Origin of the sequence: Streptomyces sp. NPDC059895 (assembly GCF_042731035.1) — a bacterium.
Classification (GTDB): Bacteria; Actinomycetota; Actinomycetes; order Streptomycetales; family Streptomycetaceae; genus Streptomyces.
Genome location: NZ_JBHWKO010000032.1, coordinates 21816 through 78193, shown reverse-complemented (window position 1 = coordinate 78193; position 56378 = coordinate 21816). Strand labels below are relative to the sequence as shown.

At 73.3% G+C, this 56378-nt stretch carries 44 protein-coding genes and 6 pseudogenes (1 of these 50 only partly in view); 25 read left to right on the top strand and 25 right to left on the bottom strand.

Translation table 11 applies throughout. The features are described 5' to 3' along the window. Positions 1 to 1090, top strand: the 3' portion of a protein-coding gene (locus ACFV9M_RS29530) for a PAS domain S-box protein (RefSeq protein WP_385068967.1). 839 nt of this gene lie to the left of the window's left edge; only the last 1090 of its 1929 coding nucleotides appear in the window; its start codon lies off the left edge, out of view; its stop codon occupies positions 1088 to 1090. Positions 1091 to 1157: 67 nt separating this feature from the next. On the opposite strand, the gene ACFV9M_RS29525 is transcribed toward ACFV9M_RS29530, so the two are convergent. The 3 genes from ACFV9M_RS29525 to ACFV9M_RS29515 all read right to left on the bottom strand — a co-directional run bounded on the left by ACFV9M_RS29525 (position 1158) and on the right by ACFV9M_RS29515 (position 5522). Beyond that, complete coding sequence (locus tag ACFV9M_RS29525; RefSeq protein WP_385068965.1) at positions 1158 to 3542, bottom strand: phosphoketolase; 2385 nt, start codon at positions 3540 to 3542, stop codon at positions 1158 to 1160. A 133-nt stretch (positions 3543 to 3675) separates the two neighbouring features. Beyond that, entirely contained in the window at positions 3676 to 4131 is a 456-nt protein-coding gene (locus ACFV9M_RS29520) for an RpiB/LacA/LacB family sugar-phosphate isomerase (RefSeq protein WP_385068964.1), read from the bottom strand. A 221-nt stretch (positions 4132 to 4352) separates the two neighbouring features. Further along, positions 4353 to 5522 (bottom strand): amidinotransferase, encoded by a 1170-nt coding sequence (locus ACFV9M_RS29515; protein WP_385068962.1) that lies wholly within the window; start codon positions 5520 to 5522, stop codon positions 4353 to 4355. 208 nt (positions 5523 to 5730) lie between these two features. Here ACFV9M_RS29515 and ACFV9M_RS29510 point away from each other — a divergent pair, with 208 nt between their 5' ends. From ACFV9M_RS29510 to meaB, 3 genes are read left to right on the top strand one after another with little or no spacing between them, the layout of a single operon-like run. Next, on the top strand, positions 5731 to 7539 hold the full coding sequence (locus ACFV9M_RS29510; RefSeq protein WP_385068961.1) for a methylmalonyl-CoA mutase family protein: 1809 nt from the start codon (positions 5731 to 5733) through the stop codon (positions 7537 to 7539). Then, entirely contained in the window at positions 7539 to 9743 is a 2205-nt protein-coding gene (scpA, locus tag ACFV9M_RS29505; RefSeq protein ID WP_385068959.1) for a methylmalonyl-CoA mutase, read from the top strand. Before ACFV9M_RS29510 ends, scpA begins: the two co-directional genes overlap by 1 nt. 5 nt (positions 9744 to 9748) lie before the next feature. After that, a complete protein-coding gene (meaB, locus tag ACFV9M_RS29500; RefSeq protein ID WP_385068957.1) occupies positions 9749 to 10747 on the top strand; it encodes a methylmalonyl Co-A mutase-associated GTPase MeaB in 999 nt (332 codons plus the stop codon). A 109-nt stretch (positions 10748 to 10856) separates the two neighbouring features. On the opposite strand, the gene ACFV9M_RS29495 is transcribed toward meaB, so the two are convergent. From ACFV9M_RS29495 to ACFV9M_RS29480, 4 genes and pseudogenes are all read right to left on the bottom strand, one after another. Continuing rightward, positions 10857 to 12683, bottom strand: a complete 1827-nt coding sequence (locus tag ACFV9M_RS29495) for an FAD-binding dehydrogenase (RefSeq protein ID WP_385068955.1) — start codon at positions 12681 to 12683, stop codon at positions 10857 to 10859. A gap of 695 nt (positions 12684 to 13378) precedes the next feature. Then, on the bottom strand, positions 13379 to 14473 hold the full coding sequence (locus ACFV9M_RS29490) for a glutamate--cysteine ligase (protein ID WP_385068953.1): 1095 nt from the start codon (positions 14471 to 14473) through the stop codon (positions 13379 to 13381). A 396-nt stretch (positions 14474 to 14869) separates the two neighbouring features. Continuing rightward, complete coding sequence (locus tag ACFV9M_RS29485) at positions 14870 to 15091, bottom strand: flavin reductase family protein (protein WP_385068952.1); 222 nt, start codon at positions 15089 to 15091, stop codon at positions 14870 to 14872. Positions 15092 to 15098: 7 nt separating this feature from the next. Then, positions 15099 to 15599: pseudogene (locus tag ACFV9M_RS29480) on the bottom strand (IS701 family transposase); the annotation flags it as partial. A 171-nt stretch (positions 15600 to 15770) separates the two neighbouring features. Between ACFV9M_RS29480 and ACFV9M_RS29475 the strand changes: the two are divergent. From ACFV9M_RS29475 to ACFV9M_RS29465, 3 genes are all read left to right on the top strand, one after another. Further along, complete coding sequence (locus tag ACFV9M_RS29475) at positions 15771 to 16175, top strand: type II toxin-antitoxin system PemK/MazF family toxin (protein ID WP_385068951.1); 405 nt, start codon at positions 15771 to 15773, stop codon at positions 16173 to 16175. Between the two features lie 142 nt (positions 16176 to 16317). Beyond that, positions 16318 to 16482, top strand: a complete 165-nt coding sequence (locus ACFV9M_RS29470; protein WP_385068949.1) for a hypothetical protein — start codon at positions 16318 to 16320, stop codon at positions 16480 to 16482. 579 nt (positions 16483 to 17061) lie between these two features. After that, on the top strand, positions 17062 to 17490 hold the full coding sequence (locus ACFV9M_RS29465) for a VOC family protein (RefSeq protein ID WP_385068947.1): 429 nt from the start codon (positions 17062 to 17064) through the stop codon (positions 17488 to 17490). 85 nt (positions 17491 to 17575) lie between these two features. Here the strand turns inward: ACFV9M_RS29465 and ACFV9M_RS29460 are convergent. The 3 genes and pseudogenes from ACFV9M_RS29460 to ACFV9M_RS29450 form a co-directional block, all read right to left on the bottom strand. Then, positions 17576 to 17734: pseudogene (locus ACFV9M_RS29460) on the bottom strand (IS5/IS1182 family transposase); the annotation flags it as partial. A 279-nt stretch (positions 17735 to 18013) separates the two neighbouring features. Further along, entirely contained in the window at positions 18014 to 20437 is a 2424-nt protein-coding gene (locus tag ACFV9M_RS29455; protein WP_385068945.1) for a SpoIIE family protein phosphatase, read from the bottom strand. Between the two features lie 45 nt (positions 20438 to 20482). Then, on the bottom strand, positions 20483 to 20644 hold the full coding sequence (locus ACFV9M_RS29450; RefSeq protein ID WP_385068944.1) for a hypothetical protein: 162 nt from the start codon (positions 20642 to 20644) through the stop codon (positions 20483 to 20485). 239 nt (positions 20645 to 20883) lie between these two features. Between ACFV9M_RS29450 and dgoD the strand changes: the two are divergent. Beyond that, positions 20884 to 21627 (top strand): annotated as a pseudogene (gene dgoD / locus ACFV9M_RS29445) (galactonate dehydratase); the annotation flags it as partial. Positions 21628 to 21686: 59 nt separating this feature from the next. Here the strand turns inward: dgoD and ACFV9M_RS29440 are convergent. Next, positions 21687 to 21863 (bottom strand): annotated as a pseudogene (locus ACFV9M_RS29440) (beta-galactosidase); the annotation flags it as partial. Positions 21864 to 22189: 326 nt separating this feature from the next. On the opposite strand from ACFV9M_RS29440, the gene ACFV9M_RS29435 reads away from it, so the two are divergent. The 5 genes from ACFV9M_RS29435 (at position 22190) to ACFV9M_RS29415 (ending at position 26626) form a co-directional block, all read left to right on the top strand. Then, a complete protein-coding gene (locus ACFV9M_RS29435; RefSeq protein WP_385068942.1) occupies positions 22190 to 22909 on the top strand; it encodes a FadR/GntR family transcriptional regulator in 720 nt (239 codons plus the stop codon). A gap of 462 nt (positions 22910 to 23371) precedes the next feature. Next, positions 23372 to 24310 (top strand): NAD-dependent epimerase/dehydratase family protein, encoded by a 939-nt coding sequence (locus ACFV9M_RS29430; RefSeq protein ID WP_385068941.1) that lies wholly within the window; start codon positions 23372 to 23374, stop codon positions 24308 to 24310. Between the two features lie 2 nt (positions 24311 to 24312). Further along, a complete protein-coding gene (locus tag ACFV9M_RS29425; RefSeq protein WP_385068982.1) occupies positions 24313 to 25242 on the top strand; it encodes an RNA polymerase sigma-70 factor in 930 nt (309 codons plus the stop codon). A 61-nt stretch (positions 25243 to 25303) separates the two neighbouring features. Further along, complete coding sequence (locus ACFV9M_RS29420) at positions 25304 to 25894, top strand: NADPH-dependent FMN reductase (RefSeq protein ID WP_385068939.1); 591 nt, start codon at positions 25304 to 25306, stop codon at positions 25892 to 25894. A gap of 21 nt (positions 25895 to 25915) precedes the next feature. Further along, positions 25916 to 26626: an NAD(P)-dependent oxidoreductase gene (locus tag ACFV9M_RS29415; RefSeq protein WP_385068937.1), complete on the top strand. Its 711-nt coding sequence runs from the start codon at positions 25916 to 25918 to the stop codon at positions 26624 to 26626. Between the two features lie 80 nt (positions 26627 to 26706). On the opposite strand, the gene ACFV9M_RS29410 is transcribed toward ACFV9M_RS29415, so the two are convergent. The 3 genes from ACFV9M_RS29410 to ACFV9M_RS29400 all read right to left on the bottom strand — a co-directional run bounded on the left by ACFV9M_RS29410 (position 26707) and on the right by ACFV9M_RS29400 (position 30336). Then, entirely contained in the window at positions 26707 to 27921 is a 1215-nt protein-coding gene (locus ACFV9M_RS29410; RefSeq protein ID WP_385068935.1) for an SGNH/GDSL hydrolase family protein, read from the bottom strand. Positions 27922 to 28068: 147 nt separating this feature from the next. After that, a complete protein-coding gene (locus ACFV9M_RS29405) occupies positions 28069 to 29592 on the bottom strand; it encodes an FAD-dependent monooxygenase (protein WP_385068934.1) in 1524 nt (507 codons plus the stop codon). Positions 29593 to 29637: 45 nt separating this feature from the next. Further along, positions 29638 to 30336 carry a TetR/AcrR family transcriptional regulator gene (locus ACFV9M_RS29400; protein WP_385068932.1) on the bottom strand — a complete coding sequence of 233 codons (699 nt, stop codon included), beginning with the start codon at positions 30334 to 30336 and terminating at the stop codon, positions 29638 to 29640. Between the two features lie 381 nt (positions 30337 to 30717). Here ACFV9M_RS29400 and dhaK point away from each other — a divergent pair, with 381 nt between their 5' ends. The 3 genes from dhaK to ACFV9M_RS29385 are packed head-to-tail and all read left to right on the top strand — an operon-like array spanning position 30718 to position 32772. Then, a complete protein-coding gene (dhaK, locus tag ACFV9M_RS29395) occupies positions 30718 to 31710 on the top strand; it encodes a dihydroxyacetone kinase subunit DhaK (RefSeq protein WP_385068930.1) in 993 nt (330 codons plus the stop codon). A 59-nt stretch (positions 31711 to 31769) separates the two neighbouring features. Continuing rightward, positions 31770 to 32369, top strand: coding sequence for a dihydroxyacetone kinase subunit DhaL (dhaL, locus tag ACFV9M_RS29390; protein WP_385068928.1), 600 nt, complete (start codon positions 31770 to 31772; stop codon positions 32367 to 32369). Continuing rightward, positions 32362 to 32772, top strand: coding sequence for a PTS-dependent dihydroxyacetone kinase phosphotransferase subunit DhaM (locus ACFV9M_RS29385; RefSeq protein ID WP_385068926.1), 411 nt, complete (start codon positions 32362 to 32364; stop codon positions 32770 to 32772). Before dhaL ends, ACFV9M_RS29385 begins: the two co-directional genes overlap by 8 nt. Here ACFV9M_RS29385 and ACFV9M_RS29380 read toward each other — a convergent pair. Next, positions 32757 to 33620 carry a glycoside hydrolase family 75 protein gene (locus ACFV9M_RS29380; protein WP_385068924.1) on the bottom strand — a complete coding sequence of 288 codons (864 nt, stop codon included), beginning with the start codon at positions 33618 to 33620 and terminating at the stop codon, positions 32757 to 32759. The genes ACFV9M_RS29385 and ACFV9M_RS29380 overlap by 16 nt on opposite strands. Before the next feature lie 316 nt (positions 33621 to 33936). On the opposite strand from ACFV9M_RS29380, the gene ACFV9M_RS29375 reads away from it, so the two are divergent. Together ACFV9M_RS29375 and ACFV9M_RS29370 are read left to right on the top strand one after the other, a co-directional pair. Further along, positions 33937 to 34959, top strand: coding sequence for a fibronectin type III domain-containing protein (locus ACFV9M_RS29375; RefSeq protein ID WP_385068980.1), 1023 nt, complete (start codon positions 33937 to 33939; stop codon positions 34957 to 34959). Between the two features lie 150 nt (positions 34960 to 35109). Continuing rightward, a complete protein-coding gene (locus ACFV9M_RS29370; protein ID WP_385068922.1) occupies positions 35110 to 35646 on the top strand; it encodes a hypothetical protein in 537 nt (178 codons plus the stop codon). Positions 35647 to 35851: 205 nt separating this feature from the next. On the opposite strand, the gene ACFV9M_RS29365 is transcribed toward ACFV9M_RS29370, so the two are convergent. The 4 genes from ACFV9M_RS29365 to ACFV9M_RS29350 all read right to left on the bottom strand — a co-directional run bounded on the left by ACFV9M_RS29365 (position 35852) and on the right by ACFV9M_RS29350 (position 40139). Next, the gene (locus tag ACFV9M_RS29365) at positions 35852 to 36403 is read right to left on the bottom strand and encodes a PadR family transcriptional regulator (RefSeq protein WP_385068920.1); all 552 of its coding nucleotides are present in this window, start codon (positions 36401 to 36403) and stop codon (positions 35852 to 35854) included. 31 nt (positions 36404 to 36434) lie between these two features. Then, positions 36435 to 38450 carry an FAD-dependent oxidoreductase gene (locus ACFV9M_RS29360; protein WP_385068918.1) on the bottom strand — a complete coding sequence of 672 codons (2016 nt, stop codon included), beginning with the start codon at positions 38448 to 38450 and terminating at the stop codon, positions 36435 to 36437. Between the two features lie 100 nt (positions 38451 to 38550). Further along, positions 38551 to 38919, bottom strand: coding sequence for a hypothetical protein (locus tag ACFV9M_RS29355; RefSeq protein WP_385068916.1), 369 nt, complete (start codon positions 38917 to 38919; stop codon positions 38551 to 38553). 164 nt (positions 38920 to 39083) lie between these two features. Continuing rightward, positions 39084 to 40139 (bottom strand): hypothetical protein, encoded by a 1056-nt coding sequence (locus ACFV9M_RS29350; RefSeq protein WP_385068914.1) that lies wholly within the window; start codon positions 40137 to 40139, stop codon positions 39084 to 39086. 254 nt (positions 40140 to 40393) lie between these two features. Between ACFV9M_RS29350 and ACFV9M_RS29345 the strand changes: the two genes are divergently transcribed. Further along, positions 40394 to 42478: a SpoIIE family protein phosphatase gene (locus tag ACFV9M_RS29345; protein ID WP_385068913.1), complete on the top strand. Its 2085-nt coding sequence runs from the start codon at positions 40394 to 40396 to the stop codon at positions 42476 to 42478. Positions 42479 to 42572: 94 nt separating this feature from the next. On the opposite strand, the gene ACFV9M_RS29340 is transcribed toward ACFV9M_RS29345, so the two are convergent. Next, on the bottom strand, positions 42573 to 43415 hold the full coding sequence (locus tag ACFV9M_RS29340) for a putative protein N(5)-glutamine methyltransferase (protein WP_385068912.1): 843 nt from the start codon (positions 43413 to 43415) through the stop codon (positions 42573 to 42575). Positions 43416 to 43832: 417 nt separating this feature from the next. Here ACFV9M_RS29340 and ACFV9M_RS29335 point away from each other — a divergent pair. From ACFV9M_RS29335 to ACFV9M_RS29320, 4 genes and pseudogenes are all read left to right on the top strand, one after another. Next, positions 43833 to 44258: pseudogene (locus ACFV9M_RS29335) on the top strand (MarR family winged helix-turn-helix transcriptional regulator); the annotation flags it as partial. Between the two features lie 163 nt (positions 44259 to 44421). Next, a complete protein-coding gene (locus ACFV9M_RS29330; RefSeq protein ID WP_385068911.1) occupies positions 44422 to 45006 on the top strand; it encodes a hypothetical protein in 585 nt (194 codons plus the stop codon). A 123-nt stretch (positions 45007 to 45129) separates the two neighbouring features. Then, positions 45130 to 46098: an acetylxylan esterase gene (locus ACFV9M_RS29325; RefSeq protein ID WP_385068909.1), complete on the top strand. Its 969-nt coding sequence runs from the start codon at positions 45130 to 45132 to the stop codon at positions 46096 to 46098. Between the two features lie 99 nt (positions 46099 to 46197). Then, the gene (locus ACFV9M_RS29320; protein WP_385068908.1) at positions 46198 to 47364 is read left to right on the top strand and encodes a serine hydrolase domain-containing protein; all 1167 of its coding nucleotides are present in this window, start codon (positions 46198 to 46200) and stop codon (positions 47362 to 47364) included. Positions 47365 to 47590: 226 nt separating this feature from the next. Here ACFV9M_RS29320 and ACFV9M_RS29315 read toward each other — a convergent pair whose 3' ends face one another. Next, complete coding sequence (locus ACFV9M_RS29315) at positions 47591 to 48316, bottom strand: class I SAM-dependent methyltransferase (RefSeq protein ID WP_385068906.1); 726 nt, start codon at positions 48314 to 48316, stop codon at positions 47591 to 47593. 82 nt (positions 48317 to 48398) lie between these two features. Continuing rightward, positions 48399 to 49262 carry a hypothetical protein gene (locus ACFV9M_RS29310; RefSeq protein WP_385068904.1) on the bottom strand — a complete coding sequence of 288 codons (864 nt, stop codon included), beginning with the start codon at positions 49260 to 49262 and terminating at the stop codon, positions 48399 to 48401. Positions 49263 to 49784: 522 nt separating this feature from the next. Between ACFV9M_RS29310 and rho the strand changes: the two genes are divergently transcribed. Both rho and ACFV9M_RS29300 read left to right on the top strand, forming a co-directional pair. Beyond that, the gene (gene rho / locus ACFV9M_RS29305; protein WP_385068902.1) at positions 49785 to 50921 is read left to right on the top strand and encodes a transcription termination factor Rho; all 1137 of its coding nucleotides are present in this window, start codon (positions 49785 to 49787) and stop codon (positions 50919 to 50921) included. A 226-nt stretch (positions 50922 to 51147) separates the two neighbouring features. Beyond that, positions 51148 to 51993: pseudogene (locus tag ACFV9M_RS29300) on the top strand (D-alanyl-D-alanine carboxypeptidase family protein); the annotation flags it as partial. 83 nt (positions 51994 to 52076) lie between these two features. Here the strand turns inward: ACFV9M_RS29300 and ACFV9M_RS29295 are convergent. The 3 genes from ACFV9M_RS29295 to ACFV9M_RS29285 all read right to left on the bottom strand — a co-directional run bounded on the left by ACFV9M_RS29295 (position 52077) and on the right by ACFV9M_RS29285 (position 56064). After that, the gene (locus ACFV9M_RS29295; RefSeq protein WP_385068900.1) at positions 52077 to 53465 is read right to left on the bottom strand and encodes a glycosyltransferase family 87 protein; all 1389 of its coding nucleotides are present in this window, start codon (positions 53463 to 53465) and stop codon (positions 52077 to 52079) included. Continuing rightward, positions 53462 to 54859: a polyprenol phosphomannose-dependent alpha 1,6 mannosyltransferase MptB gene (gene mptB / locus ACFV9M_RS29290; RefSeq protein WP_385068898.1), complete on the bottom strand. Its 1398-nt coding sequence runs from the start codon at positions 54857 to 54859 to the stop codon at positions 53462 to 53464. Before mptB ends, ACFV9M_RS29295 begins: the two co-directional genes overlap by 4 nt. A 266-nt stretch (positions 54860 to 55125) precedes the next feature. Then, positions 55126 to 56064, bottom strand: coding sequence for a glutaminase (locus ACFV9M_RS29285; protein WP_385068896.1), 939 nt, complete (start codon positions 56062 to 56064; stop codon positions 55126 to 55128). Between the last annotated feature and the right edge of the window lie 314 nt (positions 56065 to 56378).

Sequence of the window (56378 nt, the reverse complement as noted above, 5' to 3'; positions counted from 1 at the left end):
GCGGCACATCGCGCTCACCCTCCAGCGCAGCCTGATGGGCACCCCGCCCGCACTGCCCGGCCTGGCCACCGCCAGCCGCTACCGGCCCGCCACCCAGGGCGCCGGCGTGGGCGGCGACTGGTTCGACCTGATCCCACTGGGCGGCGACCGGGTGGGCGTGCTGATCGGTGACGTGATGGGCCGCGGCCTGGAAGCGGCCGCTGTGATGGGCCAGTTGCGCTCGGCCGCGCACGCCCTGGCCAAGACCGGGATGCAGCCGCGGCAGCTGATGCGGGCGCTCGACACCTGCGTCGCCGACCTCGACGTGCCCGACCAGCTCGTCACCTGCTGCTACCTGGTGATCGCCCCCGACACGGGCACGGTGACCCTCTGCTCGGCGGGCCATCTGCCGGTCCTGGTCGCCGGGCCCGGCGGCGGCGTGCACGCGCTCGACGGCCCGGTCAACGCGCCCCTCGGCGTGGGCGGCGTGTCGTACGAGCAGTCGCGTGCGGAGATACCGCCGGGCTCCACCCTGGTGCTGTACACGGACGGTCTGATCGAGACGCCGGGCAGCGACATCGAGATGCGGCTCGGTGAACTCACCGCCCTCCTGACGGACCTGTTCGCCGGCACGCCCTGCCTGGAGGCCGCGGCGGACCAGTTGCTGGCGGGGCTGCTGCCGGACCCCGACAGCCACAACGACGACGTCACCCTGCTCCTCGCGCAGCTGCCCGCCGCCCCGCTCACGGCCGTCACGGCCGAACTCCGCGCCGACCCGGCCTCCGTGCGGGAGGGCCGCGCCGTCCTGCACAAGGCGCTGACCTCGTGGAACTGCGCGGACCGCGCCGACGACGCCCTCCTGCTGCTGTCGGAGACCCTGACCAACGCCGTGCAGCACGCCGAAGGGCCCATCACGCTGCGCCTGCACCGCACGGCCACCGCCCTCACGGTCGAGGTCGGCGACCGCAGCCCGCACCTGCCCAAGCCGCGCCCGGCCGCCCAGGACGAGGAGTCCGGGCGCGGACTGGTCCTGGTCGGTGCCCTCGCCGACAGCTGGGGCGTACGGCCGACCGACGAGGGCAAGACGACGTGGTTCACGCTGACGTTGTGACGCCGGGCACGACCGCGCAGTCCGCTCCGCCCGTGCGCCCTGGTCCGGGTGGTTCGGGGGCCGCCGGTCAGCCGTCCCAGGTCCAGTCGGCGACCTCGGGCAGGTCGGTGCCGTGGACGCGGATCCAGTCGTGGTGGCGCAGCCGCGCGTCGTCCATGCGCTGGCGCAGGCCGGCCGCGCGCACCGCGAGGCCGGGGACGCGGTCGATCACGTCCATGACCAGGCGGTAGCGGTCGAGGTCGTTGCGGACGACCATGTCGAAGGGGGTGGTGGTGGTCCCGATCTCCTTGTAGCCGCGGACGTGCAGGTTCCGGTGGCCGGTGCGGCTGTAGGCGAGGCGGTGGATCAGCCAGGGATAGCCGTGGTAGGCGAAGACGACCGGCCGGTCGGTGGTGAACAGGCCGTCGTACTCGAAGTCGGTCAGCCCGTGCGGGTGGTCGTCGCGCGGCATCAGCCGCGCGATGTCGACCACGTTGACCACGCGCACCGCCAGCTCGGGCAGATGGCGGCGGAGCAACTGGGCGGCGGCCAGCACCTCCTGGGTCGGCACGTCACCGGCGCAGGCGAGGACGACGTCGGGCTCGCGGGTGCCGTCCTCCGTGCCGGCCCACTCCCAGATGCCCGCGCCGCGCGCGCAGTGGACGCGGGCCTGGTCCAGGGAGAGCCAGTCGAAGCAGGGCTGTTTCCCGGCCACGACGACGTTGACGTAGTCGCGGCTGCGCAGCACGTGGTCCGCCACCGACAGCAGGGTGTTGGTGTCCGGCGGCAGGTAGACCCGTACGGCTTCCTGGCTCTTGTTGAGGACGTGGTCGATGAAGCCGGGGTCCTGGTGGGAGAAGCCGTTGTGATCCTGGCGCCACACGTGCGAGGTGAGGAGGTAGTTGAGGGAGGCGACGGGGGCGCGCCAGGGCAGTCGGCGGGACACGCGCAGCCACTTGACGTGCTGGTTGACCATCGAGTCGACGATGTGCACGAACGCCTCGTAGCAGGAGAAGAAGCCGTGCCGGCCGGTGAGGAGGTAGCCCTCCAGCCAGCCCTGGCAGGTGTGTTCGGAGAGGATCTCCATGACCCGGCCGTGCCGGTCGAGGTGTTCGTCGACCTGGAGGGTCTGCGCCTGCCAGCTCTTGCCGGTGGCGGCGTAGACGGCCTGGAGGCGGTTGGAGGAGGTCTCGTCGGGGCCGACGAGCCGGAAGTCGCGCCGGTCCTCGGTCGCCCGCATCACGTCCCGGAGCAGCTCGCCCAGGACACGGGTGGGTTCGTGCAGGGTCGCGCCGGGCTTGTCGACGGGTACGGCGTACGTCTCCGGGGCGGGCAGGGGCAGTGCGCGCAGCAGCAGTCCGCCGTTGGCGTGCGGGGTGGCGCCGAGCCTGCGGGAGCCCTCCGGGACGCAGGCCAGCACGTCGGGCCGGGGCGCGCCGTGCTCGTCGAACAGCTCCTGGGGGCGGTACGACCGCAGCCACCGCTCCAGGTGCCGCAGGTGCTCGGGGTGGTCGCGCACGCCCGCCAGCGGCACCTGGTGGGAGCGCCAGGTGCCCTCCACGGGGAGCCCGTCGACCTGCGCGGGGCCGGTCCAGCCCTTGGGGGTGCGCAGCACGATCACCGGCCAGCGGGGGCGGGCGGCGTGGCCGTCCTCGCGGGCGGCGCGCTGGATCGCGGCGATGCGGTCGAGGGCGGTGTCGAGGGCCTCGGCCAGCGCCCGGTGGACGGCGGCCGGGTCGTCCCCGGTGACGTGGACGGGGTCGTGGCCGTAGCCGCGCAGCAGGTCGTCGAGTTCCGGCTCCGGGACGCGGGCGAGCACCGTCGGGTTGTCGATCTTGTAGCCGTTGAGGTGGAGGATCGGCAGGACGGCGCCGTCATGGACGGGGTCGAGGAACTTGTTGGAGTGCCAGGAGGCGGCCAGCGGCCCCGTCTCCGCCTCGCCGTCGCCGATCACGCAGGCGACGAGCAGGCCGGGGTTGTCGAAGGCGGCACCGTAGGCGTGCGCGAGGGCGTAGCCGAGTTCGCCGCCCTCGTGGATCGAGCCGGGTGTCTCCGGGGCGACGTGGCTGGGGATGCCGCCGGGGAAGGAGAACTGCCGGAACAGGCGGGCCATGCCGGCCGCGTCGCGGGTGACGTCGGGATACGTCTCGGTGTACGAGCCCTCCAGCCAGGAGTTGGCGACCACCGCGGGTCCGCCGTGGCCGGGGCCCCAGACGCACAGGGCGTCCAGGTCCCGGGCGCGGATGACCCGGTTGAGGTGGGTGTGCACGAGGTTGAGGCCGGGCGAGGTGCCCCAGTGGCCGAGCAGCCGCGGTTTGACGTGCTCCGGGCGCAGCGGTTCGGTGAGCAGCGGGTTGGCCATGAGGTAGATCTGGCCGACGGACAGGTAGTTCGCGGCGCGCCAGTGGGCGTCCAGCGTCCTCAGCTCGTCGTCGGTGAGGGGGGTGGACGCCTGCCGGGTGTCGACGGACATCTGGGTGTCCCTTCCGGATCGGGGTGCGGCGGAGGTGGGTTCCTGTCCCGTGCCTTCCCACCCTCTCCCGGCCGCCGGGTACCCGCCAGGGCCGGTCGGCCCATCCGGAGCAACGCGGTGGACGGGTTCCCCGTCAGGAGCCGGTCCGGGTCCGGTCAAGCCGGTCGACGTGGGCCACGTTCGCCCGGTCCTCGGCGTCCTCGGCGGGCCGGCCCGTGAACCAGGCGTCGAGGATCTCCTTGAGCAGCGGTTCGGAGGTGAGGCGCAGGCTGAGCGCGAGGACGTTGGCGTCGTTCCAGCGGCGGGCGCCGTCGGCCGTGTAGGCGTCGGTGCACAGGGCCGCGCGGACACCGGGCACCTTGTTCGCGGCGATCGAGGCGCCCGTGCCGGTCCAGCAGCACACCACGGCCTGCTCCGAGGTCCCGTCGGCGACGTCCCGGGCCGCGGCCGCCGAGCAGACCGCCCACTGGGGGTCGGCACCGGGGTGCAGCGCGCCGTGCGTCACGACGTCGTGCCCGCGGCCGCGCAGTTCGGCGACGAGGGCGCGGGCCACGGGTTCGTCCATGTCGGAGGAGACGGAGATCCGCATGGTACGGAGCCTACTGAGTGCGCGGTCGCCGACGCCAGCGTCGGCCGGGGCCCGGTCGGTGGCGGTTCGCGACGCCACCGCAGGCCGAGGGCCCGGACAGTGGCGGCTCACGACGCCACCGCAGGCCGAGGGCCCAGGCAGTGGCGGTCCGCGACGCCACCGCAGGCCGAGGGCCCGGGCAGTGGCGGTCCGCGACGCCACCGCAGGCCGGAGGCCCCGGTTCAGTCGACGTAGGACTCCAGGGTGCCGCGGCGCCGGATGTCGAGCGTCGCGCAGTGGAACGAGCCGCCGAACGGCGCGTAGTGCAGCAGGTCGCACGGGATCGGCTCGAAGCCCCACCCTTCGAGCGCGCGCAGCATGCCGGTGTGGTGCCGTTCCGCGATCACCCGCTTCTCGTCGATCATGAGGACGTTCATGTTGAGCCATCTGCCGCACATCGAGGTGACCCTGAGCAGCGGGTCGGTGATCGGTTCGGGGTCGGGCGCGGTCAGGACCTCCCACGACCGCAGCACCTCGGGGAGGCGGTCGACGTCGGCGTACTCGGGGTTGACCAGCACCTTGCCGGGCGCGAGCGGGAGGAAGGTGGTGTCGATGTGCATGGGGGTGCGGCAGCGGCTGTGGATCTCGTGGACGCGGTAGCCGGGTCCGAGGTGCCGGCGCAGCCAGTCGATGCCCATGCGGTTGGTGACGTTGCTCCGGGTGACGAACAGGTCGCGTCCCGCGCGCACGAAGTCCGCCGCGTCGAACACCGGCTCGAACTCGGTGAGGACGTAGCGCATCGGCTCGCCGGGCCCGGGGACGCGGAAGTCCGCGTCGAAGAGGTCGTCGGTCAGCTGCGGTCTGGGGGCCGCCGTCCAGCGTGCGCCGCGCCGGAAGTAGTCCTTGAGGAGCGCGCGGTAGGAGTGGGTCTCGAAGTAGCGGCACGGCCAGGCCATCGGCGTCTCGATGATCTCGTCGCCGACGACCAGCATGCTGTCGCGGGGACAGGTGTTGCAGAAGCCGCGGGACGACCAGTCGGGTGTGCCGAAGCGCTGCCGGTGGTCGACCGCGTCGGGGCGCCGGACCGTGACGCCGAGGGACCGCAGCAGGACGATGAACTCGTCCAGTTCGTGCCGCGCCCGTTCCACCAGTACGCGCGGGTACCGCAGGCCCGCGGCGAGCCCCTGTGCCCGTGCCGCCCAGGGAGGGATGTTGCAGGCGACGACCGGGTGCCGGGAGGGGATCGTGGCGCCGTCGAGCCGCCCGACGACGATCTCCTCCAGCGGGTCCCACTCGTTGTGCGAGTTCACCGGCGACACGAGGGACTCCCCGGCGGGGCGGGACGCGGCGGCGTCGCCGGGGCGGCCGAGCCGTTCGTCGCGGTGCCCGGTTCCCAGGTCCGAGGTGGCCATCATCGCCTCCCGTCGTCGGTCAGGGCGTGCCCGCACCCGGCTTCCTGCTCCGATCATCGGGCCTGTCCACGGGTCCGGCGAGCCGGGCGGGGCCGTCCGGAACACCCCGGTGCGTCCGGCGAAGCGGTGCGCGTCACCCCGTCGGGGAGAAGAAGGTCACAGCCGCGCCCTCTGCTGCTCGTTCGCCGATCTGCCCTAGCATCCGGGCATGACGGTCCTGCCTGACGACGGGCTCGCGCTGGCTGCCGAGTTCCCCGACGCGACGCATGAACAGTGGCAGCAGTTGGTGACGGGCGTCCTGCGCAGGTCGGGCCGGGACGTCACGGGCGACGCGGCCGAGGACGCCCTGGCCGGCGTGCTGGAGGACGGGCTCCGGGTCCGGCCCCTGTACACCGCGCGCGACGGCGCGCCCGACCCGGGTCTGCCCGGCTTCGCGCCGTTCGTGCGCGGCGGACGGGCGGAGGGCAACACCGTCGGCGGCTGGGACGTGCGCCAGCGGCACACGGCGGTGGACGGCGGCGCGGTCCTGACCGACCTGGAGAACGGCGTCACCTCCCTGTGGCTGGTCCTCGGCGAGGGCGGTATCCCGGTGCCGGCGCTCGGCCGGGTGCTCGACGGCGTCCACCTCGACCTGGCGCCCGTCGTCCTGGACGCGGGCGCGGAGACCGGCCCGGCCGCGCGGGAGTTGCTGCGGCTGTACGAGGAGCGGGGGGTCGGCGCGGACGCGGTGCGCGGCAGCCTGGGTGCCGACCCGCTGGGGCACGAGGCGCGCACCGGACGGCCGTACGGCTTCCCGGCCGTGGCCGCGCTCGCGCGGGAGTGCGCCGAGCGGTACCCGCGGCTGCGGACGCTGACCGTGGACGCGCTGCCGTACCACGAGGCCGGCGGTTCGGCCGCGCAGGAGCTGGGCTGCTCGCTGGCGACCGGCGTGGCGTATCTGCGCGAGCTGACCGAGGCGGGGCTGAGCGTCGAACAGGCCTGCGGGCAACTGGAGTTCCGGTACGCGGCCGGCGCCGACCAGTTCCTGACGATCGCCAAGCTGCGGGCCGCGCGCCGGCTGTGGGCGCGCGTCGCCGAGGTGTGCGGGGCGCGGTCGGCGGGCGCCCAGCTCCAGCACGCGGTGACCTCGCCGGTGATGATGACGCGCCGTGACCCGTGGGTGAACATGCTGCGCACGACCATCGCCACGCTGGCGGCGGGTGCGGGCGGCGCGGACGCCGTCACCGTGCTGCCGTTCGACCACGCGCTCGGCCTGCCGGACGCGTTCGCGCGGCGCATCGCCCGCAACACCTCCACGATCCTCATCGAGGAGTCGCACCTCTCCCGGGTGATCGACCCGGCGGGCGGCTCCTGGTACGTGGAGCGGCTCACCGACGAACTGGCCGAGGCGGGCTGGGAGTTCTTCCGCACCCTGGAGCGGGCCGGCGGTCAGGCCGCCGCCCTGCGCTCCGGGCTGGTGCGGGAGCGTCTCGCCGAGACGTGGGCGGTGCGCGCCGCGAAGCTCGCCAAGCGGCGCGAACCCGTCACCGGCGTCAGCGAGTTCCCGCACCTGGCCGAGAAGCCGGTGGTGCGCGAGCCCGCGCCCGAGCCGCCGTCCGGCGGTCTGCCGCGGGTGCGGCGCGACGAGGCGTACGAGGCGCTGCGCGCCCGCTCCGACGCCCATCTGGCGGCCACCGGTGCCCGCCCGCGCGTGTACCTGGCGGCCCTCGGCCCGGCCTCCGCGCACACCGCGCGCCTCGCCTTCGCCGCGAACCTGTTCCAGGCGGGCGGCATCGAGCCCGTCACCGACGGCCCGTTCGAGCGGAGCGGAGCCGTCGAGGTCTGTCTGTGCTCCAGCGACGCGCTGTACGAGGAGCGGGCCGAGGCGGCCGTGCGGGAGCTGCGGGCGGCGGGCGCCGCACACGTGTTCCTCGCGGGCCGTCCCGGGCCGTACGAGGGAGTCGACACCTACGTCTTCGCGGGCTGTGACGCCGTCACCGTGCTCGCCGCCACGCTCGACCGCATGGGAGTGTCCTGATGTCCGTAGCCTCCGGCCCTTCCGGCCCTTCCGGCATCCCCGACTTCTCCGGGATCGAGCTGGGGACCCCGGCCTCCGACGCCGGGCCCGACGAGTGGCGCGGCGCCGTCAAGAAGGCGACCGACGGGACGGACCTGCGCTGGGAGACCCCGGAGGGCATCGCGGTCAAGCCGCTGTACACCGGGCAGGACCTGGAGGGCCTGGACTTCCTCGGCACCTATCCGGGCATCGCCCCGTACCTGCGCGGCCCGTACCCGACGATGTACGTCAACCAGCCCTGGACGATCCGCCAGTACGCGGGCTTCTCCACGGCGGAGGAGTCCAACGCGTTCTACCGGCGCAACCTGGCGGCCGGGCAGAAGGGCCTGTCGGTCGCCTTCGACCTGCCCACGCACCGGGGGTACGACAGCGACCATCCGCGGGTGACCGGTGACGTCGGCATGGCGGGCGTGGCGATCGACTCGATCCTCGACATGCGGCAGCTCTTCGACGGCATCCCGCTGGACCGGATGACGGTGTCGATGACGATGAACGGCGCCGTGCTGCCGGTGCTCGCGCTGTACATCGTGGCGGCGGAGGAGCAGGGCGTGCCGGCGGAGAAGCTGGCCGGGACCATCCAGAACGACATCCTCAAGGAGTTCATGGTCCGCAACACCTACATCTACCCGCCGAAGCCGTCGATGCGGATCATCTCCGACATCTTCGCCTTCACCTCGCAGCGGATGCCCCGCTACAACTCCATCTCCATCTCCGGCTACCACATCCAGGAGGCGGGCGCGACGGCCGACCTGGAGCTGGCGTACACGCTGGCCGACGGCGTGGAGTACATCCGGGCGGGGCGGGAGGCGGGCCTGGACGTGGACGCGTTCGCGCCCCGGCTCTCCTTCTTCTGGGCGATCGGCATGAACTTCTTCATGGAGATCGCCAAGCTGCGCGCGGCCCGCCTGCTGTGGGCCAAGCTGGTCCGGCAGTTCGATCCGCAGAACGCCAAGTCGCTCTCCCTGCGCACCCATTCGCAGACCTCGGGCTGGTCACTGACCGCGCAGGACGTGTTCAACAACGTGACGCGTACGTGCGTGGAGGCGATGGCGGCGACCCAGGGCCACACCCAGTCGCTGCACACCAACGCCCTCGACGAGGCGCTGGCGCTGCCCACCGACTTCTCGGCGCGCATCGCCCGCAACACCCAGCTGCTGCTCCAGCAGGAGTCCGGCACGACGCGGGTCATCGACCCGTGGGGCGGCAGCGCCTACGTCGAGAAGCTCACGTACGACCTCGCCCGCCGCGCCTGGCAGCACATCCAGGAGGTGGAGCAGGCGGGCGGCATGGCGCAGGCCATCGACGCCGGGATCCCCAAGCTGCGGGTGGAGGAGGCCGCCGCCCGCACCCAGGCCCGGATCGACTCGGGACGCCAGCCGGTCGTCGGCGTGAACAAGTACCGGGTGGAGAGCGACGAGCAGATCGAGGTCCTCAAGGTCGACAACTCCTCGGTGCGCGGCCGGCAGATCGAGAAGTTGCGCCGGCTGCGCGCGGAGCGCGACGAGGGGGCCTGCCGGGACGCGCTGGACGCGCTCACGCGGGCCGCGGGCGGCGACGGCAACCTGCTGGAGCTGGCGGTGCGCGCGGCCCGCGCCAAGGCGACCGTCGGGGAGATCTCCGACGCCCTGGAGAAGGTGTACGGGCGGCACGCGAGCCGGATCCGTACCATCTCCGGCGTGTACCGCAACGAAGCAGGCGAGTCCCCTTCCGTGGACCGCACCCGCGCGCTGGTGAGGAGCTTCGAGGAGGCGGAGGGCCGCCGCCCGCGCATCCTGGTCGCCAAGATGGGCCAGGACGGCCACGACCGCGGCCAGAAGGTGATCGCCACCGCCTTCGCCGACCTCGGCTTCGACGTCGACGTCGGCCCGCTGTTCCAGACCCCGGCCGAGGTGGCCCGCCAGGCCGTCGAGGCGGACGTGCACATCGTCGGGGTCTCGTCGCTGGCCGCCGGGCATCTCACGCTCGTACCGGCGCTCCGGGAGGAGCTCGCGGAGGAGGGACGCGAGGACATCATGATCGTCGTGGGCGGGGTGATCCCGCCGCAGGACGTGCCGACACTGCTGGAGATGGGCGCGACGGCCGTGTTCCCGCCCGGCACGGTGATCCCGGACGCGGCGTACGACCTGGTCGAGCGGCTGTCCGGCGAGCTCGGGCACGGCCAGTAGCGCCGATGGCAGCGATCGACGTCGACACCTATGTGAAGGGTGTGCTCGCCGGGAAGCGGGCCCTGGTGGCCCGCGCCATCACCCTCGTCGAGTCCACCCGGCCTCACCACCGGGCGCTGGCACAGGAGTTGCTCACCGAGCTGCTCCCGCACAGCGGCCGGGCCCGGCGGATCGGGGTGAGCGGGGTGCCGGGCGTGGGCAAGTCGACGTTCATCGACGCGTTCGGCACCCTGCTGACCTCGCTCGGGCACCGGGTGGCGGTGCTCGCCGTGGACCCGTCGTCCACCCGCACCGGGGGCTCGATCCTGGGCGACAAGACCCGGATGGAGCGGCTGGCGGTGGATCCGGCCGCCTTCGTGCGCCCCTCCCCCAGCGCGGGCACGCTGGGCGGGGTCGCCAAGGCCACCCGTGAGTCGATGGTGGTCATGGAGGCGGCCGGCTACGACGTGATCCTCGTGGAGACCGTCGGCGTCGGCCAGTCCGAGACCGCGGTCGCCGACATGGTCGACTCCTTCCTGCTGCTCACCCTGGCCCGCACCGGCGACCAGCTCCAGGGCATCAAGAAGGGCGTCCTGGAACTGGCCGACGTGATCGCCGTCAACAAGGCGGACGGCCCGCACGAACGCGACGCGCGGGCGGCGGCGCGGGAACTGGCGGGCGCGCTGCGGCTGATGCACGGCAGGGACGCGTTCTGGACCCCGCCGGTGCTCAGTTGCAGCGCCCGGGAGGCGGCCGGGCTGGACACCGTCTGGGAACGGCTCGAACAGCATCGCTCGCTGCTCGACTCGACCGGCCGCCTCACCGCCAAGCGCCGGGACCAGCAGGTCGGCTGGACCTGGGCGATGGTCCGCGACGAGCTGCTCGGCCGGCTGCACGCCGACCCCGCGGTGCGCGCGGCCGCCCCCGGCCTGGAACGACAGGTCAGGGACGGCGAGTTGACGGCCACGCTGGCCGCCGAGCGCATTCTGGCCGCTTTCCGGGGGAACGACCGGCCCTCGGGGTGAGGGGGCGGCGCCGGGCCCCGGAAATCGGGCGGAAGTCGGGCCCTTGGAGATCGGGCGGAAGTCAAGCCCTTGGAGATCGGGCCCCCGGAAGCGGTGTCCGCCGTGCGGCTCAGGTGGCGGTCGCGGTCGCCGCCGCGCGGCCCGCCGCCCGGCCGGAGAAGAGGCAGCCGCCGAGGAAGGTGCCTTCCAGGGAGCGGTAGCCGTGCACCCCGCCGCCGCCGAAGCCGGCGACCTCACCGGCCGCGTACAGGCCGGCGATCGGGTCGCCGGAGGCGTTCAGGACCCGTCCGGAAAGGTCGGTCTGGAGACCGCCGAGGGTCTTGCGGGTGAGGATGTTGAGGCGTACGGCGATCAGCGGGCCGGCGTCCGGGTCGAGGATGCGGTGGGCGGAGGCCGTACGGCTGAGGGAGTCCCCCGGGTAGGCGAGGGCGTTGCGGATGCCCATCACCTGGACGTCCTTGGTGTACGGGTTGTCGATCTCGCGGTCGCGGGCCTCGATCTGCCGCTTCAGCCCGTCGAGGTCGATCAGGCCGGTCCCGGTCAGTTCGTTCATCCCGGCGACCAGGTCGGGCAGGGTCGTGGCGACGACGAAGTCCTCGCCGTTCTCCTTGAACCGCTCGATCGGCTCGGGGGTCTGCCAGATACGGGAGAGGAGCTTCCAGACGTTCTTCTCGGTGAGATCGGGGTTCTGCTCGGAGCCGGAGAGCGCGAACTCCTTCGCGATGATCTTCTGGGTGGTGACGAACCAGGAGTAGTCGTATCCGGTGGCGGTGATCGACTCGAGGGTGTGGAGGGTGTCGTAGCCGGGGATGTCGGGGGTGTTGAAGCGCTTGCCCGTCGCGTCGAACCACATCGAGGACGGTCCGGGCAGGATGCGGATGCCGTGGCCCGGCCAGATCGGGGCGTAGTTGCGCAGGCCCTCGGTGTAGTGCCACATCCGGTCGGGGTTCACGATCCGGCCGCCCGCCTTCGCGGTGATCCCCAGCATGCGGCCGTCGACGTGGGCGGGCACGCCCGTGATCATGGACCGGGGCGGGGTGCCGAGCCGGGCGGGCCAGTTCTGCCGGACCAGGTCGTGGTTGGCGCCGATGCCTCCGGAGGTGACGATCACCACGGGGGCGCTCAGTTCGAACTCGCCGACCACGGTGCGGGAGCTGGGTGCGCCGCGTGCCGCGCCGCTGGGCTCCAGTACGGCGCCGTGCACGCCGGTGACCGCGCCCCCGGTCGTCACGATGCCGTCGACCCGGTGCCGGAACCGGAAGCCCACCGTGCCGTCGGCGGCCGCGGCCCGCACCTTCTTCTCGAACGGCTCGACCACCGCCGGTCCGGTTCCCCAGGTGACGTGGAAGCGCGGTACGGAGTTGCCGGGACCGTCCGCGAGACCGCCGCCGCGCTCGGCCCAGCCCACGACCGGGAACCACTGCACCCCGAGTCCGGCCAGCCAGGACCGCTTCTCCCCCGAGGCGAAGTCCACGTACGCCTCGGCCCACCGGTAGGCCCAGTGGTCCTGCCCTGAGGGGTCGTCGACGCCGCGGTCGAAGCCGGCCGTGCCCAGCCAGTCCTGCCAGGCCAGGTCCTGCGAGTCCTTGATTCCCATCAGCCGCTGCTCGGCGGAGTCCACGAAGAACAGCCCGCCGAAGGACCAGAACGCCTGACCGCCCAGGTTGGTCTCGGGCTCCTGGTCGAGGAGCAGCACCTTCCGGCCGGCGGCGGCCAGTTCGGCCGTGGCGACCAGCCCGGCGAGCCCGTGGCCCACGACGATGGCGTCGGCGTCGGCCGACGCGGCGGTCGCGGCGAAGGCCGGGCCCGCCGCCTGTGCGAGCGCGGCGCCGGCGAGCACCCCGCCCGCGGCGGTGAGGGCGTGGCGGCGGGTGATCCCCGCGGAGGACGCGGCGGCGGGGCCGGGGTGCGCTGCGGGCTCGTGTCTGTTCTCCATGACCTGCCTTCCGGAACGGGGCGGAGGGTGCGCGCGGTGCATCTCCCAGGTGCCTCGGAGGATCTGGGAGGCGCCCGGGAGAAAAGGGTTACCGGCGGTAGCGGTTACCGAAGGTAGCTCACGGTGTACCGGGGCGCCAGAGTGATGCACCGGAGCATCCGGCCGTCCTGCGGACCGCCGGTCGCGGCGGGCTCGTGACCCTCGAGAGCCGTGTCGACGCCACCCTGCCGGTTGCGGGGGATGTGGGGTGGGCGTTCGACGCGGTGCCGGGTCCGGTAGGTCGGGGTCGCCACACCCTGCCGGAGTGGGGTAGGTCGGGGTCGCCACACCCTGCCGGGGTCCGGTGGGACGGGGTCGACACCCTGCCGGGGCGGGGTGGGTGGGGACGGGGACGGCACGTCCTGCCCGGGGTGCGGTAGGTCGGGATCGAAACCCTGCCCGGGTCCGGTGGGACGGAGGCGGACGTCCTGCCCGGGTCCGGTAGGACGGGGGTGGACACCCTGCCGTGGTGGGGCGGGGACGGGGTCGGACGCCCTGCCCGGGTCCGGTGGGGCGGGCGTCATGCTGGACGGCGGCATGTGTGCGGAGGCAAGCGGTCGGCGTTCAGCCCCGGCCGTCGCCTCGCCGCGATGGCACCGCCGCGTCCGGGCGCGCACGGCGCCCGGACGTTCGGGCAGCGCCCGGTGGGCCGTTCGTCACGGTGTGCCGCTGGCCTCCACCACCAGGGCGAGCACGGCGTCGAGGCCGCCCTCGGCCAAGGCCCGGCGCTGGCGGTCCGCGCCGGTGCCCTGCCGCAGGAGGCGGTGCACGAGGGCGGTGACCTCCCGGGTGTCACCGGCCGCGTCCAGCGCGGGACCGACGTGGTCCAGCAGCTCGGACACCACGGCGCCCGCGCGCCGGCGCCGGCCGGCGGGGTCGATCAGCTCGCCGCTCAGTCCGTGGCGGGCCGCCTGCCACATCGCCCCCTGCACCAGCTCGGGATCCCGGTCGTCCACGGGACGTCCCTCCCACGCCTCGCACACCGCGGTGTCGACCAGCGCGCGCAGCAGACCGGCGAACATCACGGCGTCGTCGGCGCGCAGTTGTACGTCCATGCAGCGCACCTCGACCGTGGGGTAGCGCTCGGACAGCCGGGCCTGCCAGTACACCTGCCCGGTGTCGACGATGACGCCGGTGGACAGCAGCCGCCGTATCCGGGCGTCGTAGTCCTTCTCGTCGGCGAAGCGCGGCGGGACGCCGCTGACCGGCCAGCGGCCGAAGACGACGGTGCGCCAGCTGGCGAAGCCCGTGTCGCGCCCGTCCCACAGGGGGGAGTTGGCCGCCATGGCGGTCAGCGTCGGGAGCCATCCCCGGATGCGGTTGAGCACCTCCACGCCGGCCTGCCGGCCGGGAACGGCGACGTGCACGTGCATTCCGTCGACCATCTGCTCCGCGACCAGTTGCGGCGCCTGCCGCTGCATGATCCGGTAGCGGGTCTTGCCGGTGACCGGGACAGGGGTGTCCTCCCGGAACAGCGGGGTACCGCTGGCGATGATCCGGCAGCCGTGCGTCTCCGCGGCGCCGGCCACGGCGTGCCGCAGACGCAGCAGATGCCCGCCGACCTCGTCCAGGGCGTGGCACACCGGCGTGGCCACCTCGATCTGCGCCTGCAACAGCTCCGGCTGGATCTCCCGCGCCGCGACGAACGGCTCCAGCCCGGCCGCGACCCGGACCTTCTCCGCATGCGGCATCAGCCGGCCTGTGACCGGGTCGACCAGTAGGTACTCCTCCTCGACACCCACCGACGCCATCGCCGACCCTCCGTTCCCGCCACGCCCCGCCCCGGCGGGGGCGGACACGCTCCGGGCCGGACACCCACTGGCCGGGGCGCCCGGCGTCTCCCCCGATGCCTGAGGATGCGCCGTACGGCGGAGTACCGCAACCGCACCCGTTCGGATCGGGCCGCCTGCCGGTCGGCGCGGGCGCCGCCGGAGCGAGACCGCGCGCGAGCCCGCGTGAAAACACCGGGGAGGGTGGGGCGGAAGGCGCCGGAAGAGGGGGCGGAAGGCGGGGCGGGGAGGGGCTGGAAAGCGGCGGCCTGCGGGGCAGGAGAGGGCCGCCCGAGGAGGACCGCACGTCAGGGGATCGTGTGCGGGGCGCCGCGGTGGAGACGATCGACGTGGCGACGGCCGTCATGTCCAGAGCGGTCACCCGCGCCAGGGCGAGATGATGGTCCCCGATCTTGCGTATCTCCTCGACCCGGGCAGTCGAGCCAGGTCGCCACACCGGGCAACAGCTGATTGCCCGAGGGGGGACTTCCGCAAAGCCAGTCCGGCGAACTCGTCCGTGCCGCTCGACGCGAACCGTGCGCACAGCTCCTGTTGGTCGCCCGACAGGACGTTGACGGTGAAGGTGGCCGATCTGCTCATCTCCGGCCATACGCGTGGCCAGCTCCGGCTTGGTGGCGAAGGTGGTTTCCTCGGCAAGGCCCGCGGCGCGGCAGCGGTCGGGGTCGGAGGTCCAGGAGCGCGGAACGTAGAGTTCCCGGTCCACTGCGGCGTGGCCGCGCTTGCCTGCGTAGACCAGGTAGACGGCGACTTGGGAGTTCTCGATCCGGCCGGCAGTGCCGGTGTATTGGCGCTGGACGCCGGCCGTGCCAGTGCCCTTCTTCACATCGCCGGTCTCGTCGACGACCAGCACCGCCCGGTCGTCGTGCAGGTGCTCCACCACGTAGCCGCACACGTCGTCGCGGACCTGATCGGCATCCCACTTGGCCCTGCCCAACAGGTGCTGCATGCCGTCCGGAGTGGTCTCGCCAGCCCACTCGGCGATGGTCCAGCAGTTCTTGCGCGGCAGGTCGGCCAACAGACCTAGCACCAACCGCGCCGCCCTGCGCCGGGGTTCGACCCGGGCGAAGCGTCCCGCGATCCGGCCCATCAGGCCCTCGAACGCCTCCCGCCAACGGGCGGGTTCTATGCTGTGGCCTGCGGCCACCGTCTCTTCGTCAGTCAGTCCACACAACTCACGATGATCAACGGTGGCCGCACCCGTCTCCACAACGCGTCAGGGTCGCGCAGTTCCGCCTGCCGTCCTGAGTCAGGAGGACATGTGCAACGTGGCGAAGTCTGGTGGGTGGAGTTCGACGAGCGGCGGCTGGTCGTACTGCTGGCGGCAGACGACGCGTCCAGGATCCGGGCGATGCAGGTCGTCACTCCTGCGGGCGTCGACATCAGCGGTCTGGGCGTCGAAGTGCAAGTAGGCGCCATGGAAGGACTGCCCTTTGAAGGCGTGCTGCGGTTCGCGTTCCCGCGCCCGGGCTTTACCCCCTGCACGTGGCTGACCACCGTGTCCAGGGACGACCTGATCGAGCGGGCGGGCGTCCTGTCCTCCGCGAAGCTCAGCGAGATTGAGGACGCCCTCCGTCTCGGTGAACAGGCGAAGGAACGGACCCCGGCGACAACCGCGAAGCTCAGCGAGATAAGGGACACCCTCCGTCTCGGTGAACTCGGGTAGGCGGAGAAGCGCCACTCACCATCGTGATCACGGATGTGAAGGCCGCTCGTCGGTAGCCTGCGCGTGGGACTGGCTCGTCAGACCATCGCGCCATCGTCGAGCGGCTTCAGGCTGGTCCTCACGCGCGTGAGGAGCCGTCTCGATGAGATGCAGGAGGACCCAGGCCACGCCGAGGCATTCGCTGTCGCCGAAGCAGTCCGCCAAGGCATGGGCCTCCTCATCGGTCAGGTCGCTCAATAAGACCCAGAAGAGCTCCCGCGCGTTCGACGGCCTTCCCAAGAGCCTCGTCGGGCTCGCCGTCCTCTGACTCGCCAGTGCTCGACCCACCGATACCAATCACCACCCGGCCCCCGGAGCAACACGCGGTCGCCCTCCAGGCTCCAGGCCGTCCCGTAGAGCGTCGCGTCGGGAAGATCCGCCCGAACGATGTCGTAGACCGCCAAGTCCGTCTCGACCAAGCGAGACCAGACGTGGCCGCAGCGGTCGCACGTGTAGCCGACCTCAGCGGGGCCGGCGGGGCCGGGCGGGGCGCCCAGGCGGACTTCTTCGTCGGCGCAGCGGGGGCACGGGTCGGCGGTGTGCGGGCCGATCAGACGGGACACCCAGCGATCCTGCGGTACAGCAGCCGAGTACAGCAACCCCCGCAACCGTCAGCACCCCACATCGGGACCAGGCGGTCCCGGATCGACAGGTCCGGTCGGGGAACCCGGCGAGGGCCGTGGCCGCGGCTGATCGGGAACGGCGGGCGCCTCCTTGGAGGCATCGACGTCGGTTCACCCCCTGCGACCGCGCGACACAGCAGCGGCCGGCAGGGGCCGTTCCTCCCGACAACATGCGGATCCACACCGGGAGATGAGCAACGGAGTGCCCCTGCTATGGTGCGCCGATGTCATCGATCAGGCAGTTCCAAGTCACCTTTGACTGCGCAGAACCTGAGCGCGTCGCTCGTTTCTGGTGCGAGGTGTTGGGGTATGTCGTAGCGCCGCCGCCGGCGGGGTTCGCCACCTGGGACGATTTCGACCGCTCCCGGCCTCCTGAGGAACAGGGTTCATGGTTTGCGTGCAGTGATCCCTCAGGTGTGGGCCCGCGACTGTTCTTTCAGCGCGTTCCCGAAGGCAAGGTCGTCAAGAATCGGGTGCATCTCTGCGTGCGGGTCGGCACCGGGCTCGTGGGCGAAGAGCGCCTGGCCACGCTCGAAGCCGAGTGCGCACGGCTGGTCCCGCTCGGCGCGGTACGCGTGCGACTACTGTATGACGGCAACGATTCCTGCATCGTGATGCAGGACATCGAGGGCAACGAGTTCTGTCTCGACTGAGCAGCCTCCGAGCCGGCGAGGTGGGGAGCCGTCTTCCTCGGGCCTCTTCTGAAGGTGGTCCCGTGAGGGCGAGGTTGTGCCGTCGGGCGAGGTTGTGCCGTCGGGGGATGCCGCGCATCGCGGTGTGAATGCCGTCGCCCTTCGGACGGCAGTCGCGAGGTTCTTCCTTCTGGGTCTTCATCCGCGCGAAGACGTGCTCGACGCGTGCCCGGACCTTGCGGCGGGAGGTGTTGTGCTCCTCCTTCCCCAAGACACCTGGCACCTGATGCAGGGCCGACCCCGCCCGGGCGATCGGCTCGCGCAGAGCGCCGAGGAGCTGCGGCACACGGTCGGGGTGGCGTTCTCGGACGCGGTGGCCCGCACCAGCCTGGTCGGCCGCGAGCGTGCCGGACCGCGCGCAGGAGCAGGCCCGCCCCGTCGAACGGGCGGCTCGCTGAGGGGGTGCGGTCACGGCAGCCGGACCCTGAGGTGGTGCGGTCACCGCAGCCGGACCCTTGTCAGCGCTTGACGGCCGTCCAGGCCTTCACAGCTCGAACAGCTGGTCCGCCAAGGCTTCCGTGAACTGGACCGGAGTGAGCGACAGCTCGGTCCAGATGGTCTTGCCCGTCGGCGTGTAGCGGGTTCCCCAGCGCCGCGTCAGCTGTGCCACCAGGAACAGGCCTCGGCCGCCCTCGTCCTCCATGGCGGCCCGCCGGAGGTGGGGGGAGGTGTGGCCGCCGTCGGAGACCTCGACGATGAGGCCGCGCTCCCGGATGAGCCGTAGGGTCACCGGAGCGCCTCCGTAGCGGATGGCGTTGGTGACCAGCTCGCTGACGACGAGCTCGACCACGAACGACGCCGCCTCGTCGACTCCCCACGCGATCAACTGATCGCGGGCCAGCGAGCGCGCCCTCCCCACCTCTCCGGCATCGGGCGCGATGTCCCAGGTCGCCACCAGGTTCTCCGCCAGGGCGTGGACGCGGAGCAGCAGCAGGGCGGCGTCGTCCTCGGGCGCCTGGGGCAGGAGCGTCCCGATGACGCTGTCGCACGTCTCCTCCAGCGGGTCGTGCCCCGGCCCGGAGAGCGCGGTGCACAGGGAGCGGACTCCCCGGTCGATGTCCGTCTCGCGGCTCTCGACGAGTCCGTCGGTGTACAGGGCGAGCATCGCGGCTTCCGGCAGCTCGATGTCCGCGCTCTCGAACGGCAGGCCGCCCAGTCCGAGGGGCGGTCCGGCGGGAAGGTCCACCAGCTCGGCGCGGCCGTCGGGGGTGGCGAGCACCGGGGGCAGATGCCCCGCACGGGCCATGACGCAGTGCCGGGAGACCGGATCGTAGATCGCGTACAGGCAGGTGACGCCCAACGCCTGGTCCTCGGCCTCGGCGGCCCCGGACGGCGGGGTGGTGTCGGTCCGCGCCACGAGGTCGTCGAGACGGGCGAGCAGCTCGTCGGGGGCCAGGTCCAGCGCCGCCAGGGCCGCGACCGTCGTGCGTACGCGGCCCATGGTGGCGGCCGCGCCCATGCCGTGTCCGGCGACGTCCCCCACCACCATCCCCACGCGCGCCCCGGAGAGCGGGATGACGTCGTACCAGTCCCCGCCGACGCCGGCGGGCCCGGCCGCGGGCAGGTAGCGGTGGGCGATCTCCACGCCCGGCGGATCGGGCAGCGCCCGGGGCAGCAGATCGCGCTGGAGCATGAGCGCGGTCGCGTGTTCGCGGGTGTAGCGCCGGGCGTTGTCCACGCACACCGCGGTGCGGGAGACGAGCTCCCCGGCGAGCAGGATCTCCTCGGGCTCGAACGGGCTCCTCGGCCGGGTCCGGGTGAGGGCCACGACGCCCAGGACGGCACCGCGGGCCGTGAGCGGAAGGGCCACGGCGCCGGCAGCCGGGTCGGCGACCGGCGCGTTCTCGGCCAGGCAGCGCAGGCGGAGGGTGTCCAGCGTGTCGGCCGCGCTGTCACCGGCCGCGGTGTCGCAGGTGCGCCGGGCAGCTCGGCGGAGGAGGGAACGGGTGCCGCCGCGCGGCGGCTCCTGTCCGCTCAGGACCGGTTCGAAGATGTCGACGACGGCGGCGTCGGCGAAATCGGGGACCACCAGCTCCGCCAGGTCGCCGGCCGTGCGCTGGATGTCCAGGGTGCCGCCGATGCTGCCGCTCGCCCGGCTGAGCAGGGCGAGACGCTGCCGTGCCACATAGCGGTCGGTGATGTCGAGGCTCGCCTCGCAGACGCCGATCGGCCGGCCCTCCCCGTCCTGGAGCCGGAAGTAGGAACACGACCAGACGTGCTCGCGATGGGGGTCGAGGCGGGTGGAACTCCGGTAGCGCACATCCCCCACGGGCGTGCCCGTGCGGGCCACGCGCAGGACGATCTCCTCGGTGCGCGAGACCGCCAGGTCCCGGTCCCCCAGCACGCGGCCCTGGGGAAGGAGGTCTTTCACGAACCGTCCGACGGCCTCCTGGAGCGGGACCCCGAACTGCTTCTCGACCGCGGCGTTGATCCAGCGCAGCCGGGCGCCCGTGTCGTAGACGACCAGGTTGACGGGCGACTCACCGGCGAGTCCGGCGAGCACGGCCCGGCCGACGGCCTCCCAGTGCACCAGCTCCGTGTCCGTGGCCGTGAGGAGCCACCCGAACGCGGCCTCCCGCTGGGCGAGCGGGGTGAGGGACAGGGTCACCGTGAGCGAGCGTCCGTCACCGCGGCGGACCACCCGGGCACCGAGCAGCCGTGTCGTGTCGCGGTCGCCCACCATCGGTGTGTCCGCCCCGGTCTCCGCGTCGGCCAGGACCGTGTCCGCGGACCGGCCGAGGACGTCCTCGGCCTTCAGCCCGAAGAGCTCCTCGGCCTCCGGGCTCCATCCGGTGAACCGCATGCGGTCGTCCAGCACCGCAGTGGCACTGCCGGGTGGCGAGGTCTTCGCGAACGACCTGCCGTGCAGCCACGCTCCCGCGTCGTGCGCGTCGGGGAGACCCGTCATCGCTGCTCCTGAGGGTGGTGGAGTCAGTGCTCCGGCTCGTTCAATTTACCGTGGGACGTCCTGGCTGACGTCCGCGCGCGACGGTGGGTCCTGAGCCACGACGACGGCATCGCCGACCACCGTCCGCTCCACGACGACGGCATCGCCGACCACCGTCCGCTGCACGGCGCCCACGTCCGCCGCGTCGGCTGAGCCGCGAGCGTCCACCACAGGAGGGTGCGGCGTCCGCACCCTCCTGCCGCGCGCTTCCCGCGTACCGGACGGCCTGCCGGACCAGGGCGCGGCCTGCCTCACGCCACGGTCGCGCGATCCGCGGTCGACACCCCCCTAGGCAGGACTCATTAATTCACATTTAATCGGGTGGGCTGGTCGTTCGGAGGCCGGCGCACACCTGCCTTGCCACACCAGATCCGCTCGGGAGCCGCGCGTGAACCCGCACAGTCCAGCTCTTCGGCCGGGACCCGTTGCGCGTCGAGGACCACTGGCAGGTGATGACGAAGGGCTCGTTCTACCGAGGCGGTCCGGTGCTCTCCAGCGCCGTGGCGGGACTCGACCAGGCCCTGTGGGACATCGCGGGCAAGACGTTCGGCGCCCCGGTCCATGTGCTGCTCGGCGGCCCGGTGCGGGACCGGGTTCGCGCCTACAGCTGGGTGGGCGGCGACGAGCCCGCCCAGGTGGCGGACGCCGTCGCGGCTCAGGTCGAGGCCGGCTTCTCGGCGGTCAAGCTGAACGCCTGCGGCCGGATGAACCGCCTCGCCACCACGCGCGACATCGACGACATGGTGGGCCGGGCCGCCGCGGCACGTGAAGTGCTGGGCGCCGACGGGGATTTCGCCGTCGACTTCCACGGGCGCTTCACGGTGGCCAACGCACGGAAGGTGCTGCCGTACCTGGCCCCCTTCAACCCGCTCTTCGCCGAGGAGACCGTGCTGCCGGAGTACACCCACCTGCTGGGGGACCTCGTGGCCGGCTCCCCGGTGCCGATCGCCACGGGCGAGCGGCTGTACTCGAGAACCGACGTCCTGCCGGCGCTCCAGGCCGGAGCGGCCGTCCTCCAGCCCGACCTCTCCCATGCGGGAGGAATCTCCGAGGTACGCCGCATCGCGGCACTCGCCGAAACCTTCGACGTCCCCGTCGCACCGCACTGCCCGCTCGGCCCCGTCTCCCTCGCCGCGAGTCTCCAGATCGCGCATTCGCCGTGCGACCACGGCCCGATCCGGACGGCGACGTACAGCCCGAGCTCTCCGCACAGCTCGACGAAGTGCCTGATGTCGAGGTCGCCGTCGAAGCGACGGGTGCCGCGTTCCTCCTCGTGCTGGTTCCAGAAGAGGTAGGTGGCCACGAGATCGATGCCGCCGGCGCGGATCTTCAGCAGTTCCTCGCGCCACTCGGCCGCCGGGTAGCGGCTGAAGTGGAACTCTCCCATGACCGGCAGCCAGGGCGCGTCACCGCGCAGGATCCTGCGGCTGTCGGCCCGCACGGGCTCCTGGGCGTCCTCACGGCTCCCCAGCGGCAGGTGGCCCGTCAGAGGGGCGGGGAGATCGTGGGTGTGCAGCGTCAGCATGACGGGCGGCTCCTGCGTGGCGGCTCGTGAGGTGGGTTCATCGTCCGGGCGGCCCACACCTGTCCAGATGTATTCATAAATAATAGACAGCGGTAGACTCTCCGACCGCGGCGCCCGAAAATCTCGGCGGGACTCGCCCGTTGCTCCGGCACGCGCCCCACCAGTACTTCGACATCGAGGAGAACCGCATGGCGCCCTATTCCGGCCGCGGCGTGCACGGACAGGTGGTGCACAAACTGGGCGCGCGCATCGTGGGAGGCGAGATCGCCGAGGGCGAGATCCTGGACATCGGTGCTCTCGGCGCCGAACTGGACGTCAGCCTGACCGTCATGCGCGAAGCGCTGAAGGTCCTCGCCGGCAAGGGACTGACCGACGCCAGGCAGAAGCGCGGCACCTACGTCAGGGAGCGCGCCCACTGGAACCTCCTCGACCCCGATGTCATCCACTGGCGCATGGAGACGGGCGACGGCACCCAACTGCTGCGCGACCTCGCCGACATACGCTCCATCGTCGAGCCGGCCGCGGCCCACCGCGCCGCCCTGCACCGCACCGACGCCGACCTGGCCGCCCTCGAAGCCGCCCTCGAAGCCATGGACCGGCCCCGGGCGGACCCGGCCGCCGCCGCCGAAGCGGACGCCGCCTTCCACCGGGCACTGCTCGCCGCCACCGGCAACGAGATGCTCCGCAGGATGGACATGCTCCTGGAACCCGGCCTCCGGGAACGCGACCGCATGGTCCACGCGCACGGAGACGCGGACGACCCCGTCCCCAGCCACCGCGCGGTCCTCGACGCCGTCCGCGACCGGGACCCGGCCCGCGCCGAGTCGGCCATGCTGGACCTGCTGGCCAAGGCCACCGAGGACCTCGCCCACCTCGCGGGCGCCGCGGACACCGCACCGCGGACCTGAGAGCCGGCACGGCCGACAATCCGGGAGCGGGAACGGGAGCGGGAGCGGAAGAGCGGTGGAGCGTCGAGCCGGACGTCGACGTCCCGTGTGCCGGCCGCGGGCGCGCCGGGAAGGCGCGCACGGGCCAGGTCGTCCATGCCCTTGGAGCCCGCGTCACCGGCGGCGCCTGCCCGACGCCGACACCACGTGACCTTCGCAGCCGCACGGTCGACACCGCTCCATGGGACTGACCGTCGGGACACAGGACCTCGAAACCAGGGCCCTGGCAGCACAGGACCTCGCCCCCGCAGCGCAACCATCCCCTGTCCCCGCTCACGGGGGAACCTCACCTCGTATGTGGACCTTGCGTCGGGGTCGATCCCTCGAAGGCCGCTTCTCCCGACTTCCCTCCCTCGCATGTCACAGATGGCCGGGGCTGTCTTGTCCTAGGTGGTGAAGGCAGACGTTCACGTCGGGAGGGTGATGGTCATGCGGGTGTTCGTGGCAGGTGGGAGCGGGGTCCTGGGGCAGCGGCTGGTGCCGCAACTCCTGGCCCGCGGCCATCAGGTGACGGCCACGACGACGAGCGCGGCCAAGCTGGGCCGGCTGGCGCGGCTGGGCGCGGACGGAGTCGTGATGGACGGGCTGGACGCGGCGTCGGTCGGTGAGGCGGTGGCCGCGGCCCGGCCGGATGTGATCGTGCACCAGATGACCGCGATCTCCCTGGCACACGCCGGAAAGCCCGACATCAAGCATCCGGACCGGTGGTTCGCCACCACGAACCGGCTGCGCGCCGAAGGGACGGACCATCTGCTGGCGGCGGCGGAGGCGACCGGTGTGCGGCATGTCGTCGCGCAGGGCTACGCCTCCTGGAACGGCATCCGTGAGGGCGGCTGGGTGAAGACCGAACAGGATCCGCTGGACCTGCTCGAAGGGACGGCGGCCTACGTGGGGTTGAAGGCGCTGCAGCACGTCGAGGACGTGGTCCTGAAGGCCGGCGGTGCGGTTCTGCGCTACGGCGCGTTCTACGGACCGGGCGCCGTCGACGACCAGGTGGAGCTGGTGCGCAAGCGGCAGTACCCGCTGGTCGGGCGGGGCACCGGCTACAGCTCGTGGGTGCACCTCGACGATGCGGCGAGCGCCACCGTCCTGGCCGTGGAGCAGCGGGCGACGGGTGTGTTCAACGTCGTCGACGACGAACCGGCCCCGGCGAGCGAGTGGCTGCCCCACCTGGCGGCGTGCGCGGGAGCGAAACGGCCGGTGCGGGTCCCGGTGTGGCTGGCCCGGCTGCTGGCCGGCGACCAGGCGGTAGTGATGATGACCGAGGGGCGCGGCTTCTCCAACGCCAAGGCCAAGCGGGAGCTCGGCTGGCAGCTGCGCCATCCGTCGTGGCGGCAGGGGTTCAAGGAGGAGTTGGCGTGATCCTGGGCACGGAGAAGGCCGAGGAGTTCGAGGAGCTGCGGCCGCTGCTGTTTTCGATCGCGTACCGGATCCTGGGCAGCGTGACCGAGGCCGAGGACGCCGTCCAGGAGACCTGGCTGCGCTACGAGGCCGCCGCCGCTTCCCCGGACTCGGCCAAGGCATACCTGTCCGCCGCGGTCACCCGCGTCTCGATCAACGTGCTGCGTTCGGCCCGCGTCCGGCGTGAGAACTACGTCGGGCCATGGTTCCCCGAGCCGTTGCTGACCGACCCGTATCAGGACCCCGAGCGCTCGGCCGAGCTGGCCGACTCGGTGTCGATGGCGGCGCTGCTGCTGCTCGAACGGCTCACCCCGCTCGAGCGGGCGGTGTTCGTGCTGCGGGAGGTGTTCGATTTCGGCTTCCCGGAGATCTCCTCGGCGGTGGGCCGATCGGAGGCGGCGTGCCGTCAGCTGGTCGTACGGGCACGCCGTCACATGAACGAGGGCCGGCCCCGGTTCGAGGCCGACCGGCGCGAGCGCGAGGAGCTCGCGACGCGGTTCTTCGACGCCTTCACCGAAGGGGACGTCGAAGGGCTGCGCGAACTTCTCGCCGCCGACGTGCAGTTGGTCGCCGACGGCGGCGGCAAGGCCCCGCAGTGGTCCAGGGGATTCTTCGGCGCCGACCAGGTGTCCGGCTTGCTCGCCACACTCTTCCCCCCGTTCTTCCGCATCGGCGGCGTCATCGAACCGCACCGGGTGAACGGGCAGCCGGGCGCGATCTTCCGCGACCGGGACGGCCGAGTCGTCAACACCTGGGCGCTCGACATCCTCGACGGACGGATCCAGACGATCCGCACCGTGAGCAACCCCGACAAGCTCAGGCACGTGGGCCCCGTGGCGGATGCCTGGGCGGTCCTGCGCGAGACACAGCAGGCCCGCCGGGCCGCGGACTGAGCGCGAGACCTGACCACCTCGGACATCACCGCCACCGGACTTCGGAACAAGGGAATCGAACATGATCAGGATCGGCGTCATCATCGGCAGCACCCGCCCCGGCCGCAACGGTGACCGGGTGGCCCGATGGGTACGGGACCTGGCAGCCGAACACGTGGATCGCACAGCGGAGTTCGAGCTCGTCGACCTCGCCGACCACGCGCTGCCGCTGCTCGACGAAGCCGTCCCGGCGGCCCAGGCGCCGGGACGGCAGCCGCACACCCGGCGATGGGCCGAGCGGATCGGCTCGTACGACGGCTACATCGTCGTCACTCCCGAGTACAACACCGCCCCGCCGGCCTCCCTGGCCAACGCCATCGACTACCTCTGCCAGGAGTGGGGCGGCAAGCCGGTCGCCTATGTCGGATACGGCGTCTTCGGCGCGGTCATGGCGGTCCAGAAGCTGCGCGCGCAGGCGGGAGTGCTCCGGATGGCCGACATCGGGCCGCAGGTGGCGCTGTCGCTGCGCGAGGACTTCGTGAACTTCTCCGACTTCCGGCCGCGGGAGCTGCACACGGCGGAGGTGTACCGGCTGGTCGACGAGCTGCTGGCGTGGGCACGGGCACTCGCTCCGCTCCGCGCGGCTCCCCGGACCGAATACCAGAAGGCTTGAGGAGGAGGGGGGACGATCGTCATGCGCATCACGGTCTTCGGCGCCAACGGCCCCACCGGCCGGCTGCTCACCAGCCAGGCCCTCGCCGCCGGACACCGGGTCACCGCGGTCACCCGGCAGCCTGGCTCGTTTCCGCTGCGCTGTGAACGGCTGGACGTGGTCGGTGCCGACGTGCTCGATCCGGTGGCCGTCGACACCGTCGTGGCGGGGCGGGACGCGGTGCTGTCTACGCTCGGGGTGCCCGCCGGGAAGGAGCCGATCAGCACGTATTCACGCGGAGTGGCCCACATGGTCGCCGCGATGGAACGGCATCGGGTCCGTCGGCTCGCCGTGGTCAGCTCAAGCGGGGTCGACCCGCACCCTTACTCCGAGGGCGGCTTCCTGTTCAACCGGGTCCTCCTGCCCTATGTGACGCGGGTCCTGGGCAAGACGCTGTACGACGACATGCGACGGATGGAGACGCTGGTCCGGGACAGCGGTCTCGACTGGACCATCGTGCGGCCGAGCGCACTCCACGACCTGCCGTCGGTCACCGACTACACCCTCGTCGAGGGCCGCGCCGACGGCAGATTCACCGCCCGCGTGGACCTGGCCGCGAGCCTGCTGGCCCTGCTCCACGACGACCGCCACCACCGCACCACCGTCAGCGTCATCACCACCGTCGCCAAGCCCACTCTGCTCCAGTGGATGCGCCGCGAAGCCGCAGGACGCGGCCGCCACCCGGGCCGGTGAACTGCGCGAGCAGGTGACTGGGCGTCCAGGGGGACGCTCCTTCTGCCGCGAGGTCGCTCGGAAGCCGCCCCGGTCAGAGGTCAGTCGAAGAGGGAGAGGTCGATGGATTCCGCGAGGGCGGCATAGCCCGCGTCACTGCCGTGGAGGTTGTCACCCATGTGCAGGTCGCCGCGGATGCGGGTGGGGTCGGCGGGGTCGCGCCAGACGGCGTCGAAGTCGAGTACGCCGTCGAAGGTGCCGCTGGTGCGGATCCATGAGTTGACCTGCTCGCGCGCCTTGTCACCCTCGGCCGAGTACATCTCCGAGCCGCCGTAGGGGGCGATGGTCGCGGCGTGGACCTTCACGCCGTGCGCGCGGGCGCGTGCCGCCAGCTGGAGGTGGGCGGCGATGACGTCGTCGACGCCGACGGGTGAGCCGGGGAACATCGAGAGGAATCCGGCGGTCTCCTCGGTGCGTGGGGCGAAGGAGAAGACGAGGTCGTTGCCCACGGCGATCACCACGTGGCCGAGGCCGGGCGTGGCGAGGATGTCGCGGTCGAAGCGGGCGAGGGCGGCGGTGCCGATGCCGTCGGTGAGCATGCGGTTGCCGTTGATGCCCTGGCTGACCACACAGAGTGCCTGTCCGCCGCGGGCTGCCAGCCGTTCGGCGAGCCCGTCCGTCCAGCGTCGGTCGGTACCGGGGGTGGATCCCATGCCGTCGACGCGGGAGTCGCCGATTACGGCGATGGCCTGGGTCGGTGTCTCAGGCTGCACTTCCACGGCCGTGATCAGGGCTTGTGCCGGCAAGGGGGCGGCGTCCGCAGGCAGCGACACGAGGGCGGTCGCGTCGCCGGGGATGAGCCAGCCGAGCGTGTGGAAGGTCCCGTGGCAGGTTGCGGTGTCGACTCGGCCCGGCAGGTAGAGGCTGATGGTCAGCCGAGACAGCGCGGCGGTCCGCAGATCGACGGGGTCACTGAGGACCGGCGCCCCCGCCGGCACGGTGGCGCTCGGCCGGCCGCTGAACGTCACCGCGTGATCGCTTCCGCGCAGGATTCCGTCGTCGGTGTCCGTGATGGCGACACGGGCGGCGCCGATGGTCAGCGGTGCGGTTCCGTACTCGTTGCTGATGCGGATGCGGATGCGGTGTCCGCCGCCTGTGACGCGGACGATCTGCCGCAGCGTCACGTTCTCAAACGGTCCGACGCAGCTGACGGAGTTGTCCGGTGCCTGCGGGGAGGCGCCCCAGGTGCGGACCCATGCGACTGCGTGCGGGGCCGAACCTTCGGAGCTGGAGGGGGTGTTGACGGCGCTGTTCACGGTCGTTGCCCTTCGGTTGTCGGGTATCGCGGCGGTGCTTGAGGGTGTCCCGACCGATGCTCCGGCGCAGGGGAGGTCGACCCGCAGCGAGGGAAGGGCACCGCGCCTGGAACGGGGGCCGGGGAGCCGCCGTTCGTTCTAGTTGCTCTAGCTCTGCGGCGCGCCGAACCACTGGGCAGCCGCCCGCTCGAACGCGTCGCGATCCGAGGCGGGCTCGCTCGCCCAGGCCACGACGCCGTCGGGCCGGATCAGCACGGCACCCAGCCCGAGGTCGTCGCGCGCCGGGCCGGCCGCGTAGTGGATCCGGCCTGCCCACCCCTTGGCCGCGACCTGCAGCGCACGGTCGGTGCTGAAGTCGAGCACGACTCCCTGTCCCTGGCGCAGCAGTTCGCCGAGGCGGGTGCCGTCCTCGGAGCGGAAGTCCGGGGCGGTGCAGCCGATGAGGGGCTGTTCGCTGCCCAGGTCGTACCGGTTGAACAGCCCCGACGTCTTTCGGTACACGTGGGTCGTACCGTCGGTGGTGCTCATCAGATCGTGGACGAGTCGACGCAGCGCGGGGGCGTTGGGGCCCGGCTTCATGGTCGCGACCTGGGCGCGGGACCAGTCGAGGACGGCGGCGCCGACGGGGTGCCGCTCGGTGGTGTAGGTGTCGAGCAGGCCCTCGGGAGCGGAGCCGCGCACGGTGGCGGCGAGCTTCCAGCCGAGGTTGACGGCGTCACCGATGCCGAGGTTGAGGCCCTGGCCGCCCAGGGGCGAGTGGATGTGTGCCGCGTCGCCGGCGAGCAGTACACGGCCCTCGCGATACGTCGTCGCCTGCATCGCGCGGTCGGTGAAGCTGGAGGCGAGATGGACCTCGCTCAGCGTCACGTCGGTGCCGCTGATGCGGCGCAGGACCGTCTGGAGGTACTCGCGGGTCAGCGGCCGAGAGCGGTCGAAGGTGCCGCCGTCGAAGTCCATCATGCCCAGGTGCCCTTCGAGGGGCGTACGCAGATACATGCCGTTCGGCGTCAGGTTGAAACCGAGCGGCAGCTGCTCGGAGTCGGCGAAGGCGACCTTGGCGACGTAGCCGGTGAACAGCGGCTCGGTGCCCACGAACGCGAAGCCGGCGAGCCGACGTACGGCGCTGCGCCCGCCGTCGCAGCCCACCAGCCAGCGCCCCGGGTACTCCTGGCCGCCTGCCGTGACGATGACGGATTCGGTGTCCTGCGCCACGGCCGTGACGGAAGCATTCCGGATGATCTCGGCTCCGAGCGCGGTGGCCCGCTCGGACAGCACCGATCCGACCGCTTCCAGGCTCGTCATGAACCCTTCCATTGCCGGGCTGGGCAGCCGAGACGGGAGGGCTGCTGTGTCGATGTCGGCCGCGCTGAGGGTCATGCCCGCGAAATGGCTCAGCTCGCGAGGGTCGGGTGCCTCGACCGCTTCCGGATCCGCGCCGATCTTCTCCGGGTTGGCTCCGGAAGCATGCGCTGTCGCTTCCAGTAGGCCGCGGCGGTAGAGCGTCTCGGCCGACCCGGCGTTCAGGCCCCGCAGCCCGAGCGGGAATGCCTTCAGGGGCGAGGTGAGTTCCGGGTCCCGCTCGAGGACCAGAACCGAGCAGCCGGACAGGGCCAGCTCGCCGGCCAGGAACAGACCGACCGGGCCGCCGCCCGCGATCACGACGTCATGCATGATGAGAGGTGTCCTTCCGATGGGGTCACCCGCGGATCGGCCGGGTCAGCGCAGATGGGTGAGGCCGTCGAGGATGACGGCGACGCCGGTGAGGAACTGCTCGCGATCGTCGTGCTCTCGCATCTGGCCGACGATGGCGTGCATGAACGGGTAAGCCTCCGGGTCGAGCCCCTGCCATGCCGTCGACGCCGCGTCGAAGAACTCGTCGCGATCCCCGTCGGGGTCGATCCCTGAGGTGTCCCCCTCGATGCGGGCGTTCTGGCTGACGGCTCCGAGGATGTAGTGCACGAGCATCGAGGCCGCGTCGAACCAGGAGGCTCGCGGCACGCCCAGGGCGCCCATCTGCCCGCCGATCCGCTCGAAGATCCCCACCGTCACCGGGCCGACCGGATTCCGGATGATCTGGAGGGTCAGCCGCGTGGCGAGCCACTGATGTGCGGCGATCGCGTCGAACAGGGCCAGTGCGACGACACGGATCTCGTCCCCGGGGGTGGCCGCGGCCCCGGCGGGCCGGGTCGCCAGCGCCGCGCCGATCACGGTTTCCGTCGCCGTGTCGAGCAGCTCGTCACGGGTGCCCACGTGGTAGTAGATCGCCCCGGAACCGGTGGACAGCCGTTCGGTCAGCGCCCGGATGGTCAGCGCGCTCTCGCCGCCCGCATCGAGCATCTCGACGGCAGTGTCGATGATCCGCTCACGGGAGAGCACCTGGTTGCGTCGCTGTGGTCGGTGCGCTCGGGTCGTCATGCCTCGATGATGGCACATTTGGTACGGCGATCCAAATTGGTGCACTGTTCCAAAGTTCCCGCCCGGCAGGGGCATGCCGTCCAAAGGAAACGGCCGGCCGGCCCGCGGGCGCCCGTCGCCTCGTTCACCTCCGCGGTCGCCACGGGTGACCTTCGCTGTCACAAGGTCGATACTGCGGATAGGAGCGCTCCGGTCATCTCACGTCCGCCCGTCCGGGACTCCTGATAGCCCGTCAGTGAAGTCGGCGTCCGTACCGCCGGACACCGCTTCCGACCGCCGGAGACCGCCAGTGACCGCCAAGATCAACAACAATCCATATGTACTCTGACCAGCAAAAACGCAGGTCAGGAGCCCACCTGCTAGCCTAGCCGGGAGGTACCCATGAGGATGCTCATCAACGTTCCCGAGACCGTCGTCGCGGACGCCCTGCGGGGGATGGCCGCCGCCCACCCCGAGCTGACCGTCGACGTCGAGAACCGGGTGGTCGTGCGGCGGGACGCGCCGGTGGCCGGGAAAGTGGGGCTGGTGTCGGGGGGCGGGTCGGGGCACGAACCCCTGCACGGGGGATTCGTGGGACCGGGGATGCTCTCGGCGGCCTGTCCGGGGGAGGTCTTCACCTCGCCGGTGCCGGACCAGATGGTGCGCGCGGCCGCCGCCGTCGACAGCGGGGCCGGAGTGCTGTTCATCGTGAAGAACTACACCGGCGACGTGCTCAACTTCGACATGGCCGCGGAGCTCGCCGAGGACGAGGGCATCCAGATCGCGAAAGTGCTGGTCAACGATGACGTCGCGGTGACCGACAGCCTGTACACGGCGGGGCGGCGCGGCACCGGCGGGACCCTGTTCGTGGAGAAGATCGCGGGAGCCGCCGCCGACGAGGGCATGCCCCTGGAGCGCGTCGAGGCGATCGCGCGGAAGGTCAACGAGAACGCGCGCAGCTTCGGCGTGGCGCTCAGTGCGTGCACCACCCCCGCCAAGGGCAGTCCGACCTTCGACCTGCCGCCCGGCGAGCTGGAGTTGGGCATCGGCATCCACGGCGAGCCGGGGCGCGAGCGGCGCGCGATGATGACCTCCGGCGAGATCGCCGACGTCGCGGTCGACGCCGTCCTGGAGGACCTGTCACCGCGCAGCCCGGTCCTCGTCCTCGTCAACGGCATGGGAGCCACCCCGCTGCTGGAGCTGTACGGCTTCAACGCCGAGGTGCAGCGGGTCCTGACCCAGCGCGGGGTCGCCGTCGCCCGTACGCTCCTCGGCAACTACGTGACCTCCCTCGACATGGCGGGCGCCTCGGTCACCCTGTGCCAGGTGGACGAGGAACTGCTGCGGCTGTGGGACGCGCCGGTGAGCACACCGGGGCTGCGCTGGGGCAGGTGACCCGGGGACGCACCCGGGGCACCACGACGCCCGACCCCTCTACCAGGCAAGGAGATCCAGTGCTCGACGCCGATTTCTTCCGCCGTTGGATGACGGCCACCGCCGCGTCCGTCGACCGCGAGGCGGAACGGCTCACCGCCCTCGACTCCCCCATCGGGGACGCCGACCACGGCAGCAACCTGCACCGCGGGTTCAGCGCCGTCACCGCCACCCTGGAGAAGGAGGCCCCGGCGACGCCCGGGGCCGTCCTCGTGCTCGCCGGACGCCAGCTCATCTCGACCGTCGGCGGTGCGTCGGGTCCCCTGTACGGCACGCTCCTGCGGCGGACGGGCAAGGCACTCGGGGACGGGGCCGAGGTGAGCGAGGAGCAGCTCGCCGAGGCGCTGCGCGCCGGCGTCGACGCGGTGATGCAGCTCGGCGGTGCCGCGCCGGGCGACAAGACGATGATCGACGCGCTGGTGCCCGCCGTGGAGGCGCTGGCCGACGGGTTCGGTGCGGCGCGGGACGCCGCCGAGGACGGGGCCGTCGCCACCACGCCCCTCCAGGCCCGTAAGGGCCGGGCGAGCTATCTGGGCGAGCGCAGCATCGGGCACCAGGACCCGGGCGCCACCTCGGCCGCCCTGCTGGTCGCGGGACTCGTGGAGGCCGCCGGTGAGTGACGGCCGACGGGTCGGGATCGTGCTCGTCTCGCACAGCGCCCAGGTCGCCGCCGCCGTCGCCGAGCTGGCCCGGGGTCTCGCGGGCGGCGGCGCGGACGTGCCCGTCGCTCCGGCGGGCGGCACCGAGGGCGGCGGGCTCGGGACGAGCGCGGAGTTGATCAGCGCCGCCGCGGCGTCGGTGGACCGCGGTGCCGGGGTCGCCGTCCTCACCGACCTCGGCAGCGCCGTGCTCACCGTGAAGGCACTGCTCGCCGAGGGCGACGAACTGCCCGACGGCGCCCGGCTCGTGGACGCGCCGTTCGTGGAGGGCGCGGTGGCCGCCGTCGTCACGGCGGCCACGGGAGCCGACCTCGACGCGGTGGAGGCGGCGGCCGCCGAGGCGTACTCCTACCGGAAGGTGTGACCGGGGCCCTCCCCCGTGCCGGGGCCGTCCCCAGGCCCGGGGCCCTCCCCAGGCCCGGGGCCCTCCCCAGGGCTGGGGGAGGGTCCCGCCCCGGGGGAGGATCCCGCACCGCGCCCCCCGGTGCCCCGGACGAACGAGCGCGCGAGCCGTTCGCCCACCTCGACGGCGGACGCGTGGCTCTCGATGGGGGTCGCCCGGGAGTCCTTGAAGAGGATGTAGGTGACGCCGGAGGGGGTTCCGCCGCCGAGCGGGTCGGGGCGGATGCCCAGGGCCGCGGCGGTGGCGTACGAGGCCTCGCCGATGATCGCGGACGGTCCGACGTCCCCGACGACCGCGTACTGGACCCGGCCCGCGTGGACGACGGCCGCCACGGTCCCTCCGCGCACCCCGTGGTCGCGGTAGTCCCACAGGGTGCTCGGGCCGGGCACGACGATGTACGGCAGGCTCTCGGCGCTCAGATGGCGGCCGTCGGACTGGGTGAAGGCGGTGGCCGGCGAGAACTGGGGGTCGGTGGTCCCGTTGCAGTGGGTACCGGGGCGGCCGTCGCAGTCGATGTCCATGTCGGCCGTCCAGAAGACGGCGCCCTCGGTGCCGCAGACCGGGATCGTGGCGGGCGCGCCGGCGTCGCTGCGGTAGTGGCCGCGGGAGACGGGGGTGCAGTCCCGCACGCGGGCCAGCAGGTCGGCGGCGGACACGGCGCCCTCCCGCGGTGCGGCCGGTCTCCGGGGGACGTCGGAGGCCGGCCGCGCCACGGCGGGGAGGGCGGCCGGGACCAGCAGGACGAGACCGGCCGCGGCCAGCGTCAGGGGCGCCCTCCGCCTCACCCGGCGCGGCGACTGGACAGGCACGGTGCGGCACCTCTCGTGGGGGACGGTGGGGAACACCCAGCCCAATCTGGTGCCGGCCGTCGCCGGGGGCCACCCGAGGGGGCCGTACGGTGCACGCCCCTCGCGACGCGGGGCCGGGGGCCGGGGACGAGGGCCGGGGACCGGCGCCGTCTCGGCACCGGCCGCCCGGCCGCCCCGCCGGCGCGGGATCAGCGACGACAGCGTTCCACGCCGACGCACGAACTCCCCTGGATCAGAGGGAAGTTCAGCCATGGAAGCCTCAGCATACGGAACGTCCCGGGCCGCCCACCAACACCGGCCCCGCACCGCCCTCTTGATGTGCTCGCGCCACCGCGCCATATTGGTCCGGACCATTACCGCCGGGCCGGGAGGCGATGCCGTGCGACGCGTTGTGCTGTGCGGGTGGTTCCTGGCGGTGTGCTGCGGATGCGCGGCGCCGGGCGACGGTGACGAGGGGCGGGCGCCCGGCGCTCCGACGGGGGTCACGGCCGAGGCGGGGAGCGCGACCAGCGTGCACGTGATGTGGAACGCGGTGGCCGGGGCCCGCGCGTACGAGGTGTACCGGGGCACCACGAAGGTCGGTGAGGTGCCCGGCTCCGCCCGCATGCTCGACGTCACCCGGCTCGCCCCGGCCACCGGCTACGTCTTCACCGTGCGGGCCCGGGACGCCGGGGGACGGCTCGGGCCGCGCAGCCGGGAGGTGCGGGCGACGACCCCGGCGGCGGTCGCGGCGGACCGGACGGCCCCGACCCGGCCGGGCGAGGCCGTGGGCCGGACCGCGGGGAGCCGGGCGGCCCAGCTGTCCTGGTCGGCCTCCACGGACGACCGCGCGGTGGTCTCGTACGACGTCTACCAGGGCGGGGTGAAGATCCACAGCGTCGGCGGGAACCAGACGGCGACGGTGGTCACGGGACTGCGGCCGGGCACCCGGTACTCCTTCACCGTGCGGGCACGGGACGCGGCCGACAACGTCTCGCCGGCCAGCGCGGCCGTACGCCTGACCACCGCGCCCGGCGCCGACGAGGGGCGGGACACCGCGCCGACGGATCTTCGGGCGACGGTCCGCGCGGCGGACGGGGCGTTCTCCGTCGAGCTCAGCTGGGTGCCCCCGCGCGTGGACGGTGTGGTCACGGAGTACGAGATCCAGCTCGACGGGCAGCCGGCCACCTCGCTCGTGTGGGGCGGGGACCCCCCGCGCGAGCGGGCCTCCTACAGCTTCTACGTGGGGCGCGAGGCCGGTGTCGGGCACCGGGTGCGGCTGCGGGCACGGCTGCCGGACGGCACGTGGGGGGCGTTCTCCGAGGAGCGGACGGTGACGACGGGCGACCACCGGGGCTGAGCCGTCCGGGGGAACACGCCACCCGGCCGGAGGCGGCCGGGATGCGGCACGGGCCGGGGGCACGTTGGCTGCCCCTGAGGCAGCACGGGCGTACCCGATCCTCGGCGGCGCAAGGGATGTACCGCCAACCGTGCCGCCGGAGGACTCCCGATGCGCACTTCCCGTCTTCTCGTCCGCTCCGGACTGACCGTGGCAGCCGCCGCCACGCTCCCGCTCACGGTGACCGCCCAGCCGGCCGCGGGGATCTCCGGCATCTCCGTCAGCACGACCGGCTCCACGGTGTCCGTGGTCACCAGCGCGTGCACCCAGTCCAACGGCAGCTGGGGCACGGCGGCGCTGCTCACCAGCGGCCAGGCGAACTTCGCCCAGGGCCGACAGGTGGCCCTGTCGGGCACCAGCGTCAGCCAGTCCGCCGCCTGGTCCGGCATCACCCCCGGCACGTACACGGTCGTCGTCATGTGCGCGAACGGCACCACCGCCGGCACCCAGTCGGTGATCGTGTCGACCGCGTCCGACCCGACGATCTCCACGACGTCCTCACCCACCCGGGGCGTCCTGGGCGGCACCGGCGGCACGGTCCGCGACTACGGCGCGGTCACCATGGCGGTCGGCGGGGCCCTGGTCGGGGCCGGCGTCGTAGGGGCGGTCTGGTTCCTGCGCCGCCGCTCGAAGCCGCACCGCTACTAGCCAGGCCGACCGCCCGGCCGGTTGCGGGACTCCTGCCCGGCCGGATCCGAGGCACCCGCCGATCAGAACCGAGGCACCCGCCGGTCAGAACCGAGGCACCCGCCCGACCGGGGCCCAGGACACTCGCCCGCCGGGGCCCAGGACACTGGCCCGCCGGGGCCCACGACACCCACCCGGCCGAGCCCGGGACACTGCCCGGCCGGTCCTATGACGCCTGCTCGGCCGGCCCCCCGGGCAGTTCCTCCAGCGCCTCGGTCAGCCACTGCGTCCAGAAGGTCTCCAGCTGGATGCCCGCGCGCAGGACCAGGTGCTGAAGCCTGGCCTGCGCGCTGTCGCTGCCGGGCGGGAAGTCGCGCTGCTCGATCTCCTCGTACTCGGCCAGCTGCCTGCGGTGCAGGTCCAGATGGCGGCGCAGGTCGGCCTCCAGGCCGGCCGTGCCGACGACGGCGGCGGCGCGCAGCCGCAGCAGCAGCGCGTCCCGGTGCGGCTTGGGGTCCTGCGCCGCGGCGGTCCAGCGTTCCAGTTCGGCGCGGCCCGCGGGCAGGACCTCGTAGCTCTTGCGCTGTCCGCGCGTCGGCCCTTCGGCGGGCAGGGCGCGGATGTGGCCCCCGGCCTCCAGCCGCCCCAGCTCGCGGTAGATCTGCTGGTGCGTCGCCGACCAGAAGTAGCCGATCGACTTGTCGAACCGACGGGTCAGATCCAGCCCCGACGACGGCTTCTCGAGCAGGGCGGTGAGGATCGCGTGCGGGAGTGACATGGGCCCATCCTAGGGACGCGCCCGACGGGGCCTACAGCGCCGCCGCCAGCTCGGTGCCCTGCTTGACGGCCCGTTTGGCGTCCAGTTCGGCGGCCACGTCGGCGCCGCCGATGAGGTGGGCCTCGACACCGGCGGCGACCAGCTCCTCGTAGAGGTCCCGGCGCGGATCCTGGCCGGTGCACAGCACGATGGTGTCGACCGGGAGGACCGTGCTCTCCTCGCCGACGGTGATGTGCAGTCCGGCGTCGTCGATGCGGTCGTAGCGCACGCCCGGGACCATGGTGACGCCGCGGTGCTTGAGCTCGGTGCGGTGGATCCAGCCGGTGGTCTTCCCGAGTCCGGCGCCGACCTTGGTGGTCTTGCGCTGGAGCAGGTGGACGGTGCGCGGCGGGGCGGGCCGCTCGGGCGCGGCGAGGCCGCCGGGGGCCCGGTAGTCGGTGTCGACGCCCCAGTGGCGGAAGTACGTCGCGGGGTCCTCGCTCGCCCGGTCGCCGCCGTCGGTGAGGAACTCGGCGACGTCGAAGCCGATGCCGCCGGCGCCCAGGACGGCGACCCGCTTGCCGACGGGGGCTCGGTCGCGCAGGACGTCCAGGTAGCCGACGACGCTCGGGTGGTCGACGCCGGGGATGTCGGGGGTGCGCGGGGTCACGCCGGTGGCGACGACGACCTCGTCGTAGCCGGACAGGTCCCCGGCGGCCACCCAGGTGTTCAGGCGTACGTCCACGCCGTGCGCCTCGATCCGGTGGCGGAAGTAGCGCAGCGTCTCGTCGAACTCCTGCTTGCCGGGGACCTGGCGGGCCACGTTGAGCTGGCCGCCGATCTCGCTCGCGGCGTCGAACAGCGTGACCCGGTGGCCGCGTTCGGCCGCCGACACGGCGCAGGCGAGGCCCGCCGGTCCGGCGCCGACGACGGCCACGCGCTTGCGCACCCGGGTCGGGGCGAGCACCAGCTCGGTCTCGTGGCAGGCGCGCGGGTTGACCAGGCAGGAGGTGATCTTCCCGCCGAAGGTGTGGTCGAGGCAGGCCTGGTTGCAGCCGATGCAGGTGTTGATGGCCTCGGGCGTGCCGGCCGCGGCCTTGGCGACGAAGTCGGGGTCGGCGAGCATGGGGCGGGCCATGGACACCATGTCGGCGCAGCCGTCGGCGAGCAGCTTCTCGGCGAGTTCCGGGGTGTTGATGCGGTTGGTGGTGACGAGGGGGACCGACACCTCGCCCATGAGCTTCCTCGTCACCCAGGTGTAGGCGCCGCGCGGCACGGAGGTGGCGATGGTGGGGATGCGGGCCTCGTGCCAGCCGATGCCGGTGTTGATGATCGTCGCCCCGGCCTCCTCGACGGCCCGCGCGAGGGTGACGACCTCCTCGAGGGTCGAGCCGTCGGGCACCAGGTCCAGCATCGACAGCCGGTAGACGACGACGAAGTCCTCGCCGACCGCCTCGCGCACCCGTCGGACGATCTCCACCGGGAAGCGCATCCGGTTCTCGTACGAGCCGCCCCAGCGGTCCGTGCGCCGGTTGGTCCGCGCGGCGGTGAACTCGTTGATCAGGTAGCCCTCGGACCCCATGATCTCGACGCCGTCGTAGCCGGCCCGCCGCGCGAGGCGGGCGGCGCGGGCGTAGTCGTCGACGGTGCGCTCGACGTCGGCGTCGGTGAGCTCGCGCGGCGGGAAGGGGCTGATGGGGGCCTGGAGGGGGCTGGGGGCGACCAGGTCGCGGTGGTAGGCGTAGCGGCCGAAGTGCAGGATCTGCATCGCGATGCGGCCGCCCTCGCGGTGGACGGCCTCGGTGATCACCCGGTGCCGTTCGGCCTCCGCGTCCGTGGTCAGCTTGGCGCCGCCCTCGTACGGCCGGCCCTCGTCGTTGGGGGCGATGCCTCCGGTGACGATCAGACCCACTCCCCCGCGCGCGCGGGCGGCGTAGAAGGCCGCCATGCGCTCGAAGCCGCCCTCGGCCTCTTCCAGGCCGACGTGCATCGAGCCCATCAGGACGCGGTTGGGCAGCGTCGTGAAGCCCAGGTCCAGCGGGCTCAGCAGATGCGGGTAACGGCTCATGGCAGGCCTCCGTGCGCGGTGTCGTCGCCTCCAGTTCTAGAGGACCGCGCACGGGTTATGCAACTAGTTGCACAATGGGAAGGGGGAGGTGTGCCGCAGGTCACCGGCTTTCGAGGAGAAGGTGCAGTTCCCTCTCCTGGTCCCCGGAGGCCGAGGACAGGTCACGCACGGCGAACAGGGAGTCCAGCGTCGTGCGGAGCCGGTCGATCGCCCAGTAGCCGCCCTGCGCGTCGGCCTCCACGGAGGACGACAGCTTGGGCGGGGTCGCGCACTCCTGGGCCTCCGTGACCTCGAAGGTGCCGAGCCAGACCATCGGGCGGGTCTCGTGGAGCTGTTCGGGCACGTCCTCGGCGCACCGGTCGGACTCGTAGCACGCGCACAGCGCGTCGAAGACGATCCGGGCGTCTTCCTTGCTGCATCCGCTGATCTCGACGGAGACGGACTCCTCGTGCGATCGCTCGCGGTCCATCGTGATCGCTCCTCTCGTGGCGGTGGCGCGATAGCGCGGGTTCCCCGCGGATCGCGCCACATCCCTAGAAAAGCACCACTTTCCCGGGCGGGCACCACCTGCCGTGCGCCCGTCCGCGCCCGTCCGCGCCCGCCGTGCCCGTCCGTGCCCGCCCGGGGCCGTTCTCAGCCGTTGGTGAAGCGGTAGGTCTTGCTGTCCGTCAGCACGCAGACACCGGGCGAGACGACGATCACCCGCAGGGTGCCGGTACGGCGGTCGTAGTCGATGCCCTCCGTCTCGAACGCGCCCGAGCAGGAGCTGCGCAGCGGGAGCGCGCGCAGCGCGGTGACGTGCCCGGTGACGTCGGAGGTGCCGGGTTCGGCGGAGAGATCGACGCGGAGGAGGGGCTTGGCGATGCCGAAGAGGGTCCCCTCGGGGTCGTCCGAGGAGCACAGCAGGGTGGTCGGGCCGGTGAAGTCGCAGCCCTGCACGTCGCGCACGGCGTGGTCGAGGCGGACGGTGGACACCTGGGGCAGGTTCGCCGAGGGCGAGGCGGCCGGGTTGACGCCGGGTGTGGGGAGGACCAGCAGCCGGGTCATCGTGCCCCACTCGCCGGTCAGCATCCACTGGCCGCCGGGCGTGATCGCCACCCAGGAGTTGTTGAGGGCCTCGCCGGAGCCGAGCGTGTGGACGTACTCCGACCAGGCGCCGCCGGGCGCCTGCACCCGGAACATCTTCGAGGTGCCCGAGTCCCGCTGGTAGGGCTCGATGTAGTGGCCGTCGTAGGAGGCGTCGGGGTCGCCGACGTGGTTCCAGCCGCGGATGCTCACGCCGAGGGGGATGGTGCCGATGCCGGTGTAGCGGTTGGCGCTGCCGGCCGGCATCTCGACGGAGGTCAGGCCCTGGCTCTCGGTCAGCGGGTCGGCGCGGTCGGAGCCGATCTCGGTCCAGGTGTCGGCGGCCGCGGCGGGCGGGGCGGCACCGAGGGCCGCCGCCGTCGCGGTGGCCAGCGCGACCAGAGCGGCACGCGCGACCAGAGCGGCACGGGCGACACGAACCGGACGGGCGACACGGACCGGATAGGCGACACGGACCGGATAGGCGACACGGACCGGATGGGCGACGCAGACCGGATGGGCGGCACTGGCGACACGGGCCGGGCGGGCGGCATTGGCTGCACGAGCCGGACGGGCGGCACGGACCGGGCGGCGTCCGCGTCTGCGGGCGGGGCGCAGGGGCATGGGGGTCCTCCGGGGCGGGGGGGGTGGGTGGGTGCGCGCTCGGCGGACAGTGTGGTCCCACGGGATGGTCATGTACAGACCAATCGCATGGACGGGAGGGAGCCGTGCGGAGAACGGCGCGCCGCGCCGTACTGGGGGACCATGGAAGACGGTCGGTGCCGCAGGCGTGGGCGAGAGAGGTTGTGCGCGGTGGAACCAGGAGAGTCGGCACGCGGGGCTTCGCGCCGAGTCGGCCTTCGGAGGCGGTGCGTGGCATGAGTGACGTCGGGGCGGCCGCGGCCGCCGACAGCGGCGCCGTCGGGCCCAGCGGACTGCTGGACGTGCTGAACATGGCCTCGGTGGTGCTCGACACCGACGGCCGGATCGTGCTGTGGAGCCCGCAGGCGGAGGAGCTGTTCGGCTACTCCGCGCAGGAGGCGCTGGGCCGGTACGCCGCGCACGTGATGGTGCATGAGCACCACTTCGACCTGGTGGTGAAACTCTTCGACGACGTGATGTCCACGGGCCGCAGCTGGGCGGGCGCGTTCCCCATCCGGCGCAAGGACGGCAGCACGCGGCTGGTGGAGTTCCGCAACATGCGCCTCGTGGACGACCGGGGCGACGTCTACGCCCTGGGCCTGGCCGCCGACCAGTCGACCGTACGGCGGCTGGAGCGGGACGTGGCCCTGTCGGCGCGGATGGTCACGCAGTCGCCCATCGGCTTCGCCGTCCTGGACACCGGGCTGCGCTACGTCACCGTCAACCCCGCGCTGGAGCGCATCCACGGCCTCCCCGCGCGCAAGCTCGTGGGCCGGACGATGCGCGAGGTGCTGCCCCGAGTGGACACCGAGGCCCTGGAGTCGGCGGCCCGCGACGTGCTGCGCACCGGCGTGCCGCTCGTCGACCGGTCCGTCGTCGGACGCGCCCCCGCCGACCCCGACGAGGACCACGCCTGGGCGGTGTCCCTGTACCGCCTGGAGGACGCCCGCGGCACCGTCCTGGGCGTCGCCCTGTCGGTCGTCGACGTCACCGACCGGTACCGGGCGGGCCTCGAGGCCGAGGCGGCGCGGCGCCGTCTCGCCCTGATCGCCGACGCCTCGGCCCGGATCGGCACCACCCTGGACCTGGAACGGACCGCCTGCGAACTGGCCGACGTCGCCGTACCGGAACTCGCCGACGTGGCCACCGTGACCCTGCTCGACGCGGTGGTCGAGGGCCGGCGCACCGTGCTGGGCCCCGCCGAACCGGCCGTGATCCGCGCGCTGGCCTTCCGGGCCGCCGACGGGTCGCACGTCCGCGCCGCGGCGGACCCTCCCGGCCGGGTCACGAGCTACGCGCCCGACCTCATCGTCACGGAGTGCCTGCGCACCGGCCGGCCGGTCATGGTGGCGCAGGTCAAGGACGAGGACATGGCTCGCATCGCCCGCTCCCCGGAGGCGGCCGCGCTGCTGGAACGGGAGGGCTTCCACTCCTATCTGGCGGTGCCGCTCATCGCCCGCGGCGAGGTGCTGGGCGTCCTCGACCTCGCCCGGACCCGCCACCCCGTGCCGTTCGGACGGGACGACCTGCTGCTCGCCCGGGAGCTGGCCGCCCGCGCGGCCGTGCAGATCGACAACGCCCGCTGGTACCAGAACACCCGCAGCACCGCCCTCACCCTCCAGCGCAGTCTGCTGCCGAGCCATCCGCCGGTCACCGGCGGCCTGGAGGTGGCCTCCCGCTACCAGCCCGCCGGGGCCGGCACCGAGGTGGGCGGCGACTGGTTCGACGTGATCCCGCTGGACGGCGGCAAGACCGCGCTCGTCGTCGGCGACGTGATGGGCAGCGGCATCGACGCCGCCGCCACCATGGGCCGGCTGCGCACCGCCACCACCACGCTGGCCTCCCTCGACCTCGACCCGGCGGTACTGCTGGAACACCTCGACCGGATCACGTGCGGCCTGCACCACTCCATCGCCACCTGTGTGTACGCCGTCCACGACCCCCGACTCGGCCGGTTCCGGATCGCCAACGCCGGGCACCTGCCGCCCGCGCGCGTACGGCCCGGGCACCCGCCGGAACTGCTCGACCTGCCCACCGGGGTGCCGCTGGGCGTGGGCGGAGTGGCGTTCTCCACGACCGACGTCGACTTCGCCCCCGGCGACCAGCTCGTCCTGTACACCGACGGGCTGGTCGAGACGCGCCGGCACTCCCTGGACGAGCGGCTGGAGGCCCTGCTCGCTCTCCTCGACGACCCGGCGCGCCCCTTGGAGGACCTGTGCGACCTGCTGCTGCGCGCCCTGCACCACCCCGACAACCACGACGACGTCGCCCTGCTCGTGGCCCGCGCCCGCGCCCGGACCGGGGCCGGGGCCGGGGAGTGACCGTGGCCCGGGCCCGGGCCACGGTCGGGGGTGGGGCGGGGAGTGACCACCGCCCGGGCCCAGGCCGGAATCGCGACTGGGGAGTGACCGGCCGCTACATCCCGACGGCCCTGGTCCCGATCACCACGTGGGCGTACAGCTCCTCGTCCACGGCGAGGCGGGTCGTCAGGCCGCCGCGGCGGAACGCCTCGACCGCGGCGGCGGCCTGGCGTTCGCTCGTCTCGACGAGGAGGCTGCCGCCGGGGGCGAGCCACCCGCCCGCGTCGGCGGCGACCCGGCGCAGCACGTCGAGTCCGTCGGCGCCGCCGTCGAGGGCGGTGAGGGGCTCGTGGTCGCGGGCCTCGGCGGGCAGCAGGGCGACCTCGCCGGTGGGGACGTAGGGCACGTTGGCGGCCAGGATGTCCACCCGGCCCCGCAGGGCGGCGGGAAGCGCCGCGAACAGGTCGCCGACGTGGACGTGTCCGCCGACGCCGGCGACGTTGCGGCGGGCACAGCGCACGGCGGCCGGGTCGATGTCGGCGGCGTGCAGTTCGACCCGGCCCAGGGCCGTGGCGAGGGCCGCGCCCACCGCGCCCGAGCCGCAGCACAGGTCCACGACGACGCGGGCGTGCGGGGCGTCGGCGAGTGCCTGGGTGACGAGGAACTCGGTACGGCGGCGGGGCACGAAGACGCCCGGTTCGACGTCGATGCGCAGACCGTGGAACTCGGCCCAGCCGACCACGAGTTCGAGGGGGACGCCCGTGACGCGGCGCTCCACCAGGTCGGCGAGCCGGTCCGGTGTGCGGGCGGCCGCGAGGATCAGCTCCGCCTCGTCCTCCGCGAAGACGCACCCGGCGGCGCGCAGCGCCCCGACGACGACGTCACGGGAAGGGAAGCGGGAGGGAGACCGGGAGGGGTCCGCGGAAGATGCCGAGGAGGCGGCCACGGGGGCGGCCACGGAGGGAGGCGTGGAGGGAGCCACGGGGGCGGCCACGGAGGGAGGCGTGGAGGGAGCCGCGGAGGACGGCGACCCGGACGAGGAACCGGACGGCGACCCGGACCAGGAAGGCGACGGAGACGGGGACGACGAAGGGGACGGAGACGGAGACGGGGACGACGAAGAGGGCATGGAAGCCGAGAGACCTTTCGGAAGCCGAAGGGCGCTCTCGCGGTCGCCTAGCGGCGGTCCGCGCCGTCGCGAGGTGAGAGCACCCGACCTGACACAGCGGTAATGGGTCTCACCTCCTCGGTCGCTCACGGCAGCGGATCATCCGCGACCGGACGGCCACCCTACCCCAACGGGCGGGCCCGGAGGCCGTGCTGCCCCCTCGCCAATCCGGTTGTACGGTACAACTGGAACGGTGAGGGAGGTCCCATGGAAAGCGCACGAGCCGTGGAGACCATCCAGCGCGAGATGACCGTCTTCGCGCGGCGCGCGCGTGCCTCGGCAGGCCGGCTGCACCCCGAGCTCTCGCTCGTGTCGTACACCCTGCTCGGCCGGCTCGAGGAGAGCGGCGGCTGCCGGGCCACCGACCTCGCCGCGCACCACGCGCTGGACAGGTCCACCGTCAGCCGCCAGGTGGCCGCCCTGGAGCGGGCCGCCCTGATCGAACGGCGGCAGGACCCGGGTGACCACCGTGTGCAGCTCCTCCACCTCACCGACTCCGGCCGCCGTGTGCTCGCCCAGGTCACCGACAGGCGGCGCACCGCCTTCCGGGAGCGGCTCGCGCGCTGGCCCGAGGAGGACCTGGAGCGGTTCGCCGCGTATCTGACGCGGTACAACGCGGGGGCCGAGGACGGGGGCGGCCCGTGGCCGGAGCACCGCCGGCCCGCGTCCGCGGCGGCAGGCGGCGATCGACCGCCGGCCGTGACACCGGAACCCTGTGACCGTCATGAAGGATCCGGCCCTGACGGGGTATCCCCTCCCTGTGGGCACTCGTCCGCGTGACGGCGAGGAGGTCGACATGCGAACCCGGGTGCGGGCCTGGCGTCGGCGGGGCAATCCGCTGCTGCGCCGGTCGGACGTGGTGGAGGCGTGGACGGCCCTGCTGGTGGCCGTGCTGCTGCTGGTGGGCGCGCCCCTGACGGGGGCCGCGGTGGGCCGGTGGGCCCACCAGGAGGCGTCGGCGACGGCGGCCGAGCAGCGGGCGGAACGGCACCGGGTGCGGGCGGAGGTGATCGGCCGGCCGCCCGACGCGCTGCCGACGGCGAGCGGCGGCCGGGGGGACTCCTACCGGGTCGACGTCCGCTGGACGGAGCCCGGACAGGGCACCCGGACGGCCGTCGCGCTCGTGCCGGCGGGCACCCGGCACGGTGACCTGGTCGACGTGTGGTTCGACGCGCGGGGGCGGAGCGTCGGCCCGCCGGCGGACGGTACGACGGTGTGGCAGCACACCCTCTCCCTGGGCGTCTCCGCGGCGGGCGGTACGGCCGCCGTCGTCCTGCTCGGACACGCGGTGGTACGCCGGGTGGCGATGCGCCACCGGCTGGAGGAGTGGGACCGGGAGTGGGCCCGGACGGGTCCCGAGTGGAGCGGGCGCAGCGCCTGAGGACGCCGGCCGCGGAGGGCGGGACCGGGGCCGAGCGCGGCCGGCCGCAGGTCTAGAAAGCGCTACCACCCGCCACGTACGGTGTGATCATTCCTACGGCCACTTCACACAAGGCGGTTGTTCATGGCCCAGTTCGACCTGTCCCTCGAGGAGCTCCGGGAGTACCGCAGCGCGTCCAGCGAACCGGAGGATTTCGACGCGTTCTGGTCCAAGACCCTCCAGGAGGCCCGCGAGCACGACCTGGACGCACGCTTCGACCCGGTCGACACGGGACTCGCCACGGTGCGGGTGTTCGACGTGACGTTCGCCGGGTTCGGCGGCCACCCCGTGAAGGGCTGGCTGACGCTGCCCGCCGCGGCCGACGAGCCTTTGCCCCTGGTGGTGGAGTTCGTCGGCTACGGCGGTGGCCGGGGCCTGCCGCACGAGCACCTGCTGTGGGCGTCGACGGGCCGTGCGCACTTCATCATGGACACCCGCGGCCAGGGCAGTGCCTGGGGCGGCGGGGGCGCCACCGCCGATCCGGTGGGCGGCGCACCGGCGTTCCCCGGCTTCATGACGCGCGGCATCGACGCCCCGGAGAACTACTACTACCGCCGGGTGATCACCGACGCGGTGCGCGCCGTCGAGGCGGCCCGCTCGCATCCGCTGACCGACGCCGCGCGCACGGTGGCGCTCGGCGCGAGCCAGGGCGGCGGTCTGGCGATCGCCGTCGGCGGGCTGGTGCCGGACCTGGTGGCGGTCGCCCCGGACGTGCCGTTCCTGTGCGACTTCCCGCGCGCCGCGGTACTGACGGACCGTCACCCCTACCGGGAGATCGGCCTGTACCTCAAGACGCACCGCGGCCGCACCGAGGACGCGCTGCGCACCCTGGCCTACTTCGACGGCGTGCACTTCGCCGCGCGCGCCACGGCCCCCACGCTCTTCTCGGTGGCCCTGGAGGACCAGACCTGCCCGCCGTCGACGGTGTACGCCGCCTTCCACGCCTGGGCGCACGAGGACAAGGCGATCGAGGTGTACGACTTCAACGACCACGAGGGCGGTGGCCCCTTCCACCAGGCGGCCAAGGTGCGCTGGCTGCGGTCGTACGCCTGAGACGGGCCCTCCTTCCCTCCAGTCCGACCAGTCGGTATGTTCTGGGTGGCCCGGGCCGCACCTCCGCGGTCCGGGCTTCCGGCGGACCACGGAGGGCCCATGTCCGAGCACGTGCCACAGGTTCACGGCCACTGCGACGCGCGGTTCGCCGCGGTGCGGACCGCGTTCGAGGAGAACTTCCGGGCGCGCGGTGAGCTCGGCGCCGCGGTGGCCGTCACGGTCGACGGCGTGACCGTGGCCGACCTGTGGGGAGGCTGGGCCGACCGGGCGCGCACGCGCGCGTGGCAGCGGGACACGCTGGTCAACGTGTGGTCGACGTCGAAGGGCCCCACGGCGCTGTGCGCGCACATCCTGGCCGACCGGGGGCTGCTGGACCTCGACGCGCCGGTGGCCGCCTACTGGCCCGAGTTCGCGGCGGCGGGCAAGGAGCGGGTGCTCGTGCGGCACCTGCTGTCGCACCGCGCGGGCCTGTCCGGCCTGCGCGAGCCGCACACCCTGGAGCAGCTCTACGACTGGGAGCTGACGACCGCGCGTCTCGCGGCGACGGAGCCGTGGTGGGAGCCGGGTACACGGTCGGGCTACCACGCGCTGACGTACGGCTTCCTGGTCGGCGAGGTCGTGCGGCGCGTCTCGGGCCTGCTGCCGGGCGCCTTCCTGGAGCGGGAGGTGACGGGCCCGCTCGGCATCGACTTCACCATCGGACTGCCGGAGAAGGAGGCCGGACGGGCGGCCGAACTGGTGCATCCGCCGGCCGCGTCGAGCACCGAACAGGCGGCGGTCATCGGCCAGTCGGCGCCCGCCGCCGTCGCCGCGCTGGCCAATCCGCCGGCGGGCGCCGACGCGGCCAACTCCGCCGGCTGGCGGGCCGCCGAGATCCCCGCCGCGAACGGCCACGGCACCGCCCGGGCCGTCGCCGCGCTGTACGGCGTCCTCGCCGGCCGGGGCGGCCACGGCGGCCGGCGCCTGCTGTCCGCCGGGGCGGCCGAGCGGGTGCGGGAGGGCCAGGGCCGCTGCCGGGACCTGGTGCTGGGCGCCGGGTTCGCGCACGAGACGGAGATCGGGCTCGGCCTGTGGCTCAGCGGCCCGAACGGCTCGTACGGACCCAACCCGCGGGCTTTCGGTCACGACGGCTTCGGCGGCTCGTGCGGCCTCGCCGACCCGGAGGCCGGACTGTCGATGGGATACGTGATGAACCGGATGGGGCCGCACATCGCGGACGACCCGAGGAAGATGGCCCTGGTCGAGGCGGTGTACAGCGCACTGTGAGGGGGTGCGGGGCGGTCCGATCCGGACGGTCCGGTTCCGGACGGTCCGGTTCCGGACGGTCCCTGAGCCGGACGATCCGGTTCCGCACGGTCGGGCCGCCCCGCGGCCGCCACCGGACAGCGGGCCGACACCGGACAGCGGGCCGACACCGGACAGCGGGCCGCCACCGGACAGCGAGGGGCGCCGGACAGCGGGGGCGGCGCCAGACAGCGAGGCCCGCCGCCGGTCAGGGCAGGCGGCGGGCCTCGACCATCCGCACGCGGGGGCTTCCGTCGCTCCTGGTCCCGAACTCGGGCAGGGCGCGCAGGGTCACGCGGAACCCGGCGCGCTCCAGCTCCCGCCGTACCTCGCCGAGCCGGAAGGCCCGGTAGTACATCACGAACGGCGGCCGCCACAGGGCGTTGCGCACCCGCATCACGGTGTCGAAGCCGAGGAGCATCCAGAAGGCGGCGGAGGACGGGCGGGGCGGGGCGAGCACCGGGAACGCGAAGCGGCCGCCCGGCCGCAGCACCGCGTGCACCTGGGCGAAGAGGCCCGGCAGTTCACGGGGCAGGAAGTGGCCGAACGCGCCGAAGCTGACGACGAGGTCGAAGGCGGACGTGAACGGCAGCGCGCGGGCGTCCGCACGCACCCAGGACACCCGGGGACCCGTCGGACGCGTCCGCTCACGGGCCACGTCGAGCATGCCCGCGCTGAAGTCGACCCCGGTGACGCTGCGCCGGCACACCGCCGCCAGCGCGCCGACGCCGGCGCCGGTGCCGCAGCACAGGTCGAGCCCGTCGTCGTGGGGGCCGGTCCGGCGCAGCGCCGAGGCGACGGCGTCCAGGACGGGGCCGGGCGTGCGGAAGGGCGTGTGGTCGAACTTCGGCGCGAGCAGGTCGTAGCCGTGCTCGACGGACGACAGCGCCTGGACGGCGAGTTCGCGCAGCGTGGGACCTTCGGGGCTGAACATCGGTGTCAGCCTATCCCTGAGGAGGCGGAAGGCGCGGTCCGTGTGAGGGAGCGCGCCTCCCGGACGGGCACGGCGAGGAACGTCAGCCCTTGAGCTCCTCCAGGGTGGCCTCGGCATCCTTCTTGAGCCAGTCGGTCACCTCGGCGAGCGTCGGCGGGTCCTGGTCCTCGTCGTAGGAGGTGAGGTAGATGTCGTAGTTCATGCTGAACGTCACCCAGCCGTCCCGCACCGCGATCGTGACGTCCATGGAACCGCTGTCGGAGCTGTCGGTGCTGTCCTGGCTGACGAGGTAGGCCTCGTCGCCGATGCCGGTGACGGTGTCCACGTCGTACTCCGTGTGGCTGTCCCCGTAGTTCTTCCACCGGGCCGTGAACTCCGGTGCGGGGTCGGTCTTCTTGTGGAGGCCGAGTTCCAGGGAGAGGTAGGCGTCCGAGTAGGTCGAACCCGTCTTCTTCAGACCGATGCTGCAGTAGCTCTCGTCGAGGGCCTCGTGCTCCAGCTCGTTGTGGACCGGGTCCTCGTCGGCCTCCGGGTACTCGTCCTGGAACGTCGAGTAGTCCGCGCTGGTGCACAGGTTCGACGGCGCCGAGTAGCCGCGCAGCTCCGCGTCGTCTCCCCGGCCGCCGATCAGGAACACTCCGGCCGCCCACGCGGCGGACGCGACCAGCGCTCCGACGGCGGCCCACAGCACCGCCCGCCCGGCCCCGCCGGCACCACCCGCCGGGGGAACGCCCCCGGGGGTGTACGGGGTCTGCTGGAGGTACGGATTGGCCGACGGGCCCGGCTGCCCCACCAGGGTGGGCTGGGCGTAAAAGGGCTGCCCGCCCGGTGACTGCGGATGCGGATACGGATAGGCGCTCGGCTGGGCGGGCGCGTCGGACGGCTGCTCGGGCTGCCGCTCGGGCTGCTGCGGAGGCTGCGACGGGGGCTGGGGCGGCGTGGACATGACGTGAAGATAAGGCAGCGGCGGCGGTCAAGTCCCTTGCTGTCACCGATCGTTATGGTCTGGGGACATCTGATGCGGGATGACGACATCCCGGTCCGGACCAGGGCCGGCCCACCGGGGGCGAGCCGGCGTTCCGGGCCGGACCCCGGAGGCGCACGGAGGTCCGTACGCCGGTGCCGGAACAGACAGGGCCACCGGCGTGTTGTTCCGACAGGATCACCCGCGGCACCGGCCACGGATCACCCGCGGCACTGGCCACGGCTCACTCGCGAGTGCTAGACTGCTGCGACAGCATCTGTGTACGCCATGTTCGGCGCCGATGCCGTTTCTCCTTTCGTTCGCTGATCGCCCGCCCGCAGCGGCCGGTGCGACAGTTCCCTCCGCAACCTCGTGTGCAGGACTTCTCCGCTGCGCCCGAGTGATGCTCCGCCGCCCCAGGTGCGCGTTCACGCCCTGACCGAGCGGCCTCTCTCCCCCCTCACGCATGTCCCGTGTCTTCCGTCCTCGAAAGGACCGGCCACCATGACCACCACACTCGAACACCCCCCTCTCCAGCAGCAGGCCCAGCTCGTCACCGGTGTCCTCGACATCGACGGCCACGGGAAGGGCCACCTGCGGGCCGAGGGCTTCCTGCCCTCCCCCACCGACCTCCAGGTCCCGCCCGCGCTGATCCGCCGACTCGGCCTGCGCAAGGGCGACTTCGTCGAAGGGATGCGCGCGGCGGCGCGCGCGCTGACCGACGTGGCGCGCGTCAACGGCCGTACGCCCCAAGAGCTGCGCGACCGCCGCCACTTCCACGACCTCACGCCGCTGCACCCGCACGAGCGGCTCCGCCTCGAACACCCCGCGTCCGGTCTCGCCGGACGCGTCACCGATCTGCTCGCGCCCGTCGGCAAGGGGCAGCGCGGGCTGCTCGTCGCCCCGCCCAAGACCGGCAAGACCGTCCTGCTCCAGCAGCTCGCCGCCGCCGTCGCCGGCAACCACCCCGAGGCCCGGCTGATGGTCGTCCTGCTCGACGAACGCCCCGAGGAAGTCACCGACATGCGGCGCTCCGTGCGCGGCGAGGTGTACGCCTCGACGTTCGACCGGACACCCAAGCAGCACATCGCCCTCGCGGAACTCGTCGTCGAGCGGGCCAAGCGGCTCGTCGAGGCGGGCGAGGACGTCGTGATCCTGCTCGACTCGCTGACCCGGCTGTGCCGGGCCCACAACAACGCGGCCGCCGCGGGAGGCCGCACCCTCAGCGGCGGCGTCGACGCCACCGCGCTGATCGGCCCCAAGCGGTTCTTCGGCGCCGCCCGGGCGGCCGAGGAGGGCGGCTCGCTCACGATCCTCGCCACCGCGCTGGTGGAAACCGGCTCCCGCGCCGACGATTTCTTCTTCGAGGAGCTGAAGAGCACCGGCAACATGGAGCTCCGCCTCGACCGGGAACCGGCCTCCCGCCGCGTCTTCCCCGCCGTCGACATCGACGCCTCCGGCACCCGCCGCGAGGAACTCCTGCTGACCGCACCCGAGTTGGCCACCGTACGCGGCCTGCGCCGCGCGCTGCGGACCCGGGACGGCCGCGGCAACCTGGAGACGCTCCTGGAGCGGATGCGGCAGACGCCGGACAACGCGACCTTCATGCGGCGCATCCAGCCGACGCTCCCGGCCGCGTAGACCGCCGCCCCCCTCACCTCCGCGCCGACGCCCCCTCACCTCCGGACGGGCGAACCTCCGGCCCCGGACACGCCCGACGTGCGGGCCCCCGGCACACCTGACGCGCCGGCTCGGGGTGCGCGGAACGGCCGTCCCGGAGCACGGGACGTGCGGCATCCGGGTGCACGCGCGCGGTCCCCGGCACGGGCAGCGCGGGTTGAGCCGGATTCATTCCTACGTTGATCATATGATGATCAGACTTTCTTCCCGAGTGGCTGTGCCGACCTGTGCGCTCTGCGTGGCGGGTCTCCTGGCCCTCGGCCCCGCCGCGCTCACCACCCCCGCCGCCCCCGCCGCCGCGGACCCCGGAACACCCGGCGACCCCCGGACGGCGACGCCGTGGCCGGGGCTGCTCTACCACCCCGGCACCCTGGTCAGACCCCGCCCCGGAGCGCCCGGGCTCCCGGACGTCTCCGCACTGTCCTGGCTGGTGGCCGACGCCGGCACCGGCGAGGTGCTCGCCGCCTCCGACGCCCATCGCCCGCTGCCCCCCGCCAGCACCCTGAAGACGCTGTTCGCCCTCACGGTGCTGCCCGGCCTGCCCGCGGGCACCCGGCACCAGGTCGCCGACGAGGACCTGACCGGCATCGGGCCCGGCAGCAGCCTCGTCGGTGTCGCCGAGGGGCTGACCTACCGGGTCGCCGACCTGTGGCGCGGGGTGTTCCTCAGCTCCGGCAACGACGCGGTGCACGTCCTCGCCGCCCTCAACGGCGGCTGGCACACCACGGCCGCCCGGATGCAGGACAAGGCGCGCTCCCTGGGCGCCCTCGACACCCGCGTCCTGTCCCCGGACGGCTACGACACCCCGGGCCAGGTCTCCTCGGCCTACGACCTGGCGGTGTTCGGCCGGGCCGGGCTGCGCAACCCCGACTTCGCGCGGTACTGCGCGACGACCGAGGCGTGGTTTCCCGGGTACGGGGGCAGCACGTACGCCATCGTCAACACCAACCGGCTGCTGACCGGCCGAAGCGGCGTCGAACCGTATCCCGGGCTGGTCGGCATCAAGAACGGCTACACCAGCGAGGCCGGCCACACGCTCGTCGCCGCCGCCCGCCGGGACGGGCGCACCCTCGTCGTGACGGTGCTCAACCCCCAGGCGGGCGGCGGGTTCACCGTCTACGAGGAGGCGCGCGAACTGCTCGACTGGGGGTTCGAGGCCGCCGGGCACGTCGACCCGGTCGGTTCCCTGGACGCGCTGCGGGCGACGCGCAAGCGGCCGGGGCCCGACTCCGCGCCGGTGACCGCCGCGGGCCCCTCGGCGTCACCGGCCGCCGCCGGGGACGACGCGGAGCCCGGCTGGTCGGCGGCGGCCGTCGTCACGGGCGCCGCCGTGTCCGGCGGCGTCGCCGTGGCGCTCGTGCTGACGGTCGTACGGCGCCGGGTCCGCGGCGGATGACCCACCGGCAGCCATACGAGCAGGCCGAGCGTGATCCATGTGTAGAGGTTGGAGCCCAGGAAGCCGTCGACGCCGGACGCGTCGTCGAACCACAGCCACACCACGCTCGTGCACAGCACGGCGTACAGGGCGGCCGCGGTCCTGTGGTGCCCCGCGCGGACCAGCACGGCGAAGGACGGCAGCAGCCAGACCAGGTGGTGCACCCAGGTGACGGGGCTGACCAGGCAGGCGGTCAGGCCGGTGAGCGCGAACGCCGCCGTCCAGTCGCCCGCGGCGGCCGCCCGCCGCGCCCGCAAGGCCCACCCGCACAGCACCAGCACCACCAGCACCGCCCAGACGGGCCGGCTCTCCACGCCCAGCCGGGCGAGCACGCCCTGGAGCGACTGGTTGGAGACGTAGTCCAGGCGGCCCACCCGGGTGGTGTCCCACAGCGCGTGGGTCCAGTAGAAGCGGGAGGCGTCCGGGTCGACGAGGGCCGCGGCCGCCGTCGCCCCGACGGCGACGCCGGTGGCGACGGCGGCGGCGCGCCGGCGGTGGGCGACCAGCAGCAGGCCGATGAAGAGCGCCGGGGTGAGCTTGACCGCCGCCGCCAGCCCGATGCCGATCCCCGCCCAGCGGGAACGCCCCGTCGACAGCAGCAGGCAGTCCGTCAGGACCAGGGCGAGCAGCAGCAGGTTGACCTGGCCGAAGCTGAAGGTGTCCCGCAGCGGTTCGAACAGCGCCAGGGCGCAGGCGGCGAGGGCGACGCCGTACCAGCCGTGGCGCCGCCATCCGGGGCCCGCCAGGACACGGGCGACGGCGGCGAGGGCCGTCAGGTTCAGCAGCAGCGCCACCGCGATCGCGGTGCGCAGCCCGACCAGCGCCATCGGCAGCATGGCGACGGCCGCGAACGGCGGATAGGTGAAGCCGTACGGCGTGCCCGGCACCCGGTAGTCGTAGACGCGGCCGCCGTCGTGGACCCAGGAGTGGACGGTGCCGTGGTAGACGCGCAGGTCGAACCAGTCGCGCAGCAGCGGGACCGTCGCGGTGAAGACGGTCACGGCCGTGGCGAGGGCGAGGACCAGCAGCAGCCTGCCGCGGTCGGTACGCGGCGTCCGGGGCGCTCTCATGCCGTACGCACCGGGGCGGCCGGGGCCGACGCCGCGAGGCGCGCCTGCCACAGCACGACCACCGCGAGCGCGCCCCCGCAGACCGCCAGGACCAGCCGGCCGGTGTCGGCGGGCCCGCCGTCGGGCAGCACGGCGAGGGCGAGGACTCCGGCCACGGCGGCCGTCCGGTGCCGTACGGACGTGCTGGGGGCCGCGGCGGCGATGAGGAAGAGGCCCCACAGGGCGTACCAGGGGCGGATCGCCGGCCCGAACGCGGCCACGGCGGCGAGACTCAGGCCGAGCGCGTACACCGGGCGGGGGCGCAGCCGCCACCAGATGACGGCGAGGGCGACGGCGGTGACCACCAGGCCCAGCGCGTGCCAGACCGGGACGGCGAGCGGGGCCAGGTCGCTGCCGAGGGCCTCCAGTAGCGCCCGGGTGGCACGGCCGAGCAGGCTGGTGAGGGCCCAGTTCTGCGGGGAGACCGGGGTGTCGAGGGCGGCGATCCAGCCGTATCCGGTGCCCGCGACGGCGGTCGCGGTGACCGTGGTGGCCGCGCAGGCGGCGGCCGTGGTCAGGACCGCGGCCACCGGGCGGCGGCCGGAGCGCAGCTGGAGGACCAGGACGGCGGCCAGACCGAGCGCGGCGGGCGCCTTGACCAGGGCGGCGAGGGTGACCAGGACGGCGGCGAGGACCGGGCGGCGGCCGAGGGCGGCGACCAGGCCGACACCGAGCAGGCCCAGCATGATCGCGTCGTTGTGGGCTCCGGCCACCAGGTGCAGCAGGACGAGGGGGTTGAGGGCGCCCAGCCACAGCGCGGCGGCCGGGTCGGCGCCGCTGTGCCGGGCCAGCCGGGGCAGCGCGGCGGCCATCAGCGCCACCCCGCACAGCGCGACACAGCGCATCCCGATCAGACCGGCGGGCAGTTCGCCGCGGGTCAGGGCGGACAGGGCCGCGGCGACGGCGAGGAACACCGGGCCGTAGGGGGCGCCGGTGTGCTGCCACAGCGGGGCGACCTCCTCGGCGAGCGGACCGCCGAGCCGCGCGGGGCCGTGGGCGTAGACGTCCATGCGGGCGTCGACCATGGCGCCCTGGGCCAGGTAGCTGTAGACGTCCCGGCTGAACAGCGGCGGCGCGATCAGCAGGGGCGCCGCCCACATGGCGAGGACCAGCAGCAGGGCGCGCGGGGTGGGCGGGTCACCGCCGCGCACCAGGCGGCCGAGCAGCACCCAGGCCGCGGTCAGCAGGACCAGCCCGAAGTAGACGCCGACCAGGCCGAGCACGGCGTGCGGCGAGGAGGGGGCGAGGAGCTCTCGGGCGGGCAGCGCGCCGGCCGTCTCGCCGCCCAGGGCGAGACAGGAGGTGCCGGCCAGGCCCAGCACCTGACAGCGGCGGAGATCGACGGGAAGAGCCATGGCCAACACTCCGCCAGGGTGTCGGCGCCGGGTGGCCGGTGGGCGACGTCCCGCCTTCCGGGCGGCGGCCTGCGCGTGACCGCCGCGTGAGCGTCGCGCCGCGACCGGACGGATCGGCACGGTCGGCACCGTCGGCACCGTCGGCACGGTCGGCACCGTCGGCACCGTCGGCACGGTCGGCACCGTCGGCACCGTCGGCACCGTCGGCACGGTCGGCACCGTCGGCACCGTCGGCACGGTCGGCACCGTCGGCACGGTCGGCACGATCAGAAAACGGACAGGCCCGTCAGTGTCGTGAACCGGTCCAGGGCCGCCACGCCGGCCACCGAGTTGCCGCGTTCGTCCAGGCCCGGGCTCCACACGCACAGCGTGCAGCGGCCGGGGACGACGGCGATGATGCCACCGCCGACGCCGCTCTTGCCGGGCAGGCCGACGCGGTAGGCGAAGTCGCCGGCCGCGTCGTAGGTGCCGCAGGTCAGCATGACGGCGTTGACCTGCTTGGCCTGGCTGCGGGTGAGCAGCCGGGTGCCGTCCGCGCGGACGCCGTGCCGGGCGAGGAAGCCGGTGGCCAGGGCGAGGTCGGCGCAGGAGGCGGTGATCGAGCACTGGCGGAAGTACTGGTCGAGCAGGAGCGGCACGGGGTTGTCGATGTTGCCGTAGGACGCCATGAAGTGGGCGAGGGCGGCGTTGCGGTCCCCGTGCGCGGTCTCGGAGGCGGCGACGTCCAGGTCGAAGTCGAGGGCGGGGTTGCCGCTCTCGGCCCGCAGGAAGGACAGCAGTTCACCGGCCGCGTCCGCGGTACGGGTGTGGAGGCGGTCGGTGACGACCAGGGCGCCCGCGTTGATGAACGGGTTGCGCGGGATGCCGTTCTCGTACTCCAGCTGCACCAGGGAGTTGAAGGGGTTGCCGGAGGGCTCGCGGCCCACGTGCTCCCAGAGCTCGTCGCCCTCGCGGGCGAGGTCCAGGGCGAGCGTGAAGACCTTGGTGATGGACTGCGTGGAGAACGGCTCGCGCCAGTCCCCCACGCCGTACACCGTGCCGTCCAGCTCCGCGACGGCCATGCCGAAGCGGCGCGGGTCACGGGCGGCCAGCGCCGGGATGTAGTCGGCGGGCCGGCCGCGGCCGGGCGTGCGCTCCATCTCCTCGGCGATGCGCTCCAGGACCGGCTGGAAGGTGAGGGACGACGTCGCAGTCATGATCGCCATTGTGCCCCCTCCTGGCCGGGTCCGGGGCTGCGCCGCAGGTCAGGGGTGGGCGAGGGACGGGCAGGCGGCAGTGCCTCGCGGCACCGCGCCGGGTGGCCCGCGGGCCGTCGTGCCGCCGGGGCGGCACGGGTGGGCGCGGGCGGCACCCCGCGGAACCGGGACGGTCGGGCGCCCCACGGAACCGGAACGGTCGGGCGCCGCGCGGAACCGGGACAGTCAGGCGCCCCACGGAACCGGAACGGTCGGGCGCCGCGCGGAACCGGGACAGTCAGGCGCCCCACGGAACCGGAACGGTCGGGCGCCGCGCGGAACCG

What these genes read in the sequence shown, in the direction of transcription:
- ACFV9M_RS29525 (WP_385068965.1), bottom strand. Translation starts at nt 3,542, where the DNA reads ATGTCCGTCGACACCCGGCAGGCGTCCACCCCCCTCACCGACGACGAG.
- ACFV9M_RS29520 (WP_385068964.1), bottom strand. Translation starts at nt 4,131, where the DNA reads ATGCGGATCTCCGTCTCCTCCGACATGGACGAACCCGTGGCCCGCGCC.
- ACFV9M_RS29515 (WP_385068962.1), bottom strand. Translation starts at nt 5,522, where the DNA reads ATGGCCACCTCGGACCTGGGAACCGGGCACCGCGACGAACGGCTCGGC.
- ACFV9M_RS29510 (WP_385068961.1), top strand. Translation starts at nt 5,731, where the DNA reads ATGACGGTCCTGCCTGACGACGGGCTCGCGCTGGCTGCCGAGTTCCCC.
- scpA (WP_385068959.1), top strand. Translation starts at nt 7,539, where the DNA reads ATGTCCGTAGCCTCCGGCCCTTCCGGCCCTTCCGGCATCCCCGACTTC.
- meaB (WP_385068957.1), top strand. Translation starts at nt 9,749, where the DNA reads ATGGCAGCGATCGACGTCGACACCTATGTGAAGGGTGTGCTCGCCGGG.
- ACFV9M_RS29495 (WP_385068955.1), bottom strand. Translation starts at nt 12,683, where the DNA reads ATGGAGAACAGACACGAGCCCGCAGCGCACCCCGGCCCCGCCGCCGCG.
- ACFV9M_RS29490 (WP_385068953.1), bottom strand. Translation starts at nt 14,473, where the DNA reads ATGGCGTCGGTGGGTGTCGAGGAGGAGTACCTACTGGTCGACCCGGTC.
- ACFV9M_RS29485 (WP_385068952.1), bottom strand. Translation starts at nt 15,091, where the DNA reads ATGAGCAGATCGGCCACCTTCACCGTCAACGTCCTGTCGGGCGACCAA.
- ACFV9M_RS29470 (WP_385068949.1), top strand. Translation starts at nt 16,318, where the DNA reads ATGAGATGCAGGAGGACCCAGGCCACGCCGAGGCATTCGCTGTCGCCG.
- ACFV9M_RS29465 (WP_385068947.1), top strand. Translation starts at nt 17,062, where the DNA reads ATGTCATCGATCAGGCAGTTCCAAGTCACCTTTGACTGCGCAGAACCT.
- ACFV9M_RS29455 (WP_385068945.1), bottom strand. Translation starts at nt 20,437, where the DNA reads ATGACGGGTCTCCCCGACGCGCACGACGCGGGAGCGTGGCTGCACGGC.
- ACFV9M_RS29435 (WP_385068942.1), top strand. Translation starts at nt 22,190, where the DNA reads ATGGCGCCCTATTCCGGCCGCGGCGTGCACGGACAGGTGGTGCACAAA.
- ACFV9M_RS29430 (WP_385068941.1), top strand. Translation starts at nt 23,372, where the DNA reads ATGGTCATGCGGGTGTTCGTGGCAGGTGGGAGCGGGGTCCTGGGGCAG.
- ACFV9M_RS29420 (WP_385068939.1), top strand. Translation starts at nt 25,304, where the DNA reads ATGATCAGGATCGGCGTCATCATCGGCAGCACCCGCCCCGGCCGCAAC.
- ACFV9M_RS29415 (WP_385068937.1), top strand. Translation starts at nt 25,916, where the DNA reads ATGCGCATCACGGTCTTCGGCGCCAACGGCCCCACCGGCCGGCTGCTC.
- ACFV9M_RS29405 (WP_385068934.1), bottom strand. Translation starts at nt 29,592, where the DNA reads ATGCATGACGTCGTGATCGCGGGCGGCGGCCCGGTCGGTCTGTTCCTG.
- ACFV9M_RS29400 (WP_385068932.1), bottom strand. Translation starts at nt 30,336, where the DNA reads ATGACGACCCGAGCGCACCGACCACAGCGACGCAACCAGGTGCTCTCC.
- dhaK (WP_385068930.1), top strand. Translation starts at nt 30,718, where the DNA reads ATGAGGATGCTCATCAACGTTCCCGAGACCGTCGTCGCGGACGCCCTG.
- ACFV9M_RS29375 (WP_385068980.1), top strand. Translation starts at nt 33,937, where the DNA reads ATGTGCTCGCGCCACCGCGCCATATTGGTCCGGACCATTACCGCCGGG.
- ACFV9M_RS29370 (WP_385068922.1), top strand. Translation starts at nt 35,110, where the DNA reads ATGCGCACTTCCCGTCTTCTCGTCCGCTCCGGACTGACCGTGGCAGCC.
- ACFV9M_RS29365 (WP_385068920.1), bottom strand. Translation starts at nt 36,403, where the DNA reads ATGTCACTCCCGCACGCGATCCTCACCGCCCTGCTCGAGAAGCCGTCG.
- ACFV9M_RS29360 (WP_385068918.1), bottom strand. Translation starts at nt 38,450, where the DNA reads ATGAGCCGTTACCCGCATCTGCTGAGCCCGCTGGACCTGGGCTTCACG.
- ACFV9M_RS29355 (WP_385068916.1), bottom strand. Translation starts at nt 38,919, where the DNA reads ATGGACCGCGAGCGATCGCACGAGGAGTCCGTCTCCGTCGAGATCAGC.
- ACFV9M_RS29350 (WP_385068914.1), bottom strand. Translation starts at nt 40,139, where the DNA reads ATGCCCCTGCGCCCCGCCCGCAGACGCGGACGCCGCCCGGTCCGTGCC.
- ACFV9M_RS29345 (WP_385068913.1), top strand. Translation starts at nt 40,394, where the DNA reads ATGAGTGACGTCGGGGCGGCCGCGGCCGCCGACAGCGGCGCCGTCGGG.
- ACFV9M_RS29330 (WP_385068911.1), top strand. Translation starts at nt 44,422, where the DNA reads ATGCGAACCCGGGTGCGGGCCTGGCGTCGGCGGGGCAATCCGCTGCTG.
- ACFV9M_RS29325 (WP_385068909.1), top strand. Translation starts at nt 45,130, where the DNA reads ATGGCCCAGTTCGACCTGTCCCTCGAGGAGCTCCGGGAGTACCGCAGC.
- ACFV9M_RS29320 (WP_385068908.1), top strand. Translation starts at nt 46,198, where the DNA reads ATGTCCGAGCACGTGCCACAGGTTCACGGCCACTGCGACGCGCGGTTC.
- ACFV9M_RS29315 (WP_385068906.1), bottom strand. Translation starts at nt 48,316, where the DNA reads ATGTTCAGCCCCGAAGGTCCCACGCTGCGCGAACTCGCCGTCCAGGCG.
- ACFV9M_RS29310 (WP_385068904.1), bottom strand. Translation starts at nt 49,262, where the DNA reads ATGTCCACGCCGCCCCAGCCCCCGTCGCAGCCTCCGCAGCAGCCCGAG.
- rho (WP_385068902.1), top strand. Translation starts at nt 49,785, where the DNA reads ATGACCACCACACTCGAACACCCCCCTCTCCAGCAGCAGGCCCAGCTC.
- ACFV9M_RS29295 (WP_385068900.1), bottom strand. Translation starts at nt 53,465, where the DNA reads ATGAGAGCGCCCCGGACGCCGCGTACCGACCGCGGCAGGCTGCTGCTG.
- mptB (WP_385068898.1), bottom strand. Translation starts at nt 54,859, where the DNA reads ATGGCTCTTCCCGTCGATCTCCGCCGCTGTCAGGTGCTGGGCCTGGCC.
- ACFV9M_RS29285 (WP_385068896.1), bottom strand. Translation starts at nt 56,064, where the DNA reads ATGGCGATCATGACTGCGACGTCGTCCCTCACCTTCCAGCCGGTCCTG.